Below are 56,184 nucleotides of genomic sequence, written 5' to 3' on the forward strand. Positions count from 1 at the left end.
CGACCGGGTCCACCGGGTCCACCGGGTCCACCGGGTCCACCGGGTCCACCGGGTCCACCGGGTCCACCGGGTCCACCGGGTCCACCGGGTCCACCGGATCCAACGGGTCCACCGGATCCAACGGGTCCGGGGGATCGACCGGATCGAACGGGTCCGCCGGGTCCGCCGGGTCCACCGGATCCAACGGGTCCGGGGGATCGACCGGATCGAACGGGTCCGCCGGGTCGGCCGGGTCGGCCGGGTCGGCAGGATCCAACGGGTCCGCCGGATCCAACGGGTCCGGGGGATCGACCGGATCGAACGGGTCGGCAGGATCGGCCGGGTCCACCGGATCCGCGAGGTCGACCGGATCCGCGGGGGCTGCGGTTTGGGGGGTCATCGGGCTGGGCGGAGAGTCTCGGCGGCGGCGATCGCGGCCAGGACGGCTGCGGCCTTGTTTCTTGTTTCCTGCTCCTCGGCCGCCGGGTCCGAGTCCGCGACGATGCCGGCTCCGGCACCCACATAGGCCACGCCGTGGCGCATCAAGGCTGTGCGGATCGCGATGGCCATGTCCATGTCGCCGCCGAAGCCCAGGTAGCCGACCGTGCCGCCGTACAGGCCTCGGCGGGTTGGCTCCAGGCTTTCGATGATCTCCATGGCCCGGACCTTGGGGGCCCCGGAGAGGGTGCCCGCGGGGAAGGTCGCGGCCAGGGCGTCGAAGGCCGTGCGGTCCGGGCGCAGTTCGCCGACGACGGTCGAGACGATGTGCATGACGTGGCTGTAGCGCTCGATGCGGGCGAAGTCGGGGACCTCGACGGTGCCCGCGCCGCAGACCCGGCCCAGGTCGTTGCGGCCCAGGTCGACCAGCATCACGTGCTCGGCGCGCTCCTTGGGGTCGGCCAGCAGCTCCGCGGCCAGGGCGTTGTCCTGCTCGGGGGTGGCGCCGCGCCAGCGGGTGCCGGCGATCGGGTGCAGGATGGCGCGCCGGGCGCCGCCCTCCTCGGCGCTCACCTTGAGGTGGGCCTCGGGGGACGAGCCGACGATGTCGAAGTCGTCGAAGCGGAGCAGGTACATGTAGGGGCTCGGGTTCGTCGCCCGCAGCACGCGGTAGACGTCCAGCGGGTCGGCGTCCGTGACCCGCTCGAAGCGCTGGCCGACGACGATCTGGAAGCACTCGCCGGCCCGGATCGCCTCCTTGGCCTGCTCGACCGCCTTCTGGTAGTCGCCGGGCGCGGTGCGGCTGGTCACCTCGCCGGGGGCGACCCGATCCACTGTGGAGATCATCGGGGGGGTGGGCCGGGACAGCGCGGTGGTCATCGCGTCGAGGCGGCCGACGGCGTGGTGGTACGCCGCGCGCCGGGCCCGGTCGTCGGCGTCCTCCGGCAGCACCGCGTTGGCCACCAGGATCGCCGAGCCGTCGAAGTGGTCGAGCACCACCAGGTCGGTGGCGAGCATCATGCCGAGCTCGGGCACCGGCACGTCGTCGACCGCGGTGCTGGGCAGCCGCTCGAAGCGGCGCACCAGGTCGTAGCTCAGATAACCGACCATGCCACCGGTCAGCGGCGGCAGGCCGGCGTCGGCGGGCTCGACCGGGCCGGCCAGCGCGGCGACCGTCTCGCGCAGGGCGGTCACCGGGTCGCCGGTCAGCGGCACGCCGTCGGGCGGCACGCCCAGCCACTCCGCCTGCCCGTCGCGCTCGACCAGCGTGGCCGCGCTGCGGACGCCGACGAACGAATAACGCGACCAGGCGGCGCCCTGCTCGGCCGACTCCAGCAGGAACGTGCCGGGGCCGCCGGCCAGCTTGGTGTAGACCCCGACCGGGGTCTCGCCGTCGGCCAGCAGCCGCCGGGTGACCGGCACCACACGCCGGCGGATGGCGACGAACTCGTCCTCGCCCGGACGCACCGCACCGCTGGTCATGCGTCAACGCCCGGACGGGTGACCGGCAGCTCGTCGAAGAAGCAGGTGTGCGAGCCGGTGTGGCAGGCCGCGCCCTCCTGGTCGACGGTGATCAGCAGCGCGTCGCCGTCGCAGTCCAGCGCGACCGCACGCACGTGCTGGTAGTGACCCGAGGTCGCGCCCTTCACCCAATATTCCTCGCGGCTGCGGGACCAGTAGGTCGCCAGGCCGCTGGTGAGCGTGCGGCGCAACGCTTCGTCGTCCATCCACGCCAGCATCAGCACGTCGCCCGTGCCTCGCTCGCGGACGATGGCGGCGACCAGCCCGTCGGCGTTGCGCCGGAGGCGGGCCGCGATGGCCGGGTCGAGCCGGGTCTCAAGGTCAGGAGTTGCCACCCGCACATTGTTGCGCAGTCCGCCGGAGTGCTGCCGCGGGCTGTGGACAACCCAGGAACAACCCCGGAACAAACGCAAGGACAACCCACGATCCGGTCACGACGCCGCACCAGGGGTGTGTCCGGACCCCGGGGACGGTACGGTCGTCGGTGCGCCGCGCCCTGCCCGGGTGCCCGCGTCCGTCCCCGCCAGGCCCTCGCCACACGGCCGGGATGTGCCACCACTCGACGGGAGTCTTATCCGATGGAGCCGACGTCCAGCGCCGACCACGCCCGGCAGTCCCGCGGTCTCAGCCGCTTCTGGCCAGGCCAGGGCCCGTCCGCGCCCGGGCAGCGCGACTCCGATGAGGACGACGCGACGATGATCGACCACGCGCCGGGCTCACACGAGTCGCACTCCGGCTCGGCGCAGGCGGCCGCGGCGGCACACCTCGCCGCCCAGGGTCAGCAGCCGGGCCAGGGCCACGGTCAGCAGGGCCAGGATCAGCAGCAGGCAAGCGAGACGCAGATGGTGGCGCTGGGGTCGCGCAACAGCGGCTTCCCGCCGCCCCGGCCGTGGGACAACCAGGGAGGGTTTCCGCCTGTGGACTCGGAACGCGCTCAGCAGAACGGTGAGGCGCCGCGGCACGGTGGCGCACCGGTGCCGAACGGCACCGTCCCGATGCCGCAGCCGGCCCGGCCCGCGTTCGGCACCCCGCCGCCGGCCCCGTTCCAGCAGTCCGCCGCCCCGACGCCGCCGTTCGCGCCGGCCTCACCGTTCACGCCGCAGCAGCCGGTGATCCCGCAGCAGCCGCAGCCGCTCGCCCAGCAGCCGCTCGCTCAGCAGCCGCTCGCTCAGCAGCCGCTCGCCCCCCAGCCGCCCGCACCGCAGCCGCCCACGTCCGCCGCGCCGGCCGCCGACCAGGCGGACAAGGCCGACAAGGCAGAGGAAGCGGACGAGAAGCAGGACCAGGACGAGGACGAGAAGGCGGAGCCGGAGAAGGACGAGCAGGACGGCATCCGGGCGATCCCGCTGGGCGCGGCCGCCGATGCCCGCGGCGCCGCTTCGGTGCCGGTGGCCGGTCGCCGCCGGTCCGTCGAGGAGGACCAGAAGGACCAGCAGAACGGCAGCTCCAACGGGCACGCCGGCACGGTGCCGGCCACCGGATGGGCCACCGTCCCGACCTCCGGCATCCCGTCGCTGGCCAAGGCGCCCACCCCGGTGCCCGCGGGTCGCCGTTCGGCCAGCCTGGAGGACGCCGACGCACTCCCCCGGGCCGGTCGTCCCGCCGACGCCACGCCCACCTCGGGCGCCCCGCTCAAACCCGGCGACGTCACGATGAGTCAGATCGCGTTCTGGGACGAGGAGGCGATCACCCACTTCCGCAAGCAGTGGCACGAGGTGAAGGCCGACTTCGTCGACGACCCGGTGAACGCCCTGACCAGGGCACACGACCTGCTCACGGAGGCGGTCAACGAGCTGACCGAGGCGCTGCTGGCCGAGCGCGACGAGCTCGACCCGCTGGACGGCAAGACCACGCCGGACACCGAGAGCATGCGGATGGCGATGCGCGGCTACCGCGAGTTCCTGGACCGGATTCTCGCCCTCTGAGAAGCGCCCGGTAGAAAACCGGACCGAAAGGTCTGACTATGTCCTGCCGTCGGAATTCATCTACCGTTGATTTCATCGGTTGATGAGTTCTGGAGGGACAGCATGGAGTCCGCTATCGAGGTCACCGGGCTGGTGGTCGAACGCGGCCACCGCACGGTTCTGCACGGCATCGACTGCCGCATCCCCGCGGGCAAGGTCACCGGACTGCTCGGCCCGAGCGGCGGCGGCAAGACCACCCTGATCCGGGCGATCGTCGGCGCTCAGATCGTCAAGTCCGGCACGGTCACCGTGCTCGGCAAGCCGGCCGGTTCGGCCGAGCTCCGGCACCAGGTGGGTTACGTGACCCAGGCGCCGAGCGTCTACGCCGACCTGACGGTGCGGGAGAACGCCCGCTACTTCGCCACTCTCTACGGCCTGAGCAGCGCCGAGGCGGACCAGGCCGTCCGCGACGTCGGGCTGGGCAGCGCCGCCGGTCAGCTGGTCGGCGACCTCTCCGGCGGCCAGCACAGCCGAGCCTCGCTGGCCTGCGCGATGATCGGCCGGCCCGGTCTGCTGGTGCTGGACGAGCCGACCGTCGGCCAGGACCCGGTGCTGCGCGCCGACCTGTGGGCGCAGTTCCACGCGCTCGCCGCGCAGGGCACCACGCTGCTGGTCTCCAGCCACGTGATGGACGAGGCGGGCCGCTGCGATCGGCTGCTGCTGCTGCGCGACGGCCGGATCATCGGCGACGACACCCCGGCCGCGATCCGCGCCGCCGCCGGCACCGACGATCTCGAGGAAGCATTCCTCCACCGGATCCGCGAGCAGGAGGGGGTTGCGGCATGAGCATCCGGATCACTCTGGCTACGGCCGCCCGGATCCTGCGTCAGTTGCGCCATGACCGGCGTACGGTCGGGCTCCTGGTCGTGGTTCCTTCCCTGCTCCTGACGTTGCTCTATTTCATGTTCGAGAACGCCGGACCCACCTTCGACCGGATCGCCCTGATCATGCTGGGCGTCTTCCCGTTCGTGATCATGTTCCTGGTGACCAGCATCGCGATGCTGCGCGAACGCACCAGCGGCACGCTGGAGCGGCTGCTCACCACGCCGCTGGCCAAGCTGGACCTGCTGTTCGGTTATGGCATCGCGTTCGGGCTGGCCGCCGCCTTGCAGGCCGCGGTGGCGGTGGGTGCGGCCTACTGGCTGCTCGGGCTGGACACCGCGGGCGGCGCCGGGCTGGTGGTGCTGGTCGCGGTGGTGAACGCGGTGCTGGGCGTCGCGCTGGGGCTGTTCTGCAGTGCCTTCGCGCGCACCGAGTTCCAGGCCGTACAGTTCCTTCCCGTGGTGGTCGTGCCGCAACTGCTGCTGTGCGGGCTGTTCGTGCCGCGCGAGCAGATGTCCGGCTGGCTGCAGGCGGTCAGCGACGTGTTCCCGCTGTCCTATGCGGTGGACGCGTTGATGCAGGTGGGTGTCTCGGCCGACGTCACCACGACGATGTGGACCGACCTGACGGTGGTCGGCGGGGCCGCCGTGGTGGCGCTGATCCTGGCCGCGGCGACGTTGAGGAGAAGGACCCCCTGAGTGGTACGGCGTAGCGGGCGGCGTCCCGGAAACCAGGACACGAGGCAGTCCATCCTCGCCGCCGCCCGCAAGGTGTTCGCCGAACGGGGCTTCGACCAGGCCTCGGTCCGGGCCATCGCGACCATGGCCGAGGTCGATCCGGCGCTGGTGCACCACTATTTCGGCACCAAGGAGAAGCTCTTCCTGGAGAGCATGGAAGTGCCGATCAACCCGGCCGAGCAGGTGCCCAAGGCGCTCGCCGGGCCGCGCGACCAGGCCGGCGAGCGGCTGGTCCGGCTGATGCTGAGCGTCTGGGACTCACCGGCCGGCACCGCCGCGATCGCGCTGCTGCGCTCGGCCCTGAGCAACGAGTGGACCGCCCGGCTGCTGCGCGAGTTCATCGTCACCCAGGTGCTGCGCCGGGCGGTGGCCGAGATGGGCGTGCCGGAGGACGAGGCGCCGCTGCGGGCGGCGCTGTGCGCGACCCAGATCGGCGGCCTGGCGGTCACCCGCTACGTGCTCAAGATCGAGCCGGTCGCCTCGGCCGACCCGGAAACGCTGGTCCGCGCGATCGGCCCCAACGTGCAGCGTTTTCTGGTGGGGGAGATCTAGCCGCCGCAGCGGTGGCAGAGCACCGGGTGCAGCAGGTGGGCCAGGTCGTGGCGGTCCTGCACCCGGCGCGGGAACGCCAGCCGGGCCAGTTTCTCGCCGACCCGCACCACGAAGCCGTAGCGATCGAGCCGCACCACCTCGGGCCGCACGCCGGGCTCGGCCACCTTGCCGAGTTGCCGGCGCACATAGCCCGACATCTCCTCGACGTGGTGGTCGGCCAGGTCGGCGATCAGGTCGAACTCGATGGACCGCAGCGGGTCGGGGCTCGCCTCGGCGTATTCGTCCGGGTCGACGTCGACCAGTGCGCCGTTCCGCTCGTAGCGGACCTCGGCGACCTCCATCCGGTGCAGCACCTGGGATTCGCCCACGTCGAGCAGGTCGCTGGCCGGGTCGCTGTCGGCGTAGTCCAGGGTCGCCGCGCGGGCCTCGTCGCCGTCGAGCCGGCGGGCCCAGCCGGCCACCCAGACCCGGCCGAGGGACGGCGCTCCGGCCAGCGGCGGCACGTCGGAGATGTCCAGCACGAGTGCGGTGTCGTCGGTGCCCTCGACCGGGCGCAGCGCCGCGGTGAGCACCCCGTCGGCCGGGGACAGCAGCAGGAGGCGTCCCTGGCTGTCGGCGACGTGACGCACCGGGAACGGCCCCTGGCGGCACGCGATATGCGCGCTGGCGGGCAGGTGGCCGGCCGCTAACGTACGCGCGACCTCGGCATGGCTGGGCTGCATGTGACGATCCTCCGGGCACCAGTTAGGCTTGCCTTAGTAAGGTGAGGCTAACCGTAACACCCTCCCGAGGGAACAAGCCTCGAGCACTCGATGGACTGAGGAGTCCCGTTGAACAACTCCCGCCCCAAGGCCAGGCTCTCGCGGGCCCTCGGCATCCCGCTGACCAGGAAGTGCGTCAAGTACTTCGAGCGGCGCCCGTTCCCGCCCGGAGTGCACGGCCGTGGCCGGCGCAAGGCCTCGGACTACCAGGTCCGGCTGCTGGAGAAGCAGCGCCTGCGGCACCAGTACAACATCAGCGAGGCGCAGATGCGCCGGGCCTATGACGACGCGCACCGCGGCGAGGGCAAGACCGGCGAGAACATGGTGACGCTGCTCGAGCGCCGGCTGGACGCGACGGTTCTGCGCGCCGGCCTGGCCCGCAGCATCTACCAGGCGCGGCAGGCGGTCGCGCACGGTCACTTCACGGTGGACGGCAAGAAGGTGGACCGGCCGTCCTACCGGTTGAAGCCGGGCCAGGTCGTCGAGGTGCGCCAGAGCAGCCGGCAGAAGCCGCCGTTCCAGATCGCCGCGGCCGGCGCGCACGTGGACGGGCCGACCCCGCCCTATCTGTCGACCGTCCTCGAGGAGCTGCGCACCACGGTCATCCGCGAGCCGCTGCGCTCCGAGATCCCGGTGATGTGCGACGAGCAGCTGGTCGTCGAGTTCTACGCCCGCTAACTAGCGGGTTTGCTCCAACCAGGACGCATACAGCTTGGCGTAGATCGAGTCGGTGTCCTGGAGCAGTTGGGCATGCGGGCCGCGTTGCACGACGCGGCCCGCGTCCACCACGATCACCTCGTCGGCGGACTGCGCGGTGGAGAGCCGATGCGCGATCGCCACGGTCGTCCGCCCGCGGGTCACCGCATCGAGGGCTCGCTGCAACCGGACCTCCGTGGCCGGGTCGACGGCACTGGTGGCCTCGTCGAGAACCAGAAGATCAGGATCCGCGACGTACGCGCGGACGAGCGCGACCAGCTGCCGCTCCCCCACACTCAGCGCCTCGCCCCGCTCCCCGACCGGCGTGTCCGCCCCGTGCGGCAGCCCGGCCACCCAGTCGGCCAGCCCCAGCTCGGTGAACGCCAGGTCCAGGTCGTCGTCGGCGAGCTCGGGCCGGGCGAAGCGGACATTTTCCGCCACCGTGGCGTCGAACAGGAACCCGTCCTGCGGCACCATCACCACCCGCGACCGCAGCGACGAGAACCGCACCGTGGTCAGCGGCACGCCGCCCAGCAGCACCTGGCCCGAGGCCGGGTCCATCAGCCGGGTGAGCAGCTTGGCGAACGTGGTCTTGCCACTGCCGGTCTCGCCGACCACGGCGACCTTGGTGCGCGCGTCGATCGCCAGGTCCACGTCGGACAGCACGATCGGGCCGCCCGGATAGCGATAGGCCACGTCGCGGAACTCCACCTGCAGCGGGCCGGGTGGCAGCGCCACACCCTGCTCGTCCGGGTCGGCCACGTCCGGCTCGATGTCCAGCACGTCGAGCACCCGGCGCCAGCCGGCCACCGCGTTTTGCGCCTCGTTGAGCACCTCGGTGGCGATCTGCACCGGCTGGATGAAGAGCGTGACCAGGAACAGGAACGCGGTCAGCTGCCCGACGGTCAGGCCGCCGTCGAGACCGAGCAGCACCCCGACCACGACCACCGCGGCCAGCGCCACGCCGGCCGCCAGCTCGCCGGTGGAGAACCCGGTGACGCTGGTGCGCAAGGCCTTCTGCTGGGCGACGCGCAACCGGTCGATCGCGGTGTCCAGCTTCTCCTCGGTGCGGCCGGCCACCCCGTACGCCCGGATCACGGTGGCCCCGACGACGCTCTCGCCGATCGCGCCGAGCAGCACGCCGGTGCGCTCGCGCACCGTGCGGTAGACCTGCGCGAGCCGCCGCTGGAAGAGCCGGATCACGATGACCGCGGGCACGAACGCGGCGAACACCACCAGGGTCAGCTGCCACGAATAGACCAGCATGACGATCGTGGTGACCACCAGCTGCCCGCAGGTGACCAGCAGCATCACGCCGCCGGTCTGCAGGAACTGGGTGATCTGGTCGATGTCGCCGGTGACCCGCGAGGTGAGCGATCCGCGCCGCTCGGACTGCTGATGCAGCATCGACAGGTCGTGGATGTGCCGGAAGGTGCGCGTCCGCAGCCCGCCCAGCGCGGTCTCGCTGACCGTGAACAGCCGCCGGGTCATCAGATAACCGCATGCGGTGGAGACCACCAGCGCGGCGACGGTGAGCAGCACCACGGTCAGCACGACGCCCAGGTCGGGCCCGCCGGGCGCGCGGATGCCGCGGTCGATGCCCTGCTGCACGGCGATCGGCACGGCCACCCGGCCGGCCATCGACACGAGGGCGAGCGCGAGCGTGCCGGCCAGCCCGGGCCGCAGCTCGGGCGAGAGCGCGAAGCCACGCCGGACGGTCGCCATGGTGCCCGGTTCGGCGGTCTTCTCGAGCGCCTCGGCGGTCATGCGGTCACCCCGCGTTCCTCGAGATCGCGTTCGGCCTCGGCCTGCTCATAGGCGGTGACCAGGTTGCGGTAGCCGGGCACGGACTCCATCAGCTCGGCGTGCGTGCCGATCGCGGCGACCCGGCCGCGGTCCAGATAGACCACCAGGTCGGCCAGCGCGATGCTGGCCCGGCGGTAGGCCACCACCAGCACCGACGCGCCGGAGTCCGCGTTGCGCAGGGCGGCGAGGATGGCCGACTCGACCCGCGGGTCGACCGCGCTGGTGGCGTCGTCGAGCACCAGCAGCCGTGGATGTCCGGCCAGCGCGCGGGCCAGGGTGAGCCGTTGCCGCTGCCCGCCGGAGAGCGAGGTGCCACGTTCGCCGACCGCGGTGTCCAGCCCGTCCGCCAGCTTGGCCACGAATCCGTCGGCCTGGGCCAGCCGCAACGCCGCCCACGCGTCCTCGTCGCCGAGTCCGTCCCGGTCGAGCAGGATGTTGCCGCGGACCGTGTCGTCGAAGACGAAAGGCACCTGGGGTACGAGCGCAGACGTGCGGGCCAGCGCCGGCTCGGACAACTGCGGCAGCTCGACGCCCTCCACCGTGATCCGGCCGCCCTCGGGGTCGACCAGCCGCACGGCCAGCGACGCGATCGTGGACTTGCCGGATCCGGTCGCCCCGACCAGCGCGACCGTCTGGCCGGCGGGCACCTCGAAGCTCACCTCGTGCAACACGCGCGGACCGTCGGCGTACCGGAAATCGACGCGATCGAAGACGATGCCGGCCGGACCGCCGCCGGGTGCCGCCGACGAGCCGTAGGCGAGGTCGCCGGTGGCCGCGAGCACCGCCTGCACCCGCTCCCAGCCGGCCACGCTGCGCGGCAGCTCGGCGACCACCCAGCCGATCGCGCGCACCGGGAAGGCCAGCACGGTGAACAGGAACGCGACGCTGACCACCTCGGCCACGCTGATGTCGCCGCTGCGCAGCCGCCAGGCGCCGAGCAGCAGCACGGCGAGCGTGCCGACGCTGGGCAGCGCGTCCATCACCGGGTCGAAGAGGCCGCGCAACCGGCCGACCGAGATCAGCGCGTCGCGCAGTTCGCTGACGAAGACGCCGAACCGGCGCGACTCGTCGGCCTCGCGGCCCATCGTCTTGACCACCAGCGCGCCGTCGAAGCTCTCGTGCGCGACCGCGCTCACCTTGGCGCGCAGTTGCTGGGCCCGGATCTGGCGCGGCGACATCCGGCGCGAATAGATCACGTTGAGCCCGAACAGCAGCGGGAACAGGGTGAGGCCGACCAGCGCGAGTACCCAGTCGGTGGCGAACAGCGAGGCCACCGCGGCGATGATCATCACGATGGTGCCGACCGCGAACGGCAGCGGCGCGATCGGCACGAAGGCGGCCTCGACGTCGGAGTTCGCGTTGGACAGCAGCGTGCCGGTGGCGTGCCGCTGATGCCAGGACGGGGGCAGGGCCAGGTAGCGCCGGGTGACCGCGCGGCGGTAGCGGGCCTGCAGGCGGAACTGCATGTAACCGGCGCCGAGACGGCGGCCGAAGATGGTGCCGACGCGCAGCAGGCTGATGCCGATGAAGGTGGCCGCGATGATGGCCAGCTCGCGTGCGCCGGCCCGGTGCTCGGCGAAGGCGGGCACCACGACGTGCCCGATCACATAGCCCACCACGTAGGAGTTCGCGATCACCAGCATGCCGAACAGGCTGCTGCCGACCGCGCCGATCAGGAACAGCCGCGGCTCGGTGCGGATCGCCCGGCCGAGCACCCGAAGGCCCCGGCCGAGCACGTCGCGGCTCGCCGCTCTGGCAGTCACCCTGTAAACCGTCCCCGTCGTCGGCGCCCCTTACCGGTAACCATCCTGCCCAACCGGGGACGAGTGTTCACACTATTAATGTTGTGTCCGCGACCACACCGGGCGGCGTCCGGCCGGCGACCATAAGGTCAAGGGATGAGCGATTACGCGCGCCGGGAACGTCGCCGCCTGGCCGATCTGCTGCTGGAAGTCGGCCCGGACCAGCCCACACTCTGCGCCGGCTGGACCACCCGCGACCTGGCCGCGCACCTGGTGGTGCGAGATCGCCGGCCGGACGCCTCGGCCGGCCTGGTGATCCCGCCGCTGGCCGGGCACGGCGAGCACGTGCGCAAGCAGAAGGCCGCCGAGCCGTTCGAGAAGATCGTCGGCGAGGTGCGCAATCCGCCCTGGTGGAGTCCGGTCAGCAACCCGCTGGTCGACGAGCTGGCGAACACGGTCGAGTTCTTCGTGCACCACGAGGACGTGCGGCGCGGCGGGCCGGACTGGTCGGCCCGGGTGCTGGACGACGGCGAGCAGCGGGCGCTGTGGAAGTCGGTCAAGCTGGCCGGCCGGATGGGCCTGCGCAAGCTGCGCATCCCGGTGCTGTTGCGGGCGCCGGGCTTCGGCGAGGTGAAGATCGGCGGGGACGCGACCGTCGCCACGCTGACCGGCGAGCCCGGTGAGCTGGCGATGTTCCTGCTGGGCCGGCAGCGAGCCGCGCGGGTCGAGGTGGAGGCGCCGACCTCGATCGCGGAGACGCTGCGCACGGCCAAGCTCGGAAGCTGAGATTGGCCCAATGATGTTGGGCCGGATTGGCCCAAATGGGGTGCCAATACGGCACTAGCGTCGATCCCATGAGCAGATTGACCGTCGCACAGGGCACCGCCATGTCGGTCGGCGCCGTCCTCGGCACCGGGGTGATCTCGATGCCGGCGCTGGCCGCATCGGTGGCCGGACCGGCGTCGCTGATCGCCTGGGCCGCCCTGGTCCTGCTGTCCGCGCCGCTGGCCTGGACGTTCGCCGCGCTGGGCGCGCGGCATCCGGACGGCGGCGGGGTGTCGACGTACGTGCGGCTGGCGTTCGGGCCGCGCGCGGCGGCCGCGGTCGGCTGGATCTTCTACTTCGCGGCGCCGCTGGGCGCGCCGGCCGCGGCGGCGTTCGCCGGCGGGTACGTCGCGGACGTCCTGGGCGGCGGCCGGTCCACCGTGCTGGCCACCTTCTTCCTGGTGATGGCCGTGGTCACCCTGATGAACTGGTTCGGGCTGCGGGTGTCCGGCCGGGTCCAGCTCGTGCTGGCCGGGGTGCTGGCGACACTGCTGCTGGTCACCGTGCTCACCGCGGCGCCGCACGCGCAGCTCGCCAACCTGCGCCCGTTCGCGCCGCACGGCTGGGCCGGGGTCGGCGCGGCGGCGGCCATCCTGGTCTGGGGCTTCGCCGGCTGGGAGGCGGTGTCGTCGCTGTCCGCGGACTACCGGAACCCGCGGCGGGACGTGCCGCGGGCCACGATGATCGCGGTGGTCGTGGTCGGCCTGCTCTATCTGTCCGTGGCGGTGACCAGCGTGCTGGTGCTGGGCCCGGCGCTGGCCGACAGCCCGGCGCCGCTGGCCGACCTGCTCGCGGTCGGGGTCGGCGGCCCGGTGCGCCCGCTCACCGCCGTGGTCGCGGTGCTGCTCACCGTCGGCGCGGTGAACGCCTATCTGGCCGGCGCGTCCCGGCTCGGGGTGGCCCTGGCCCGCGACGGCGCGCTGCCCGCCCGGCTGAGCGGCACCCCGCGGCGCTCGCTGGCCGTGGTCGCGCTCGGCGGCTGCACGGCGGTGCTGCTGCCGGTCGGCCTGCACACCATGATGTTGCTGGTCACCGGTTGCTTCACCCTGGTGTACGTGCTGGGCACGGCGGCCGCGGTCCGGCTGCTGACCGGCCGGTCCCGGGCGATCGCGGCCTTCTCCTTCACCGCGGCGCTCGGCCTGCTCTGGCTGAACGGCGCCCCCGCCCTGCTCAGCCTGGTGATCGCGGCCGGCGGCGTGGCCTACTGCACGTGGCGCAGCCGGTCCGCGAAGATCGCCAGCCCCTCGGTGATCGTCGCCGGATCGGTCGCCCCGAGCCCGAACACGAACCCCGCCTGCGCGGTCGAGTCCTGATACATGGTCAGGTCGTCCAGGGCCACGCCGGCGCGGGCGGCGGCCGCCACGACGCGTGCCGCCCGCGCCGCGTCGCCGGAGCGGAGCAGCGCGGTCACGTGCAATCCGGCCGCCGAGGGCACCACGTCCAGTTCGGGCAGCCGGGACAGCGCGGCCACGATCGCCGCGTGCCGGGCCGCATAGGCCTTGGTGGCCCGGCGGACGTGCCGGGCCAACTGACCGTCGTCGATGAACCGGGCCAGCGCCGCCTGCACCGCCACCTGCCCGTGCCCGTCGCTCACCTGCCGCGCCGCCACCAGCGCGGATCGCAGCGACGGCGGGGTCAGCACGAAGCCGGTCCGCACGGTCGGCAGCATCGACTTGGAGAAGGTGCCCGCATAGAGCACCCGGCCGGTGTCGCCGAGGGTGAACAGCGGCTCGAGTGGCCGGGCGGAGAACCGGAACTCGCTGTCGTAGTCGTCCTCGACGATCGCCACCGGCCGGCGTCGCGCCCAGTCCAGCAGCGCGGTGCGGCGGGCCAGGCTCATCGCGCGGCCGAGCGGGAACTGGTGCGACGGCGTCGTGTAGACCAGCCGGGCGGCGCTCGGCAGGTCGTCCACCACGAGGCCGTCCGCGTCCACCGGCACTCCGACCACCCGGGCGCCCATCGAGCGGAACAGCCGCCGGGCCGGCGGGTAGCCCGGCTCCTCGACCGCCACCACGTCGCCGGGCCGCACCAGCACCCGGGCGATCAGGTCGAACGCCTGCTGGGTGCCGTTTGGTGACCACCACGTCCTCGGCGGCCACCCGGATCGACCGGGACACGCCGAGATAGCGGGCGATCGCCGCGCGCAGCGCCGGGTGCCCGGCCGGGTCCGCATAGGTCCCGGGGCTGTTCGCCCGCAGCCGCACCTCCGCGGACACCAGCCGCCGCCAGGTGTCGAACGGGAACAGCTCGGCGTCCGGGATGCCGGTGCGGAAGTCGTGCCGGGGCTTGGCCTCGTCCGAGCTGACCGGCAACGGTTCCAGATCCCAGCCGGCCCGCGGGCGCAGTGGGTCGGCCGCACCGGTCCGGCGCGCGGGCCGCCCGGGCCGGACCGGTGCGACGAAGGTGCCCGCACCCACCCGGGCGGTCAGGTAGCCCTCGGCGACCAGCCGCTCGTAGGCCGCCGCCACGCTGTTGCGGGCCACGCCCAGGTCGGCGGCGAGCGCCCGGGTGGCCGGCAGCCGATGACCCTCGGGCAGCCGGCCGTCCACGATGGCCGCTCGCAGCGCGCGGTAGACGCGGGCCGTCTTCTCGCCCGTGCCGTCGAGGCTGATGACCAGGTCCACGGACCTATTCTCCTAGCTCGCGATATGGCTGTTTTGGTATTGATGTCCGTCGAAGCTTTCGCCATACGCTCTCCGCATCCCCCGTAGTGCGAGAGAGGACGAGCATGGCGATCCGACCCCTCGGCCGCGGCCGCGCCCTGGCCGTGAGTCTGCTCCTCACCGCGACGGTCTCCGCCGTCGCGGCCACGCCCGCCGTCGCCGCCCCGGCGACCGGGCAGATCCGCCTGGCCGGCTCCGCGACCGCGGTCCCGGGCAGCTACATCGTGGTCCTGAAGGCCGGAAAGACCGGCGAGGCACGGCTGGCCGGCAAGGTCGGCGGCACCGTCGCCCGCAGCTTCGGCCGGGTGCTGAACGGCTTCGAGGCGAAGATGACCGAGTCCGCGGCGAAGCGGCTGGCGGCCGATCCCGACGTGGCCTACGTCGAGCAGAACCAGGTCGTCTCGCTGCTCGCCACCCAGACCGGCGCCACCTGGGGCATCGACCGGATCGACCAGCGCGCCCGGCCGCTGAGCGGCACGTACACCTACAACTACACGGCGAGCACCGTCACGGCGTATGTCATCGACACCGGCATCCGCCTCACGCACAACGACTTCGGCGGGCGGGCCACCTCCGGCTACGACGCGGTGGACGGCGGCTCGGCCGATGACTGCAACGGCCACGGCACGCACGTCGCGGGCACGGTCGGCGGCACCACCTACGGCGTCGCCAAGCAGGTCCGGCTGGTCGCCGTGCGCGTGCTGAACTGCTCCGGCTCGGGCACCACGGCCGGCGTCATCGCCGGCGTCAACTGGGTCACCAACAACGCCCGCAAGCCCGCGGTCGCCAACATGAGCCTCGGCGGCGGCGTCAGCTCCTCACTGGACAACGCGGTGGCCTCGTCGATCAGCTCGGGCGTGACCTATGCCCTGGCGGCCGGCAACAGCTCGGCCAACGCCTGCAACTCGTCGCCGGCGCGCACCCCGTCGGCGATCACGGTCGGCGCGACCACCAGCTCGGATGCCCGCGCGTCGTACTCCAACTACGGCACCTGCCTGGACATCTTCGCGCCGGGCTCGTCGATCACCTCGGCCTGGTACAGCAGCAACTCCGCGACCAACACGATCAGCGGCACGTCGATGGCCTCCCCGCACGTGGCCGGGGCCGCCGCGCTGGTGCTGTCGGCCAACCCGTCCTTCACCCCGGCGCAGGTGCGCGACCGCCTGGTCGCGAACAGCACGCCCAACGTGGTGACCAACCCGGGGTCCGGCTCACCGAACCGGTTGCTCTACACCCTTTAAACCCATTTGACTACGAACACCGCAGAGCCCCGTCATCACGACGGGGCTCTGCCGTCGGTCCAGGCCGTTGCCGACCGCCGGGCCGAGGATCGCTAAGGCCTGGTCAAGCGCACCGAGAACGTCACCGGCGTCGGTGCGGCGCCACCCTCGTGGTAGGCCTCGGCCCGCAGCCCGGCGTCGTGGAACATGCCGAGCAGCCTGCTGAGCGGCCAGTGCGAGGCGCCCACCCGATTGCGCACGCCCTGGTCGGTCCACGAGGCCTTGGTCCAGTGCCCGTCGACGTAGCCCGGCCGGATCACCACGGCCTCCGGATCGCCCCGGTCCGCGAACCCGCCGCAGAAGCACGGGTGCACGCCGACGTGCACGAACACGCCACCCGGCCGCAGCACCCGGGCCGCCTCGCGCACCACCTCGGGATAGGCCGGCATGTCCGTGTGCACCATCATCGCCACCACGGCCGGCACCGACGCGTCCCGCACCGGCAGCCGGGTGGCGTCGCCCCGCGCGATCGGGAGCCGGCCGCGGGCGTGGCGCAGCATGCCGGCCGACAGGTCGACGCCGAGCGCGGTCCAGCCGAGGTCACGGAGCTGGGCGGCGTGCGCGCCCGTGCCACACCCGATCTCGAGGCAGGGGCCGGCGCCGGGCCCCAGAAGCTCGTCCAGCGCGGCATGAACGCCGATCGGGTCCGCGCCCGCCTGGGCGGCCAGGAACTCCGTCTCGTACCAATCCGCGATCTCGTCGTACGCAGCAACCCCCATCCCGGCAACCTACCGACTTCACGTGGGGACCGTGGGGCGTGGGACGGTCTGTGCGACTGGATAGGATTGTCGTGCACGTCACGTTCTGGCCGCACGTGCACTGGCCCTTCGGTCACGGCGGCAATACCCTGCGGTAACAGCGATTTCACGTCCTCCCCTCTTTGGCATATAAGGCGGCGCCCGATGGCTCTCGAGGTTCCCTACCGGTCGATCCCCGACATGTTCCTGCAGCGCATCAGCGCGACGCCCAATGCGAAGGCGTTCGCCTATCCCACCGCCGACGACACCGGGATGACCTGGCTGACCTGGGCGCAGGTCGGCGCCCGGGCCAAGGCGATCGCGGCCGGCCTGCGCGAGCTCGGCGTCGGCCTGGAGGACCGGGTCTCGATCCTGTCCAACACCCGGCTCGAGTGGGTGCTGGTCGACCTCGGCATCAACTGCGCCGGCGCGGCGACCACCACGGTCTATCCGACCACCGAGCCGGAGGACGCGTCGTTCATCGTCACCGACTCCGGGTCGAAGGTGCTGATCGCGGAGAACCCGGAGCAGGCGCTGAAGATCTCCGGCGCGGAGACCTCGGTCACCCACGTCGTGGTGATCGACGGGCAGGCCGACGCGAACGCTCAGCCGCCGCAGCTCACGCTGGCCGAGCTCGAGGAGCGCGGCAACGCGGTGCTGGCCCAGACACCCGGGCTGATCCAGGACATCTGCGACACGGTCGGCCCGGAAAATGTGGCCACCCTGATCTACACCTCCGGCACCACCGGCCGGCCCAAGGGCGTCGAGCTGCTGCACGGCGGCTGGGTCTGGGAGGGCGTGGCCCAGGAGGACCTGGAGCTGTTCAAGGCGTCCGACCTGCAATACCTGTGGCTGCCGCTGTCCCACTCGTTCGGCAAGACGCTGCTCTGCGGCATCATCCACGTCGGCGTGCCGACCTATGTCGACGGCCGGGTGGACCGCCTGGTCGACATGCTCGCGGTGGTCAAGCCGACGCTGATGTGCGCGGCGCCGCGCATCTTCGAAAAGGTCTACAACAAGACCGTCACCACGGCGATCGGCGCCGGCGGCGCCAAGGCGAAGATCTTCGGCTGGGCGGTCGGCGTCGGCAAGGAGAAGGTGGCGCTCGAGCAGGCCGGCAAGCCGGTGCCCGGGTTCCTCAAGACGAAGTACGCGGTGGCCGAGAAGCTGGTGTTCAGCAAGCTGCAGGAGCGGCTGGGCGGCCGGCTGCGGGTGCTCGTCTCCGGGTCGGCGCCGCTGAGCCGGGACATCGCCGAGTTCTTCGCGGCCGCCAACCTCCCGATCATGGAGGGGTACGGCCTCACCGAGTCCAGCGCGGCCAACTTCGTGAACCGTGCGGGCAAGCTCAAGATCGGCACGGTCGGCCTGCCGCTCGGCGACCTCGAATGCAAGATCGACACCGATGGCGAGGTGCTGCTGCGCGGCGCGCCGGTGATGCGCGGCTACCACAACCTGCCGAAGGAGACCGAGGAGGCGTTCGACGCGGACGGCTTCTTCCACACCGGCGACATCGGCCAGCTCGACGACGACGGCTACCTGACCATCACCGACCGCAAGAAGGACCTGGTCAAGACGTCCGGCGGCAAGTACATCGCGCCCAGCCACATCGAGGGCATGTTCAAGGCGGTGTGCCCATACACCTCGCAGGCCGTGGTGGTGGGCCAGGCCCGCAACTTCGTCACCATGCTGGTCTCGCTGGACGAGGAGGCGATCGTGGCGTGGGCCGCCGGCGGTCCGCTGGACGGCAAAGGCTACGACGCGATCCTCGCCTCGCCGGAGGCCGAGAAGCTGGTGGCGGGCTACATCGAGGAGCTGAACGGCAAGCTCAACCGCTGGGAGACGATCAAGAAGTTCGCCATCCTGCCGCGCGACCTGAGCATCGAGGAGGGCGAGATCACCCCGTCGATGAAGATCAAGCGCCGCAACGTCGAGGCCAACTTCGCCGAGCAGATCGACAAGATGTACGCCGGGTCGCTGGCCCAGATCTGACGTGTCGCGCGGGGGCGGGCCTTCGGGCCCGCCCCCGATGCGTTCACTGCGGGCGATCCTGCATCAGCCCGATGAGGTTGCCGTCGGCGTCCTTCACCGAGCCGATCAGCCGGCCGCCGCCGACGTCCTTGGCGCTCGCCACCTCGGTGGCGCCCTTCTCGATCAGCTCCGCCATCGACTTGGCGATGTCCTCGACCTGCCAGTACATGGTCGCGCCCTCGCGGTGACCGTGCGGGTCCAGGCCGACGTGCTGGTCCCCCGTCTCGTAGCCGACGTAGTAGGGCGCTTCGTGGGCCGGCTCCACCCCCAGCAGGGTGGTGAACACGGACTTCGCGGCGGCCAGGTCGGTCACCGGGAAGATGATCGTGCCTACCCTGGGTGCTGCCATGGTCTTCTCCTTTGTCACAGTCGTTCGTGCGGAACCGTCAAACGCTATGACGGACGGCGAGGCGGGAGTGTGACGATGGAAAACTTGGCAGAGCGTTTCGAGGCGGACCGGACTCATCTGCGGATGGTGGCGCAGCGGATCCTGGGCTCGCCGGACGAGGCCGAGGACGCGGTGCAGGAGGCGTGGGTCCGGCTCAGCCGCAGCGACACCAGCGACGTCACCAACCTCACCGGCTGGCTGACCACCGTCGTGTCCCGGGTGTGCCTGGACATGCTGCGATCCCGCTCGTCGCGCCGCGAGGAGCCCGGGGACCTGCCGGAGACGATCGCCGCGACCGCCGACCCGGAGGGCGAGGCGGTGCTGGCCGACGCCATCGGGCCGGCGTTGCTGCTGGTGCTGGACACGTTGTCGCCCAACGAACGGCTGGCCTTCGTGCTGCACGATCTGTTCGCGGTGCCGTTCCCGGAGATCGCGGACATCGTCGGCACCACGCCGGCCGCCGCCCGTCAGCTGGCCAGTCGCGCGCGGCGCCGGGTGCAGGGCGAGCGGGTGGACGGGGGCGGGGACGTGGCGCGCCGGCGTACCGTGGTCGAGGCTTTTCTGGCGGCCTCCCGCCAGGGTGACTTCGCCGCGTTGCTCGCGCTGCTCGATCCCGAGGCCGAGGTCCGGGCCGACGCCTTCGGCGTCAAGGCCGGCTCGCCCGAGCTGGTCCGCGGCGCGCAGGGCGTGGCCGAGACGTTCGCCGGCCGGGCGAAGGGGGCCGAGGTCGCGCTGATCGACGGCGTGCCGGGCCTGGTCTGGTCGATGAACGGCAAGATCCGCGTGGTCTTCGCCTTCACCGTCGACGACGACCGGGTCACCCACATCGAGCTGGTCGCCGACCCCGCGGCGATCGCCGCGATGGACATCGCCCAATGAGGAGGATCGGCTCTAGGCGACCACCGCCGGGGTGCGCCAGGCCGGGCGGCTGGTGTGGTCGAGGTCGTGGCGGACGGCGGCGAGCCGGCGCACCGCCTCGGCCAGGTCCTCCTCGGGTTTGGTGAACGGGAAGCGCAGGAAGCGTTCCAGCGTGCCGTCCAGCCCGAACCGCGGGCCGGGCGCGAGCCGCACGCCCACGTCCTCGGCGGCGCGGGACAGCGCGCTCGAGATCGGACCGTCCAATTCGGCCCACAGGCTGACGCCGCCGCGCGGCAGGAAGAACCGCCACTCCGGAAACTGCTCGCCCAGCGTCGCCACCAGCGCGTCGCGGCGGCGGGCCAGCTCCGCGCGGCGGGCCGCGACGATCTCCCCGGCCCGGTCGAGCAGGCGCACCGCCACCAGCTGGTCGAGGACCGGGCTGCCCATGTCGACGCCGACCCGCACCGCGGCCAGCCGCTGCACCTGTGGCGCCGACGCGCGCACCCAGCCGATCCGCAGACCGCCCCAGTAGGCCTTGCTCATCCCGCCGATCGACACCACCCGCGAGTGCCGGTCATAGACGGCGACCGGCGGCGGCATCGGCTCGCCGTCCAGCGCCAGGTCCACGTAGGACTCGTCGACGACCAGCTCGGCGCCGGCCGAGTGCGCGGCGGCGACCAGACGCTCGCGCAGGCCGGCCGGCATCAGGTGCCCGGTCGGGTTCTGGAATTCCGGGATCACGTAGGCCAGCCGGGGCCGGCCCTGCCGCACCGCGCCGAGCAGCAGCTCGTCGTCCCAGCCGACGCTCGCGTCCAGGCCGTGGGTGCTGATCCGGGCGCGGCGGGCGGCGAGCGCGGCCAGCGCGTTCGGATAGGTCGGCGACTCGACCAGCACGTTCGCGCCGATCGGCACGGACAGCCGCAACACCAGGTCGAGCGCCTGCTGGGTGCCGCTGGTGATCAGGATCTGCTCGGCCGAGGTGCGCACGCCGCGGGCGGTGTAACCGGCCGCCACCACGTCGCGCAGCTCGGTCAGGCCCGCCGGGTGGTAGCCCGCGCCGGTCAGATGCCGGGCCAGGTCGTCGGCGGCGGCGCGGGCGGCCGGGAGCAACTCGGCCGGCGCGGACGAGGCCGCCACGCCCAGGTCGATCATGTCGAGGTCGTCGCTCGCGGTCCACAGCCCGGAGGTCGCGATGCGATGGCCGCCCGGGAGGGTGGTCCAGCTTCCGGCGCCGCGCCGGCTGGTCAGATGGCCGGTCTCGCGGAGCGTCCGGTACGCGGCGGTGACGGTCGTCCGCGAGATGCCGAGGGCGTCGGCGAGCTCCCGTTCGGCCGGCAGGCGCACGCCCAGCGCGAGCCGTCCGTCGGTCAGCAGCCCGCGCACGGCACTCGCCAGGGCGGCGTAGTCCGGGCTGCGGTGCCGGCCCGGCAGCGAGTGCCACTGGCCCAGCAGGCGACCCAATTGGCCTCCGCTTACGACGCCCGTCACAGCCACCCCCGGCAAATTGGCTCTTGGTCACCGCACAATTGGCATCCAGAGTGGCACTCATGAGGGTTTCCGGCAACCGGCTCGTACGGCGTACCAGTCAGCTCTTCCTGGGGTTGATCCTGTACGGCCTGAGCATGGGCATGATGGTCGAGTCCGGGCTCGGCCTGAACCCGTGGGACGTGCTGCATCAGGGGCTGTCGCGGACGCTGGGCCTGAGCTTCGGGACGGTGACGATCCTGGTCGGGGTGCCGGTGCTGCTGCTGTGGATCCCGCTGCGGCAGAAGCCCGGATTCGGCACGATCGCCAATCTGGTGGTGATCGGGGTGGCGATCGACGTCACGCTGTTGCTGCTGCCTCCGGGGACCTGGCTGCCGGCCCGGATCGGTTATCTGGTGGGCGGCGTGCTGCTGAACGGGCTGGCCACCGGCCTCTACATCGGCAGCCGGCTGGGTCCGGGCCCGCGAGACGGCCTGATGACGGGACTGCACGGGCGGTTCCCGCGGGTGTCGATCCGCCTGATCCGCACCGGCATCGAGGTGAGCGTGCTGGCGATCGGCTTCCTGCTGGGCGGCACGGCCGGCGTCGGCACCCTGGTGTACGCCCTGGCGATCGGTCCCCTGGCACAGTTCTTCCTGCCGCTGTGCACCGTGCCGGCCACCGATCCGGACCGGCCCGGCCCGCTGGTTCCCGAGCCCGATCCCGCGCACTGACCGTCTTGATCGTGCACACCGCCCCGCGAACCTGACCGGTGTCGGGCACCTAAGCGGGTTGATCCTTCCGTCCACTGATCAAGAAGGTTCTCCCACAGTCCGAGATGGACCGGTCGAATTGTCCTGGTCCACGGCCTGCTCGGGGACACAGCTTGGTGATCATCCCGACACATTCGCTTCCCGCTTCGGCCGCCGCACGGCATCATTGCGACATGGGGGCAGGGGCGGGCGGCTGGCACTGGAACGATGCGTGGATCTTCGTGTCCGCGGTCATCGCCGAGCGCCTCGAGCGTGACCGCGCTCTGCACGCCGCGCTGCCGGTGGTCGGGGCGACGCTGGCAGACGTGCTCGCGGCCGCCGACTTCCTGCACCACAGCGTCCCCAGCCGGGCCGAGCTGGAAGACTCCGTGCGGCGCCTGGCCGGCGCCGGCCTGCTGATCATCGACGACGACCTGGTCGAGGTGGCCCCCGAGGGGGAACAGCTGTGGCGGACGCGCCCGTTCAGTGGCCTGAGCTCGGCCGTGGTGACTTTGCAGACCCAGCTGAATCGGTCCAGCACGCCCGGGGACTTCGCCTGGACGCTGGACGAGGCGACCTACAACGCCGCGGTCCGGGAGTATTCGCTGCGGCTCGCGGACGGTCGCTGAGTCACATCCGGGCGGGATCGCAGCGGAACCGCCGCATCGCGTCGCTTCGGCCGGGGGTCAGCGGACGGCGTTGCCCGCCTCGCGCAGTGAGTCCTTGACCTGCCCCACCGTCAGATCTCCGAAGTGGAACACGCTGGCCGCGAGCACCGCATCCGCACCGGCGTCCACCGCGGGCGCGAAGTGCTCGACCCGCCCGGCTCCCCCGCTGGCGATGACCGGAATGTCCACCACGGCCCGCACCGCCGCGATCAGCTCGAGATCGAACCCGGCCTTGGTGCCATCGGCGTCCATCGAGTTGAGCAGGATCTCGCCGGCCCCCAGCTCGGCCACCCGCCGAGCCCACTCGACGGCGTCCAGCCCGGCGCTGCGCCGCCCGCCGTGGGTGGTCACTTCCCAGCCACTCGGCATGCCGGCCGCCCGCCGCACATCCAGCGACAGCACCAGCACCTGGTTGCCGAACCGCTCGGCGATCTCCGCGATCAGCTCCGGCCGGTGAATGGCCGCGGTGTTGACGCCCACCTTGTCGGCCCCCGCGCGCAGCAACACGTCGACGTCGTCGACCGACCGCACGCCGCCACCGACGGTCAGCGGGATGAACACCGACTCGGCGGTGCGCCGCACCACGTCGAGCATCGTCCCGCGGTCGTCCGAGGAGGCGGTCACATCCAGGAAGGTCAGCTCATCGGCCCCGGCGGCGTCATAGGCGGCCGCCAGCTCCACGGGATCCCCGGCGTCCCGGAGGTCAACGAAGTTCACGCCCTTGACCACCCGCCCGGCATCCACATCCAGACAGGGAATCACGCGCACCGCAACCGTCATGCCCCAACCCTAGCCAGTCGGCTGGTCGAGAAGGACGGGCGCGGGCTGCGGCTGACCGAGGCCGGCCGGGTGCTCGCCGATCACGCCGAGCGGGTGCTCGCCACCGTCGACGAGGCCGAGGCGGCGCTGGCCGCGCACCGCGACACCGTGGCCGGGCGGCTGACCGTGGCATCGTTCGCGACGGCGTGCCGGGCGCTGCTGCCGCACGCCCTGCACCAGCTCGCGAGCGACCACCCGCAGCTCGGCACCGGCCTGGTGGAGGTCAACCCGCACGAGGCGCTCGACGCTCTGCGCCGCGGGCACGTCGACCTGGCCGTGGTGGACGACTGGCCGGAGCTGCCGCTGCGCTTTCCGCCCGGGATCGCGCACACCGGGCTGGGCACCGACGCGGTCGACCTGGTCGTGCCGAGCGGGCACCGGTTCGCCGCCGGGCGGCCGGTCCGGCTGAGCCAGGCGCGCGGCGAGCGGTGGATCGCCGCCCGGCCGGGCGACATCTGCCACGACTGGTTGGTCCGGGTGCTGCCGCAGGCGCGGCCCGATCTCCAGGTACGCGAGTTCGAAACGCAGCTGACCCTGATCGCAGCCGGCCTCGGCATCGCGGTGATCCCGAGGCTGGCCCGCCCGCAGTTGCCCGCGGGCGTCGTCGTGGTGCCGATCCGGCCGCAACCGCACCGCCGCGTGGTGGTGGCGTGGCGCGAGGCGTCCGGCACCCGCCCGGCGATCGCCGCCGCGCTCGCCGCCCTGCGCTCGGCATGGTCCCGCGCGGCCGGCTGCTCCCCGCCGCGTGCGCGGCGCTTGGCGAAAGCCGAAGTGGTAGCCCAGCCGCGCATCCGGCACCTCGATCGACGGTTCAGCTACCACTTCGGCCGTGACGCGCGGGAAGTGGTTAGCTGCCGGGCGGCCTCGCCACTCGGATCGCCGAGCGCGGCCTCCACCTCGACCTCGACGCGCATCGCCGGGTCGAGCAGGCCGGCGACGATGACCATGGTGGCGACCGGGCGCGACTCGGCGAACAGCGCGCCGTGCACCCGGCCCACCGCGTCGGCGTCCGCGCGGTCGACGATGTACATCCGGGTGCGGATCACGTCGGCCGCGCTCGCGCCGAGCTCACCGATCGCGGACAGCGCGATGCCGAACGCGATCCGCGCCTGCTCGGCCGCGTCGCCGCTGCTGACCAGGCCGTCGACGGTCGCCGTGCAGCCGGCCGTGACGATCCGGTCGCCGGCCCGGATCACCCGGCGGTAGCCGTAGACGCCCTCCCACGGCCCGGGCGCGGTCATCGGCCGGCGAGCGTGTCGAGCGCCTCCCGCACGGTGAACGCGCCGGCGTAGAGCGACTTCCCGGCGATCACGCCCTCGACGCCGATCGGCTCAAGAGTGGCCAGCGCGCGCAGGTCGTCCAGGGTGGACACTCCGCCGCTGGCGATCACCGGGCGGTCGGTCTGCGCGCACACCTCGCGCAGCAGGTCGAGGTTCGGGCCCTTCATCATGCCGTCCTTGGTGATGTCGGTGACCACATAACGCGCGGCGCCGGCCTTGTCGAGCCGGGCCAGCACGTCGAAGAGATCGCCGCCGTCGCGGGTCCAGCCGCGCGCCGACAGGATGCGCCCGCGGACGTCCAGGCCTATCGCCACCCGCTCGCCCTGCTCGCCCACCACCCGGTCGCACCACTCCGGATCCTCCAGCGCGGCGGTGCCGATGTTGACCCGGGCCGCGCCGGTGGCGAGCGCCGCGGTCAGCGACGCGTCGTCGCGGATGCCGCCGGAGAGCTCGACCTTGACGTCGAGCCGGCCGATCACCTCGGCGAGCAGGGCGGCGTTGGAGCCACGGCCGAACGCGGCGTCCAAGTCGACCAGGTGCACCCACTCGGCGCCGTCATTTTGCCAGGCCAGCGCCGCCTCGAGCGGGTCGCCGTAGCCGGTCTCGGAACCGGCCGCGCCTTGCACCAGGCGGACGGCCTGGCCGTCGGCGACGTCGACGGCGGGCAACAGGGTGAGCGTCACGTTTTCTCCAGGGAGAGCTTCAGCGGCGGCCGAGGACGACGACCGTGAGTGCGGGCAGGATGAGCACGATCATGGCGATCAGCACCAAGCGCAGCGCGACCTCGGGCACCAGGAACCACACCGCGGAGGCGGCGACCAGCGGCACCACCACGATCCCGGCGCGTTCCCGGTTGGTGAACCGGCGGACCGTGCCGGTGCGTCCGCGCCGCGGCGGCTTGAGCTTGCGCATCAGCTCGCGGCTCTTCTGCCGGCGGGCCACCCGCCGCGCCCGCACGGACTTCTCGCGTTCCAGCACGGCGAGGCGTTCGGCCCGCCGTTTCGCGCGTTCCTTGCTCATCGCTCAGAGCCCGGTGACCCAGTTGCGCTCATCGCTCAGAGCCCGGTGACCCAGTTGCGCAGCAGCGCGAAGCCCGCGTCGCCGGACTTCTCCGGGTGGAACTGCGCCGCGGACAGCGACCCGAGCTCGACGGCCGCCACGAACGGCTCGTCGTGGGCGGCCGTGGTTACCAGGGCTCCGGCCTCCGCCAGGGCGGGCAGATCGGAGGCGGCGTAGGAATGGACGAAGTAGAACCTGTCCTCCGGCCCGGCGCCGGCGAGGAGTCGCGAACCGGACGAAACGGTCACCGTGTTCCAGCCCATGTGCGGGATGCGCCGGGCGGTGAGCCGGGTGACCGCCCCGGGCAGCAGCCCGAGGCCCTTGGTCTCCACGCCGTGCTCGATGCCCGAGTCGAAGAGGATCTGCATGCCGACGCAGATGCCCAGCACCGGCCGACCGGCCGCCACCCGCTCGGCGATCATCGGCCCGGCGCCCAGCTCGTCGATGCCGGCCATGCACGCCGCATAGGCCCCCACGCCGGGCACCACCAGCCCGTCCGCCGCGGCCGCCGCCTCGAGCGAGGAGGTGACCGTGACGTCGGCGCCGGTGCGGGCGACGGCCCGCTCGGCCGACCGCAGGTTGCCCGAGCCGTAGTCGAGCACCACCACCGAGGCGGCCATCAGCTGTCCCCCGGCAGCAGCCAGGCCACGCCGCCGGCCGTGGCGAGCAACGCCAGCACCGCGACCAGGCCGATGCTGAACTTCGTCGCGCCCTGTCTGGCCAGCGAGACCGTGCCGCCGACGAGGATGCCGGCCAGCGCGAACAACGCGATCGCCATCAGAGCACGCCCTTGGTGGAGGGCAGCGCGCCGGCGTTGCGCGGGTCGATCTCGACGGCCTCGCGCAGCGCCCGGGAGAACGCCTTGAACTGCGCCTCGACCACGTGGTGAGCGTCTGCCTTGCCACCGTCGCGGGCCGCCCGCAGCACGCTGACGTGCAGGGTGAGCTTGGCGGCCAGTCCGAACGACTCGAAGATGTGCCGAGTCATGCTGGTCGCGTAGACCGGGCCGATGTACGGCGCCAGCTCCGGCTCGTCGTGCACCACATAGGGCCGGCCGGAGAGATCCACGGCGGCCCGGCACAGCACCTCGTCCATCGGGATGGTGGCCGACCCGTACCGCCGGATGCCGGCCTTGTCGCCGAGCGCCCGCGCGAAGGCCTCGCCCAGCGCCAGCGCCGTGTCCTCCATGGTGTGGTGCGCGTCGATCTCCAGGTCGCCCTCGGTGCGCACGGTCAGGTCGAAGCCGCCGTGCTTGGCGAGCTGGTTGAGCATGTGGTCGTAGAAGCCCACCCCGGTCGACAGGTCACCCTTGCCGGTGCCGTCGAGGTCGATCTCGATCAGCACCTTGGTCTCGTTGGTGACGCGCTCGATGCGCGCTGTGCGACTCACGGAAGTGCCCCCAGGAAGGCGTCGGTCTCGGACGGCGTGCCGGCGGTGACCCGGAGCCAGCCGGGCAGGCCCACGTCACGCACCAGGACACCATTGTCCAGCATGTGCTGCCAGGCGATGCGCTGGTCTCCACCCACCTCGAACAGCACGAAGTTCGCGTCGCTGTCGGCCACCCGCAGGCCACGCTCGCGCAGCGTGGCGACGATGCGGTCGCGCTGTTCCTTGATCGCGTCGACGGTCACCAGCAACGCGTCGCGGTGGGCCAGCGCGGCCCGCGCCGCGGCCTGGGTGAGCGAGGACAGGTGGTAGGGCAGCCGGACCAGCTGGACCGCGTCGACCACCTCGGGGTGCGCCGCCAGATAACCGAGCCGGCCGCCCGCGAAGCCGAACGCCTTGCTCATCGTGCGCGTGACCACCAGCCGCTTGTGCGACGGCAGCAGCGCCAGCGCCGTCGGGGTGCCCGGCCGGGCGAACTCCGCATAGGCCTCGTCGACGACCACCATGCCGGTCGTGCCGGACAGCACCGCGTCGACCACTGCGGGGTCGAGTGCGGTGCCGGTCGGGTTGTTCGGTGAGCACAAGAAGACGACATCGGGGTCGTGCTCGGCAATTTGATCAAGGGCGGAGGACGGGGTCAGGCCGAAGGACGGGTCGCGGAGCGCCCCGATCCAGCGCGTGCCGGTGCCGGCCGCGAGCAGAGGGTGCATCGAGTACGAGGGCCCGAACCCCAATGCCGTCCGGCCCGGCCCGCCGAACGCCTGCAGCAACTGCTGCTGCACCTCGTTGGACCCGTTCGCCGCCCACACCTGCTCGGTGCTCAACCCGTGCCCGAGATAGCCCGCCAGGTCACCCCGCAGCGCGACCGCGTCGCGGTCCGGGTATCGGTTCAGGTCACGCAGCTCGGCCTGCAGCGCCTTGGCGATGGCGTCCACCACCGGCTCCGGCACCGCATAGGAGTTCTCGTTCGTGTTCAGCCGCACGGCCACGTCGAGCTGCGGCGCGCCATAGGGAGACTTGCCCCGGAGGTCGTCGCGGATCGGCAGATCATCCGGGGTTGCACTGGCGGCCCGGCCAAGCCGGTCCGATGACTCGGTCACGACGGAAACCTCGCCTGCACGGCCTGCCCGTGCGCCGGCAGGTCCTCCGCGTTGGCCAGCGCGACGACGTGCGGCGCCGCCTCGCGCAGCGCCCGCTCGTCGTATTCCACGACGTGGATGCCGCGCAGGAACGACTGCACCGACAGCCCGCCGGAGTGCCGCGCGCAGCCGCCGGTCGGCAGCACGTGGTTGGACCCGGCCGCATAGTCGCCGAGCGACACCGGCGACCAAGCGCCGACGAAGATGGCGCCGGCGTTGCGCACCCGCATCGCCAGCTCGGCGGCGTCGCGGCTCTGGATCTCGAGGTGCTCGGCCGCATAGGCATCCACCACGCGCAGCCCGTGCTCGAGGTCGTCGACCAGCACCACGCCGGACTGCGGGCCGGTCAGCGCCTCGCGCACCCGGGCCTCGTGCTTGGTGGCCGGCACCTGGCGGGCCAGCTCGGCCTCGACCGCGGCGATCAGCGGCTCGGTGTCGGTGACCAGCACCGACGCGGCCATCGGGTCGTGCTCGGCCTGGCTGATCAGGTCGGCCGCGAGGTGCACCGGGTTGGCGCTCCCGTCGGCCAGGATGGCAATCTCGGTCGGGCCGGCCTCGGCGTCGATGCCGACCCGGCCCTGCAGCAGCCGCTTGGCCGCGGTGACCCAGATGTTGCCCGGCCCGGTGATCACGTCGACCGGCGCGCAGCGGTCGGCCTCGTCGGCGCCGTCCGACCCGTAACCCAGCATCGCGATCGCCTGGGCGCCGCCGACCGCATAGACCTCGTCGACGCCGAGCAGCGCGCACGCGGCCAGCACCCGGGCGTCCGGCAGACCCCCGTTTTCCACCTGCGGCGGGCTGGTCACGACCAGCGACTCGACGCCGGCCTCCTGAGCGGGCACCACGTTCATCACCACTGTCGACGGGTAGACCGCGAGGCCGCCCGGCACATAGAGCCCGACGCGGGACACCGGGACGAATCGCTCGGTCACCCGGCCGCCCGGGACCACCTGGGTCGTCACATCGGTGCGACGTTGATCACGGTGCACCTTGCGGGCCCGGGAGATGGATTCCAGGAGCGCATCGCGTACCTCAGGATCGAGGTCTTCCGCGGCAGCGGCGATGGCGGCGGGAGCGACCCGGAGGCGGGGCAGGTCGATCTGGTCGAAGCGCTGGGTGGCCTCGCGGATCGCGGAGAACCCATGCTCGCGGACCGCCTCGACGACCGGGCGGATGCGCTCGACCGCGACGGAGACGTCGAGGGAGGCACGGGGCAGCAGGTCGCGCGGGTCGGCAGCGGAGCCGCGCAAGTCGATCCGATTCAGCACGTGCCCGATTCTAGGCCGCCGGTCTGACAGGAACGCGCGCTGATTCCAGCCACCGGGATGGTCGGATTGCCCGAAAGGCGGCATGCTCGCGCCGCCCGGGGCGCGCGCGGACAGCAACCATGCCGATACGCTCGCTGGGTGGGCACGATTCTCCCGGTCTTCCCGTTGAGCACGGTGCTTTTTCCCGGGCTGGTCCTCCCCCTGCACATTTTCGAGGAGCGTTACCGATCTCTGGTGCGTGAGCTGGTCGACAGCCCGGAGGACGGGCCGCACGAGTTCGGCGTGATGACCCTGCGGCACGGGTCCGAGGTGCAGACCGCGGTCGAGGGCGAGAGCGGCCCGCCGGTGGACGACACCCCGGTCACCGCCGACCAGGTCTACGACGTGGGGTGCACCGCCGAGTTGCGCCAGGTCACCGAGCTGCCGGACGGTCGCTACGACATCGTGACGGTGGGCCGGCGGCGGTTCCGGGTGCTCGCGGTGGCCAAGGGCACGGAGCCCTATCTGACCGCCGAGGTCGAGTGGATGCCCGAGGACGAGGAGCCCAACCCGATCGCCGACCTGCTGGCGCCGCGGGTGCTGGCCGCCTTCCGCACCTATCTCGACCTGCTGCGCCCCGACTCCGAGGTGCTCGACCAGGTGCCGGACGACCCGACCGTGCTCTCCCACCTGATCGCGGCCACCGCGCAGCTCACCACCGACGAGCGTCAGCAGCTGCTGGCCGCGCCGGACACCCCGACCCGGCTGCGCACCGAGCTCAAGCTGCTCAACCGTGAGGCGGGGCTGCTGGCCCGGGTCCGGGCGGTGCCGGTGCCGCTGTCGGATCTGGCTCGGCCGGCCAGCCCGAACTGAGCGGCGGCTGGTTCGCCAGATCGTTGCCGTAGCCGGGTTTGGCGCCGGGCGCGTCCAGGTCGGGGTCGTTGGACCAGCCGGCCATCAGGGTCAGCACGATGGCCGCGGCGAACGCCGCGACCAGCAGCGTGGCATAGGCACTCAGGTCCGGCGGCGCGTCATAGGTCTGGCCCACCGACGACGCGGACCGCCAATCCTGGTAGGCGCCCAGCCCGATCAGCCGCCCGGCCTGCCACGCCACCACCGGCGCGGCCAGGGTGCCGAGCACCACGCCGGCGAGCAGCCACGGCCCGCGGTGCCGGCGCAGCACCAGCCACACCACGATGGCCGCCACCAGGCCGAACACGAAGCACAGGATGGTGAACCAGCTGTCCGCCGCGATGAACTCCTCCGGCGAGGTGTCGTTGACCACCACCCGGCCGTCGCCCGCGTTGATCACCGGCACGGTCGGGGCGAGGAAGTGCCACAGCAGCCCCAGCGGGGCGCCGATCACCGCCAGCACCACCACCAGCAGGCCGGCCACGCCCAGCTCACGGCCGATCGGGCGGCCGGGCGGCGGCGGGGGCTCGACCCAGGAGTAGGGCGCGTCGAGGTCCGGGTTCACCCTTCGAATCCTGCCAGCACGTCTCAGGCCACGGCGGACGGGCCGAGGATCATCTTCAGGTCGGCGCGCAACGCCGGGGTGGGCGCCACCTTGAAACCGCCCAGCCGCATCACCGTGGTCCGGCTGCCGTTCAGCAGGTGGACGTGCACCTCCGCGTCGCCCGGGTGGCTGACCAGGATCTCCTTGAGCTCGCTGACCAGCGGCGGCGTGCACCGGGTGATCGGCATGGTCAGGGTGATCGGCTTGCTGTCCGGGTTGTGCGAGACGTCGGGCATGGACATGTCCATCGCCATGATCCGCGGGGTGTCGTCGCGGCGGTCCACCCGGCCCTTGACGATCACGATCGCGTCCTCGGCGATGTACTGCCCGATCACCTCGTACGTGTTCGGGAAGAACAGCGTCTCGACGCCACCGGCCAGGTCCTCCAGCGTGGCCGACGCCCAGGCCCGGCCCTGCTTGGTGATCCGGCGCTGCACCCCGGTGAGGATGCCGGCCAGCGTGACGATCTGGCCGTCCGGGACCGTGCCCTCCTCGTTGAGCGCGGCGATCGTGGTGTCCGCCGAGTTGGCCAGCACCGCCTCGAGCCCGGCCAGCGGGTGATCGGAGACGTAGAGGCCGAGCATCTCGCGCTCGAACGCCAGCTTGTCGCGCTTGTCCCACTCGCTGTCGGTGATCGGCGGCATCGCGACCGTGGCCGAACCGCCGCCGTCCGCGTCGCCGAACGCGGCGAACAGGTCGAACTGCCCGGCCGCCTCGTTGCGCTTCACATCCGCGTACGCGTCGATCGCCTCGGCGTGCACCGCGAGCAGCCCCTTGCGGGAGTGGCCCAGGGAGTCGAACGCGCCCGCCTTGATCAGCGATTCGATCGTCTTCTTGTTGCAGGCGACGGCGTCCACCTTGGACAGGAAGTCGTAGAAGTCCGCGTACCGGCCCTTTTCCTCGCGGCACCGGGCGATCGCGTCGACCACGTTGTGCCCCACGTTTCGCACCGCGGCCAGGCCGAACCGGATGTCCTTGCCCACCGGGGTGAACGGCCCGGCGGACTCGTTGACGTCCGGCGGGAGGACCTGGATGCCCATGCGCCGGCACTCGGCCAGGTACATCGCCATCTTGTCCTTGTCGTCGCCGACGCTGGTCAGCAACCCGCCCATGTATTCCGCCGGGTAGTGCGCCTTCAGGTAGGCGGTCCAATAGGACACCAGCCCATAGGCCGCGGAGTGCGCCTTGTTGAACGCGTATCCCGCGAACGGGACGAGCACGTCCCACACCGCCTGGATCGCCTGGTCGGAGTAGCCGTGCTGGCGGCATCCGTCGCGGAACGGGCCGAACTCCTTGTCCAGGATCTCCTTCTTCTTCTTGCCCATCGCCCGGCGCAGCAGGTCGGCCTGGCCGAGGCTGTAACCGGCGAGGATCTGCGCGGCGCGCTGCACCTGCTCCTGATAGACGATCAGGCCGTAGGTCGGCTCCAGGATCTCCCGCAGCGGCTCCTCCAGCTCGGGGTGGATCGGGGTGATCTCCTGGAGCTTGTTCTTGCGCAGCGCGTAGTTGGTGTGCGACTCGACGCCCATCGGCCCGGGACGGTAGAGCGCCAGGACGGCGGAGATGTCCTCGAAGTTGTCCGGCTTCATCAGCCGCAGCAGGGACCGCATCGGCCCGCCGTCGAGCTGGAACACGCCCAGGGTGTCGCCGCGGGCCAGCAGGTCGTAGGCCGGCTGGTCGTCCAGCGGCAGGTCCAGCAGGTCGAGCTCCATGCCGTGGTTGAGCTTGATGTTCTTGACCGCGTCGTCCAGGATCGTCAGGTTTCGCAGACCCAGGAAGTCCATCTTGAGCAGGCCGAGCGTCTCGCAGGTCGGGTAGTCGAACTGCGTGATGATCACGCCGTCGGCGGCCCGGCGCATCAGCGGGATGTGGTCGATGATCGGCTCGGCCGACATGATCACGCCGGCCGCGTGCACGCCGGTCTGCCGGATCAGGCCCTCGATCCCGCGGGCGGTGTCGATCACCTTCTTGACGTCGGGATCCTGCTCGTACATCGTGCGGATCTCGCCGGCCTCGTTGTAGCGCTTGTGCTCGCGGTCGAAGATGCCGGACAGCGGGATGCCCTTGCCCATCACGTCGGGCGGCAGCGCCTTGGTGATCCGGTCGCCGACCGCGAACGGGTAGCCCAGCACCCGGGCCGAGTCCTTGATCGCGGCCTTCGCCTTGATCGTGCCGAACGTGGCGATCTGCGCGACCCGGTCCTCGCCCCACTTGTCGGTGACGTAACGGATCACCTCGCCGCGCCGGCGCTCGTCGAAGTCGATGTCGACGTCGGGCATCGAGATGCGCTCGGGGTTGAGGAACCGCTCGAAGATCAGCCCGTGCAGCAGCGGGTCCAGGTCGGTGATGCCCATCGCATAGGCCACCAGCGAGCCGGCCGCCGATCCGCGCCCGGGGCCGACCGAGATGCCGTTGTTCTTCGACCACTGGATGAAGTCGGCGACGACCAGGAAGTAGGACGGGAAGCCCATCTGGATGATGATGCCGAGCTCGTATTCCGCCTGCTTGACGTGCGTTTCCGGGATGCCGTCCGGGAACCGCCGGGCGAGCCCTTCGAAGGCGACGTGCCGGAAATAGGCCTCTTCGGTGTAACCCTCCGGGATCGGGAACCGGGGCATCAGGTTCTGGAAGGTGAACATGCCGGTGGTGTCGACCTTTTCCGCCACCAGCAACGTGTTGCGGCAGCCCTCCAGCCACGCCTCGGAGGCGTCCACCGAGCGCATCTGGTCGGCCGACTTCACGAAGTAACCGTTGCCGTCGAAGCGGAACCTGTTGGGGTCGGCGACGTTGCTGCCGGTCTGCACGCACAGCAGCACGTCGTGGGCCACCGACTGCTCTTCGAACGTGTAGTGCGAGTCATTCGTGACCAGCGGCGGGATGCCCAGCTTGCGGCCGATCTCGAGCAGGCCGTCGCGGACCCGGCGCTCGATCTCCAGCCCGTGGTCCATCAGCTCGAGATAGAAGTGGTCCTTGCCGAAGATGTCCTGGTATTGCCCGGCGACCTTGATCGCCTCGTCGAACTGGCCCAGCCGCAGCCGGGTCTGCACCGCGCCGGACGGGCAGCCGGTGGTGGCCATGATGCCCTCGGCGTGCTCGCCGATGATCTCCATGTCCATCCGCGGCCACTTCACGTAGTGGCCCTCCATCGACCCGCGCGAGTTCAGCCGGAACAGGTTGCGCAGGCCCTGCGCGTTGCGCGCCCACATGGTCATGTGGGTGATCGCGCCGTTGCCGGAGATGTCGTCCGATTTCTGCTCGGGCCGGCCCCACTTGACCCGCGCCTTGTGCAGCCGCGACTCGGGCGCCACATAGGCCTCGACGCCGATCACCGGGGTCAGCCCGGCGCCGGTGGCCTGCTGATAGAAGTCGTAGGCCCCGTGCATGTTGCCGTGGTCGGTGATCGCCACCGCCGGCATGCCCATGCGGGCGGCCTCGGCGGTCAGCTCCTTGAGTCTCGCGGCGCCGTCGAGCATCGAGTACTCGGTGTGCACGTGTAGGTGCACGAACGAGTCAGACACCCGGGCCCCCTCTCCCTGCCGACCGTTTCAAGCGTGCCCGAGCCTAGTCCGGCCCCACGGGCGACACACGGGGCGACACGAAGCCTTATTCGGCGAATGGCTCGATCATCATCGACGTCGCCTTGAGCCACGCCGCGCGGGTCTCGGGCAGGAGATCCGAGTACTCGATCGACGACCCGACCTCGAGGGACGGGTCATAAGGGACAACGGCCACGGCCCGGGTACGCGTCGCGAAATGCTTCGTCAGATCGGCCAGCAGCGGCAGCTCCCCCGGCGACGGGCAGGAGATCAACGTCACCGCGTTCTTGACCAGATCCTCCTGTCCCGTGTCGTTGAGCAGGTCGAGCATCCAGTCCGCGGTGAAGGCGGCGTCCTCACGCGGCACGGTGGTGATCACCAGCTGGTCCGCCGCGCCCATCACGGTCTGCCAGTTGACGCTCTCCACGTTGTTGCCGGTGTCCACGCAGATCACGTCGTGGGTGCGGCGCAGCAGGTCCATCACCCGGCGCACGGTGTGCTGGTCGAGTCGCTGGGCGAAGCGCGGGTTCTCCTCGCCGGCCAGCACGTCGTAGGACCCGTCGGCGGCGTGCCGCAGATAACCGTCCAGCTCCTGCAGCAGCGCGTCGCCGTGCATGTGCTCGATCTGCAGCAGGTCGGCGAGCAGGTGCCGGATCGTGCGGGCGTGCCGGGCACTGCCCGCTCGCAGCCCGAGGGTGCCGCGCAGCTCGTTGTCGTCCCACGCCAGCACGCCGCGGCCGCGGACGCTGCCGATGGTGGCCGCGGCCAGCACGGTGGCGGTGGTCTTGTGCACGCCGCCCTTGGGGTTGGCGAACGCCAGCACCCGGGGCGTGCCCAGCTTGCGGCGCATCAGCGCGACCGCGCGGTCGGAGTCCTGCTCGGGACGGGCCTGCCGCCACTCGATCCGGGCCGGGGCCGGCGATGCGGGGGCGGGCGCCGGGCGGGCCGGCGGCAGCACCGCGGCCGACCCGACCGACGCCGCCGCGCGGAAGGCCTGCGGCGGCGGGCCGGGCTGGGGCGGCGGCGCGGGGGCCGGATTGAAGTAGCTGTGCGGCTGCTCGGCCTCGGCGCGGCCGTGGAAACCCTCGGCGAGACGCGACTGCCGGCGCGGGTCCAGCGGGTTGACCGGCGGGCGTTGATCCAGCGGGTTGGCCGGCGGCCGGGACACCGGCCGGCGATCCAGCGGGTTCACCGGGCGGCGGTCGAGCGGGTTGGCCGAGCGCGGCTCGGGCGCGGGCTCGGCCGGGCGGGACGTCTCGGGCAGCCACGAACGGCGATCCAGCGGGCGGGTCGGCAACGGCTCCACGGCGGCCGGGTCGGGCGGGGTGGACGGCTCCCGCGGCGCGGCCTCCTCGGCCTCCTCGCCGCTGCGAGACCCGTGCCGGGCGCGGTCCAGCAGCGCGCGCCAGCGCGGCCCTGAGTCCGCAGGCCGGCCCCAGCCGGTCTCGGTCCCGTCCACGGCTCGTCCTCCCTGCGCTTTCTCGATCTTGCCTGGGCCATCGGGCGTGTCGCGCCACGCCACAGGCTACGGATCCCGACCCTCTCGAGGCCACTCCCCGATGGCCGGACCGCGCATCCGTGGCAGCACGCCGGCAACGCCGCCGACGAGGGTTCTAACGCCCGGATGAGGCCCGGGATGCTCTAGGCGCCGCGGTCGGCACGCCGGACCGGGACGTCGAGGCAGGTGCGTCGGGTTCGGCAGGACTTTCCTCCGATGCCGGCAGAGAAGGGCCGGATCCCGTCGCGGGGGACGCCGAGATCGATTGGTGAGGGAGATGTCACATTGGCCCCGAGCGACGAGGGTAGCGGCGACAAGGTGAGCGGGGCAACCGCAGCGGCGACCGGAACCTGGCCGAGGCGCGTGCTCAGTCTCCGTCGCGGAGCACGGTGAGCGCGTGCTCCAGATCTTCCGGGTAGTCGCTGACGAATCGCACCTCTTCGTGACTGCGCGGGTGCCGGAAGCCCAGCTCGCGTGCGTGCAACCACTGCCGGTTGAGGCGCAGGCGAGTGGCCAGCGTCGGGTCGGCGCCATAGGTCAGATCGCCGACGCAGGGGTGCCGCATGGCCGAGAAGTGCACCCGGATCTGATGGGTGCGGCCGGTCTCCAGCTTGACGTCGATCAGGCTGGCCGAACGGAACGCCTCGAGCGTGTCGTAGTGCGTGACGCTGGGCTTGCCGCCGGACATCACCGCATAGCGGTAGTCCGCGGTCGGGTGCCGGTCGATCGGCGCGTCGATGGTGCCGCGCAGCGGGTCGAGGTGGCCCTGCACCACGGCGTGGTAGCGCTTGTCCACCTCGCGCTCCTTGAACGCGCGCTTGAGCAGCGAATATGCCGTCTCGCTCTTGGCCACCACCATGAGTCCGGTGGTGCCCACGTCGAGGCGGTGCACGACGCCCTGCCGCTCGGCCGCGCCGCTGGTGGCGACGGTCTGGCCCATCGCGGCCAACCCGCCGATCACGGTCGGGCCGGTCCAGCCGGGGCTCGGGTGGGCGGCCACGCCGACCGGCTTGTCCACCACCACGATGTCGTCGTCGCTGTAGACGATCTTGAGACCGGGCACCGGCTCGGCCTTGACCACCGGCGCGGCGACCGGGGCGGGCAATGTCACCTCGAGCCAGGAGCCGGCGGCGACCTTGTCGGACTTGGGACGCGGCACGCCGTCGACCATCGCGTCGCCGGCCTCCACCAGGGTGGCGGCGGCGGTGCGGGAGAGGCCGAAGAGCCGGGAGACGGCCTGATCGAGGCGCATGCCGTCGAGGCCGTCCGGGACGGGGAGGGATCTGGTGGTCACTTTTTCTTTCCGGGGAGGCGGGTGCCGTCGCGCTGGCGCCCGGTCAGCTCCAGCAGGACGGCCAGCACCACCCCAACGCTCAGGCAGCTGTCCGCGATGTTGAAGACGGCGAAATATTCACCGTACGGGCCGAACAGGCTGAACATGTCGACCACGTGGCCGTGCAGGAAGCCCGGGGCCCGGAACAGCCGGTCGGTCAGGTTGCCGAACGCGCCGCCGAGCACCAGGCCGAGGGCCAGCGCCCAGGGCACCGACCGCAGCCGCATGGCCAGGAACCCGATCCAGGTCACCACGGCGATCGTGACCAGCGGGAAGACCCAGGTGTAGTCGCTGCCCAGACTGAACGCCGCCCCGCTGTTGCGCAGCAACGACAGATAGATCAGTCCGCCCAGGGCGCGGACCGGCTCGCCGTCGGTGAGGTTTTCCGTCGACAGGTGCTTGACCACCTGGTCGAGGGTCACGGCGAGCACCGCGACGATTCCGAGCACGAGGATCGCCCGGCTCGCGGCGCGCGGCTTTGCTGCCGGCGGCTCGGTCACCGTGGCCTCATCGGCGTTCAGCGTCGTTCCTCCAGCTGCTTGCAGGACACGCACAGGGTCGCGGACGGGAACGCCGCCAGCCGCTCGACCGGGATGGCGTTGCCGCACTTTTCGCACCAACCGTAGTTGCCCTCGCCGAGCCGGTCGATGGCGCGCTCCACCTGATTGATCCGCTCGAGCAGATTGTTGGCGAGGGAGATCTCCTGCTCACGCTCGAAGGTCTTGGTGCCGGTGTCCGCGGTGTCGTCGCCGGCCGAGTCGGTCAGGCGGTCGCGCTGCAGCTCAGTGATCTCGGTGAGCGTCTGGTCGTACTCCGTCTGGAGCTCGCCGCGACGCGCCTCGAGCGCCGTCGCGATCTTCTTGGTCTCCGCCGCGCTGCGCGCCCGCTTGGTGGTGGCGGTCTTGGCGGACGAGGCCGACCTTGTCTCGGTTGCCTTGGCCATGGTCGCTCCCTCGGGCCGCGCGGGGCGCGGCGGTCGGCATTGCTATTGCCCCCTACGTGCACAAACGGCGCGGCGACCAGGGGTCGCGCACACCGGAGGCTGGCTACGATACGGAACGTGAAGAGCAGCGACAACACGGCGCACCGGACCCCGGCTCGCCAACCGGGGCGAAACGCCCGGACGTCGGGTCAGAAACCCGACCTTGTCCGGTTCGCCCCATTTCATATTCGTGAAAATCCCAGCTGATTCTCAGGCGCGCGGCTCGTCGCCCAACTCCCCGAACCAGCGGGCCAGGCGACCGCGCCGGCTGACCGCCCGCAGCCGCCGCTCGGCCACGTCCCGGGCGGCCGCGGTGGCCACGATGAGCAGGGCATCGCCGGAGCGCAGCCGGGTGTCCGGCGCCGGTACGAACCCCGCACCGTCCCGCACCACCAGCGTGATCGCCGCGCCCACCGGCAGCCGCAGCTCGTCGATGTGCACACCGGCCAGCCGCGATCCCTCCGGCACGTCGATCTGCAGCAGGTCGGCGTTCATCTTCTCCAGCGGGGCGGTCTCCACGTGCAGTTCGGCGGCCTCCCCCGGTGCGGTCACGCCGAGCACCCGGGCGGCCGGCGCGAGCGTGCCGGCCTGCAGCAGGGTGAAGATGATGACCAGCACGAACACGGCGTTGAAGAGTCCGGCCGCGCCGGTGGTGCCGGCCGACAGCGGGATGGTGGCGAGCACGATCGGGACCGCGCCGCGCAGCCCGGCCCAGGACAGGAAGGCACTTCCCCGCCAGCCGATCCTGTTCTCCGCGAGCCGCGGCCGGCGCAGCGGCACCCAGCGCCGGCTGCCCGCGCGCTGGGTGCCCTGTCTGCTCTGCCGCGAGCCCTGCCGCCGGAACGGCCGGGCCAGCACCACGCAGATCACCACGGACAGCGGCCGGGCGAGGAAGACCAGGGCCAGGCCGACCACCAGCGCCGGGATCAGCGCCTCGTCCAGTTCGCCGGGCGAGACCAGCAGCCCGAGCAGCACGAACAGCCCGATCTGGGCCAGCCAGGCGAGCCCGTCGGCGAACCCGAGGATGGCCCGGCGATGCGGCAGCCGGCGCGCGTTGCCGAGCACCACGCCGGCCACGTAGACCGCGAGGAACCCGCTGGCGTGCGCGACCGCTCCCGCCGCGTAGGCCAGGAACATCAGCCCGACGGCCGCGATCGGATAGAGCCCGGCGGACGGCAGCGCGGCGTTCCGGAGCAGCCAGCGCCCGATCATCGCGACCATCCAGCCGAGTGCCCCGCCGGCGGCCAGCTCGTAGGCCACCACGATCAGCTCGTACCACCACGGGTGCGCGAACGCCCCGGTCGCCGACAGCAGCACCACCAGCAGCACGACGGGAGCGTCGTTCATGCCGGACTCCGCCTCGAGCGTGGCGACCAGCCGCGAGGGCAGCGGCAGCCGGCGCAACGTCGCGAACACCGCGGCCGCGTCCGTAGACGACAGCACCGCGCCATAGAGCAGCGACAGCCGCCAGTCGAGATCCAGGATCAGATGCACGGCCACGCCGACCACCGCGATGCTCACCGCGACCCCGACGGTGGCAAGCACCGCCGACAACCCCAGGACCGGCTTGAGGGTGGTCCAGCGAGCGGTCAGCCCACCCTCGGCGATGATCATGATCAGAGCGCAAAACCCGAGGGTACGGGTGAGCTCGGCATCATCGAACCGGATGCCGAGTCCGGACTCCCCGATGACCATCCCGATCAGCAGATAGACCAGCAGACTGGGCAGCCCGAGCCGCGTGGACAGCCGCACCGCCGCCACCGCGACCAGCAGCACCGCCGCCGCGATCAGCAGGGCCTGGTCGAGATTGCCGCTCACCCGCCACCGTCGCGCAGCAACTCCACCCGCGGCCCGATCCCCTCGGCCGGCGCGGCAACGGTGAAAACCTTGTCCCGACTGGTCGCGCCGACCTTGAGCGTCACGGCCGCGGGCCGAAGCCCCAACGCGGCGGCAAGCGTCCGACGCACCGCCTCGGTGGCCTTGCCGTCCACCGCAGGCGCCCCGACGGCAACGACCAGCGCGGCCCCGTGCGGCCCGTCATAACAGCCCCCGACGGCGGTCCGCCCGGCCCCGGGCTTGACCCGCACCGCCACGGAGACCTCAGAGGCCCCACCGGCTCCGGCAACCTGCGAGGCGCCCGCCGACCCGGCACCCCGTGACTCGGGACCCCCTGATCCGGCACCACGCCCGGAAGCCCGCCGATTGCCCACGCCCCATTGTCCCGATCTTCGATCGACACAGCGCACCGGGTCCACGCCGCAACCCTGAGTAACAACCAGAAAGTCCCAGCCCAACGGTCCGCCACCACCCACGATCACCCAGCGCCACGCCGACGCCCAGACGTTGGGCGCGAGAAAGAAGCAGGCGGAAAGGGCAAACGGAGCGTCGACAGGCGCAAGAGAAACGCACGCGGAGGCGAGGTCCGAAGACGAAACGCGAAGGGGGACGGCGCGCGACGCGAGGCAGCGCGAGACGGACCGCATGACGCGAGACGGGACGCCGCGCGGCGCGAGGCAGCGCGAAGCGGGCGGCGCGCGAGGCAGGGCGAAGCGGGCGGCGCGAGGCAGGGCGAAGCGGGACGCCACGCGGCGCAAGGCAGCGCGAGACGGCGCGGCACGACGCGAAGCGGCGCGAGACGGCGCGGCACGACGCGAGACGGCGCGGCACGACGCGAGACGGCGCGGCACGACGCGAGACGGCGCGGCACGACGCGAGACGGCGTGACGCGAGGCAGGGGAAGTCCGACTCATGACGTGCCAGCCGGGCAAGGTTGTTGCTGCCTGAGGTGGTTCCTCGGATATAACCCGCAGCCCGGCACGCCGTGGCAGCGGTGGGGTGGCTGGTCAGCGGTGAGGGGCGTTGGCTACCAGGCGGTCTACCGGGCGGCACAGGCCGCACGGGTTGAAGCCCAGCTCTACCGCTTCGCTGACTGGGAGGGGCTCGGTCAGGCGGCCGGCCAGGTGCTGGCAGTCACCCATGTGGTAGCGCGGGCGGCCGTCTACCACGAAGACCTCGGCGTCCATGCGGGCCACCTGGACAGCGTCGCCGGGGCGGACCGCCTGGGGGTAGGGCTCATCGTCCGGGTCGTCCTCGTCGGGCTCGGCGAAATCGTCGGCCGGTGGGGGCGCGGCGGGAGGGGCCGTGACGCGGGGGTCATCGTCGTCGTCCAGCAGAAGAGGGCCGTCGGGGCCGCGGGTGCTGTCGAAGAAGCCGAACTGACCCTCCGGCTCTTCGGCGGCCGGTCCGCGGCGCCACGACTCGTCCTGGCTCTCCGAACGGGCCGCGCCGATCACCGACGAGGCGCGGTCGTAGTCGGGGGCCGCGCGGTCGTCGCCCTCGGGGCCGAACATCTTCGCGTCTCGGTCCAAGATCGGGTCAGACCCGGAGAAATCGGAATTTACTTCGCCTTGGGTGGCCGCCCCGGCGGGCGCCCTCCGCGCATAGCTGCCACGGGCGTCCTCGCGCTCGTCAGCGTCCAGGTCCTCGTCGTAGTCGTCGTCTGCCACACCAGGCGGCGGCGGAAAGTCGTCCCCGCGCGCGGACCGGGCCCCGGGCGAAAGCCCGAAATCATCCCCACGCACGGATCCAGTCCCGGGTGGCGGCGCGAAATCGTCCTCACGCACAGACCCACCACCGGACCGCGGCGCAAAGTCATCCTCACGCACAGACCCACCACCGGACCGCGGCGCGAAATCATCCTCACGCACAGACCCACCACCGGACCGCGGCGCGAAATCATCCTCACGCACAGACCCACCACCGGACCGCGGCGCGAAATCGTCCTCGCGCGAAGACCCCGCCCCGGTAGACGGGGCGAAACCGCCTCCGTGCATGGAACCGGCCGCCGGCGGCGCGAAGTCGTCGCGCTCGGACCCGGCTGCCGGCGGCGGCGCGAAATCGTCACCGTGCGTGGGTCCACCCGCGGGCGGCGCGAAGTCGTCGCGCGCGGAACCGGCGGGGGGCGGCGGAGCGAAGTCGTCCCTGCGGCCGGGGCCGGGCTTGACCGGCGGTGCGAAGTCGTCCGCGGCGCCGGCGGCTGCCGGCGAACCGGGAGCCGTGGGGGCGGCCGGGGAGGACGGGTCAGCGGGGGCGAAGGGGTCGGCGGGTGAGACCGGTGCGGTGCCGGGCGGGGGCGGCGGCGGGTAGTCGTCGACCGCGGCGCCGCGCAGGGCGCTCTCGGCGGCTCGTGCGCCCTGTGCCGTGTGGGTGCCGGCGGTGCGGGGGCCCGCGGCGCGGCGGGCGCCCGCGGTCGCGAACTCGGCCGGCGACTGGCTGTCGGCCAGGAAGGGGTCGTCCTCAGGTGACGCGGGCACGCCGCCGGGCGCCGTGGCTCGGCGTTTGGTGGCGGCCTGGCGTGCGCCGATGACCAGCGCGACCGCGGCCAGCAGGCTGGCCACGATCGAGATGATCAGCATGGTGCTCGACCCCGCGACGAGGCCCAGGACGAGCAGCGTCACCGCGACGAGGATGAGCAGGAGAGTGACAACGATCATGGCTCATCCTCGTCGAGGTGCAGCCGCCGACGACGAGCGTCAGCGGCCCGATTCGATGGAGTTGGCGCGGCTGCCGCCATAGGACCCGGCGAGGCCCGCAGCGGCCAGACCACCGGAACCACCGACCGCCCGGCCGGCATCCGCCCGGGTCATCTCGGCCTCCAAGCCCTGTCCGCGGCCGTCGAGGTCGCGCAGCTGGCTTTCCAGATACGCCTTCAGGCGCGTCCGGTACTCCCGCTCGAACTGCTTGAGCTCCTCGATGTGCTTCTGCAGCGCCGACCGCTTGGCGTCCAGGCCGCCCATGGCCTCCTGGTGCCGCTGGCGAGCGTCCCGCTCGAGCGCGTCCGCCTTGGCGCGTGCCTCGCGGGTGACCTCCTCCGCCTTGGAGCGGGCGTCGGAGAGAAGCTTGTCGGCCTCACGCCGGGCGTCGGACACGTGGTCGTCGGCCGTGCGCTGAGCCATCATGAGGACGCGCAGCGCCTGCTGCTCGCCATCGCCGCCGCCGGAAGAGGTGGAACCGGCGCCGACCGGGCCCTGGGCACGGACCTGCTCGAGCTCGGCCTGCATCTGGCGGGCGGCCTGCTCGGCCGCGGACTTGTCCCGCTGGACCCGGTCGAGCTGGGCCTTCATGTCGTTGAGCTCCGCCGCCAGACGCGGGTCGGCGCCCGAGACGGCTGGTGCGCCACCCCGGCCGCCGCGCTCCACCTGGGCGCGCAGCTCGTTGTTCTCCTCGATCAGACGGGCGAGTTCGCGCTCAACCTCGTCCAGGAAGGCGTCGACCTCCTCCTCGTCGTACCCCCGCTTGCCGATCGGGGGCTTCTTGAAGGCGACGTTGTGCACGTCGGCCGGGGTCAGCGGCATCGAAACTCCTCGGGTCAGTTGCGGCCGCGTGGGGCGCAGCCCATCAGACGCTGAAGGTCATGATGAGGCGCGCTAACACGAAGTTCAAAAGCACGAACAGGATAACCAGCAGGACCAGGGACGCCAGGTCCAAGCTCACGTTACCAATTCGAAGCGGTGGGATCACACGCCTCAACGCCTTAAGCGGCGGATCAGTGACGCTCCACACCGACTCCATTGCCGCTGACGCGCCCCGCCCGGGCTGCCAGCGGCGCCCGTATTGCAGCACCGCGCCCAGGACGAAGCGCGCCAGAAGAGTCAGAAAGAAGACGTAGACCAACAGGTAGAGCACCTGGAAAACGATCGACAGCACGGTGGGCGGATCCCTCGTTAGGGTCAACTCTGGTTGAAGAAGCCGCCCTCAGCGATCTTGGCCTTGTCCTCCGCGGTGACCTGGACATTCGCCGGTGAGAGCAGGAAAACCCGGTTGGTCACGCGCTCGATCGTACCCCGCAGGCCAAACGCCAGGCCGGCGGCGAAGTCAACCAGCCGGCGCGCGTCGCCCTCGTCCATCTCGGTGAGGTTGATGATCACCGGAACACCGTCGCGGAAGTGCTCCCCGATGGTCCGCGCCTCGCGGTACGTGGTCGGGTGCAGCGTGGTGATCTGGTAACGCTGGTCCTCCTCGGCCGGGCGCTGGTGCACCTGAGACTGCGGCGCGAGCGCGAGATTGTCCCGCGTGGCGTAACTGAGCGCGCTGGAGTTGTCGCTCGAGGTGGTCGACCGCGTGATGGAACGGACACTGGCACGTTCCGGCCGCTCGGGACGCTCATCCTCGTCCCGGTCGGTGGCGCGGGCGGCGTTGCGCTCGCTGAGCCGGACCCGCTCCGAGGTCCGGGCCCGCGGCAGCGCCGGCGCCTCCTCGACGTCCTCGTCCTCGTCGGCGAACTCGTCGGCGTAGGCGTAACCGTTGTCCCGGTCGCGGCCACGCTCGCGGTATCCGCCGGGCTCACGGTCGCGGTAGCCACGGTCGTCGTACGCCCGCTCGTCGTCCTCCTCGACGAGACCGAGCCACACCCCCGCCTTGCGCAGAGCACTCATGCTGTCACCTCGTCCCGTATGGCGCCGAACCGACCGTTCATTGCCCCCACCTCGACCTTCCGATGTGCGACCCACACCCCCATGCGGGCCGCAACCCCCCTTGCACGCGCCTGACGCAGACGTGCGCTGCGCTGTCCGGGCGTGACGGCGGCAGCACCACGCGTCACGCGTAAACAACACCTATGTAGTTTGCTGCCCGCCGCAAGGCTACCGCAGCAGGTTTCGCATCCCGAGTAAAGAAGTCCCGATCCGCACGTGTGTCGCCCCGTGCGCGATGGCCGCCTCCAGGTCTCCGCTCATCCCCGCGGACACCGTGGTCGCACCCGGATGCTCGGCCGCCACCCGCTGCGCGATCCCGGCGAGCCGTTCGAACGCCCGCGCCGGGTCCTCCCCGGCCGGCGCCACCGCCATCACCCCGTCCAGCCGCAGGCCCGAAGCCGACGCCACCGCCTCCACGGTGGGCAACAGCTCGCCCTGCAAGGAGGCGCCGCCGCGAGCGGGATCGCCGTCCAGGCTGACCTGGACCAGCACGTCGAGCGGGGTGTCCCGCAGATCCTGGGCGGCCCGATCCAGCGCCTCGGCCAGTCGCACCGAGTCGACCGACTCGACCAGGTCGGCATAACGAGCCACCGAGCGGGCCTTGTTGCGCTGCAGCTGCCCGACGAAATGCCAGCGCACGACGGCGCCGGCAGCGCGTACCGAAGAAGCCTTGGCCTTTGCCTCTTGGTCCTTGTTCTCGCCGACCTCGGTGGCGCCGAGCTCGGCGAGCAGCACGACGTCGCTCGCCGGATAGGTCTTGGTGATCGCCACCAGGGTGACCTCGTCCGGCGCCCGGCCGGCTGCCTGACAGGCGCGCGCAATCCGCCCCCGGACCTGGTCCAGGTTGGCGGCGAGTTGCGCGCGCCGGTCGGTCACGAGCCGTTCTTGAGGAAGTCCGGCACGTCGACGTCGTCGAAGAGCACCCGCCGCGGTGGCGGCGTGCTGGTGGCCGGCGAGCTGGACACCGGCACCGGCGAGGTCGGCGCCACGGCCGGCGGCGAGCTCTGCTGCTGCACCACCTTGCGGGGAGTCTCGGCCGGCTTGTACGAAGGCGTGCCCCCGTCGAAGCCCGCCGCGATCACCGTCACCCGCACCTCGTCGCCGAGCGCGTCGTCGATGACCGCGCCGAAGATGATGTTCGCGTCCGGGTGGGCCGCGTCGGTGACCAGCTGCGCCGCGTCGTTGATCTCGAACAGGCCGAGGTCGGAACCGCCGGCGATGGAGAGCAGCACACCGCGCGCGCCGTCCATGCTCTGCTCGAGCAGCGGGCTGGAGATCGCCTTCTCCGCCGCCTCGACCGCGCGGTTGTCGCCGCGGGCGCTGCCGATGCCCATCAGAGCGCTGCCCGCGCCGGACATCACGCTCTTCACGTCGGCGAAGTCCAGGTTGATCAGGCCCGGCGTGGTGATCAGGTCGGTGATGCCCTGCACGCCGGAGAGCAGCACCTGGTCGGCCTGCCGGAATGCGTCCATCATGCTGATCCCGCGGTCGCCGAGCGCGAGCAGCCGGTCGTTCGGGATCACGATCAGGGTGTCGCACTGGTTGCGCAGCTCGTCGATGCCGGACTCGGCCTGCACCTGGCGGCGCTTGCCCTCGAACGAGAACGGCCGGGTGACCACGCCGATGGTGAGCGCGCCGAGCTTGCGGGCGATGTTCGCGACCACCGGCGCACCGCCGGTGCCCGTGCCGCCGCCCTCGCCGCACGTCACGAAGACCATGTCGGCGCCCTTGAGCACCTCTTCGATCTCGTCGCGGTGGTCCTCGGCGGCGTTCTTGCCGACCTCGGGCTGCGCGCCGGCGCCGAGGCCCCGGGTCAGCTCGCGGCCCACGTCGAGCTTCACGTCGGCGTCGCTCATCAGCAGGGCCTGCGCATCGGTGTTGATCGCGATGAACTCGACGCCCTTGAGCCCGACCTCGATCATCCGGTTGACGGCGTTCACCCCGCCGCCACCGATGCCGACGACCTTGATCACGGCAAGGTAGTTATGTGGAGGTGTCATCGGGCTCAGCCTTCCCTTCCAGGGTTGGCGGCTGTCGAGGGCCCCTGCGGTTCCGGCCAGAACCACACTTCGACAGCCGCAGCCGTACAAGGGAGGGCGAGGAAACCCTCACCCTCTACTAGAGGCTTAGTCTTATGTCAACCATCGAACCTCTGGTCGCTACGTAAGCAGCCGTCCCACGACAAACCAAACACCCCGGCGGCGTGTCGGGACGCGCTTAGGTGGCGAGTATCCGACTTGGCCGTAACCTCAACCAAAAAGCGCCGTTTGTGCGCTTTGTCCAACTATCGAATCGTCACCACGGCCGGCGCGCTGACGTCGATGATCTGGCCGTCCCGGCGCAGCAGAGCGGTGGACACCTTGGCCTTGGTCTCACTGGCCGAGTCGTCACCCCAGATCACCTTGCGGTCCTTGCGCAGCAGCAGTTCGATCCGGGCCGGCGCCGGCACCGAGATGCGCAACACCTGCTCGCGCAGGTCCTCGGTGAACGATCCGAGCACGGTCAGCAGCGCCTTGGTGTTCACGTCCGCCGGGCCCGGCTTGGCCAGGTCGGCGATCGGCAGCCCGGCCGGCTTGCGGACGACCGAACGATAGGGCACGCCCTCGCCGTCGATCAGGGTGAACTTCTTGCCGTCCGGCACCGCGGCCACCGGCGTGCGCTCGACCACCTGCACCACGACCGTGCCCGGCCAGCTGCGGGACACCACGGCGTGGTCGACCGGCGCCAGATTTTGCACCCGGATCCGCACCGCGTCGAGGTCGACCCGTGCCAGCGGCTCGCGCATCTGCACCGCCGCCGCCTCCCGCACCTGCAGCGGGGTCAGCACGTCGGCGCCCACCACCTGCACGTCGCGCACGCCCAGCACCGGCGTCGCGAGCACCATGTAGAGCAGCCCGCCGAAGACCGCGACCACGCCGAGGCCGACCGCCCAGGGCAATGCGGCCCGCAGCCGGCGCTGGCGGGCACGGGCCATGAACCGGCGCACCGAGGAGGGCACCGCATCGGTGTCCGCCCGGACCAGTCGCCAGTTCCGCCCGCCCCCGCCGGCCATCATGACTAGTTGCCGCCCGACACGAGCGCGGCCAGCAGTTCGTCGCCCATCAGCGAGATCGGCGGCGCGCCCATCGTCACGACCACGTCGCCGGGACGGCTGCGGCGGACCACCTCGGCCGGCACGTCCTCCCAGGACGGCACGAACACCTTGCGGTCGGCGGGCAGGTCGATGGCCGCGGTCAGCGCGACCCCGCCCTCCCCCGGGCCGCGGACCTCGCCCGGCCCGAACACCTCCATCACGATCACCTCGTCGGCGATCGCCAGGCCCTCGGCGAGCTCGGCCTCCAGGTCGCGGGTGCGATAGACCCGGTACGGCTGGAACACCACCAGCAGCCGCCCGTCCCCGGCCACCTCGCGCAGCGTGCGCAGTGCCGCCTTGACCGAGGTCGGGTGGTACGCGTACTCGTCGTAGACCCGCACCCCCTCGGCGATGCCCTTGCGCTCGAACCGGCGCCGCACCCCCGGGAAGGAGGCCAGCGCCTCGGTGATCGACTTCAGCGGGATGCCCAGCTCGAGCGCGGTGAGCACGGCCGCCGCGCTGTTCAGCCCCATGTGCGTGCCGGGCAGCGCGAGCCGGATCTCGCCCAGGTCCTGGCCGCCCAGGACGGCGTGGTAGCGGACTCCGCCGGCCGACGAGGAGACGTCCGAGATCCGCAGATCGGCCGCTTCGCTCACGCCGTACGTGTAAACGGTCCGGCCCTCGGCGTGCAGCGCCGCGATCAGCTCGGCCACCCCCGGGTCGTCGGCGCAGGTCACCACGAACCCGTCCGCGGCGGTGAGCCGGGCGAAGTCGAGGAACCCGGCCTTCAGCCCGTCGAGGTCACCCCAGTTGTTCAGGTGATCGCCCTCGATGTTGGTGATGATCGCGACGTGCGGGCGGTAGATCAGGAACGACTTGTCGCTCTCGTCCGCCTCGGCCACGAAGTGCGGCCCGGTGCCGTGGTGCCCGTTGGAACCGGCCTCGGAGATCTCGCCACCGATCACGAAGGACGGGTCCTGCCCGGCGTGCTGCAGGATCACCGTCATGATCGAGGTGGTGGTGGTCTTGCCGTGGGTGCCGGCCACCGCGATGGTCTGCCGGTTGGTCATCGCCGCGGCCAGCGCCTCGGACCGGTGCAGCACCCGCAGCCCGCGCCGGCGCGCCTCGACCAGCTCGAGGTGGTCCTGCGGGATCGCGGTCGAATAGACCACCGTGTCCACGCCGTCCAGGTTCGACGCCACGTGCGCCATGTGGACGGTGCCGCCGAGCGCGCGCAACGCGGCCAGGGCGGGCCACTCCCGCAATTCACTGCCCGAGACCGGTACGCCGCGGGTGAGCAACAGCCGCGCGAGGCCGCCCATGCCCACTCCACCGATGCCGATCAGGTGCACGCTGCCCAGGTCCTCGGCGGTCAACTCACCGGCCGGCGACAGCTCCGCCGTGTTCACTTCGTCGCTCCCCTTCGAGAAAAAGTCATCGACCGGCCACCGTTTCCACCACGAAGTCCACCAGGGCCTCGTCGCCGTCGCGCCGGCCGTACGCCGCGGCCGCCGCACCCATCGCGTGCAGCCGTTGCGGGTCGCGGGCGAGCGGGATCACCGTCCGCTCGATCCACTCCGGCGTCAGCTCGGCGTTGTCCACCAGCAGCCCACCGCCCGCCTCGACCACCGGCAGCGCGTTGCGCTTCTGCTCGCCGTTGCCATAGGGCAGCGGCACGTAGACGGCCGGCAACCCGATCGCCGTGGTCTCCGCCACGGTGATCGCGCCGCCCCGGCACAGCACCAGGTCCGCGGCGGCATAACCGAGCTGCATGTCGTTCAGATACGGCACCACCACATAGGGCACCGGCAGATCGCTGGGCACCTCGAACGGATCGTTGCGCCCGCCCTGCACGTGCAGCACCTGGATGCCGGCGTGGGAGAGCTTCTTCGCGGTGCCGGAGACGGCCAGGTTGATCGTGCGGGCGCCCTGCGACGCGCCGAAGACGAACAGCACCGGCAGGTCCGGCCGCAGTCCGAAGTGGGCGAGCGCGCCCGGCCGCAGCGCGGCGCGGTCCATCCGGGCGATCGAGGTGCGCAGCGGCACGCCGACCACGCGGGCGTCGCGCAGCGCCTCGGACTGCTGGGGCTGGTGCGGGAAGCCGACCGCCACGTTCTTGGTGAACCGCATGCCGAGCTTGTTGGCGACGCCGGGCGGCACGTTCACCTCGTGGATCACCATCGGCAGCTCGCGCCGCCAGCCGGCCAGATAGGCCGGCACCGACACGTATCCACCGAAGCCCACGATCACGTCGGCCTGCACCTCGTCGATCACCTTGCCGGCCGCGTGCGCGGACTTCCACATCCGGTCCGGGGTGCGGATCAGGTCCAGGTTCAGCGAGCGCGGCAGCTGATGCACCGGGATCACGCGCAGGTCGTAACCGGCCGCCGGGATGATCTCGTTCTCCATCCCCTTCTGGCCGCCGAGCGCGGTGATCCGCACCTCGGGGAAGGCCCGGCGCAGCGCGTCGGCGAAGGCGAGCAGCGGGTAGATGTGACCTCCGGTGCCTCCTCCGGCGACCACGACCGACCGCAGCGAAGCCATCACCGTCTCCTCTCGGCCCCGACTCTCGAGGGTGCCCTCTTCTCAACCGGGCGCGGCCGCCGGGGCGGGGGAAGCGGCGGCAGCGGGGCCCAGACTAGCCGCACCCATCTCGCGGGCGGACGGGCGTTCAGGGCACGGGCGGCGTCCGGCTCCGCGCGGGCGAAGGATGCAAGCATGCCGATGGCTGCCAGCGTCACGACCAGGGCGCTGCCGCCCGCGGAGATGAACGGCAGCGGCAGACCGGTGATCGGCAGCAGGCCGACCACGCCGCCGATGTTGATCACGGCCTGGGCGACCAGCCAGGTGGTGATGCCGGTGGCGGCGAGCCGGCGGAACGGGTCCTCGACCCGGCGGGCGATCCGGAAGCCGGTGTAGGCCAGCACCGAGAACAGCGCCAGGATCACCACGCAGCCGACCACGCCCAGTTCCTCGGCCACCACGGCGAAGATGAAGTCGTTGTCCGCCTCGGGCAGCCAGTCCCATTTCAGCGCGCTCTTGCCCAGCCCGACGCCGAACCAGCCGCCCTCGTAGATCGCCGACCGGCCCTGCAGCAGCTGGTAGCAGGTGCCCTGGAAGCAGTCGTCGGGCGGATTGAGGAAGGAGGTGAGCCGGGCCAGCCGGTAGTTCTGCTGACCCACCTCGCCGGACCCGGCACCCCGGGACGCGGCGGCGATCAGCAGCCCGATGCCGGACAGGCCGAGCACGCCGAGCGCGGCGAAGACCCGCAACCGCACCCCGGCCGCCCAGAGCAGTCCGACGATCAGCGCCAGCAGCACCAGCATGGTGCCGAGGTCGTTGTAGCCGACCAGCACGAACAGCAGGCCGACCACCGGGAACAGCGGCATCGCCAGCTCCCGCCAGTGGCCCAGGGCGGCGCCCTTGCGCGCGATGATGTCCGCGCCCCACAGCACCACGCCGAGCTTGGCGAGCTCGGAGGGCTGGATGCCGACCGGGCCGATGTAGAGCCAGAGCAGCCGGGCCTCGAACGGGCCCAGCTTGGCGCCGGTGATCGCGCCCACCGACTCGAGCGCGAGCAGCAGGTCGAGCAGGGCCAGCAGGGCGAGCGCGGAGCCCAGCACGTACTTGCCGAGGGCGCGCAGGGTGCGGGCCGGCAGCCGCTGGCAGATCCAGAAGCCGAACAGCCCCAGCGCGGCGAAGATCGCCTGGTTGCGGATCGCGGAGAAGGCGTTGCCGTGTTCCGCGTACGCCGTCACGCTGGTCGCCGAGAAGACCATGGTCAGGCCGATCAGCAGCAGCAGACCGGAGCTGGCGATCAGCAGGTAGTAGGAGGACAGCGGCCGGGCCAGCAGGCCGTGCACGGCCGGTAGGTATTGCCGGCTGAGCGACGGCCGTGTCTTCTCCTCCATCGCAACATCATCGCGTCGAGTCACGTGAGAAACCGTCACCAACCGCGCGTGTCGCGCTGAGACTTACCCCATCACCGCGAGGAAGTCGCTGTAGAACAGGCCCAGGCCGATCGCGACGCAGATGCCGGCCACGATCCAGAACCGCACCACGATGTTGACCTCGCTCCATCCGGCGAGCTCGAAGTGGTGCTGCAGCGGTGACATCCGGAAGACCCGCTTGCCGGTGGTCTTGAACGAGATGATCTGGATCACCACCGACATCGTGACGATCACGAACAACCCGCCGATGATCACCGACAGCAGCGTCGTGCGGGTGGCCATCGCCAGGCCGCCGATCAGGCCGCCGAGGCCGAGCGCGCCGGTGTCGCCCATGAAAATCCGGGCCGGTGACGTGTTCCACCACAGGAAGCCCAGACACGCGGCGGCGGCGGCCGCGGCGATCATCGCCACCTCGAGCGGGTCACGCACCTGGTAGCAGTATTTCGCCACGTCGGAGTAGTCGGTGTCCGCGCACCAGTGGCGATATTGCCAGAAACCGATCAGCGCGTACGCGCCGAGCACCGCGATCGAGGCGCCGGTGGCGAGCCCGTCCAGCCCGTCGGTCAGGTTCACGCCGTTCGACATCGACATGATCACGAACACGAACACCAGCACCGAGCCGACCTTGCCGACGTCCAGGAACGAGATGTCCCGGATGAACGAGATGCTCTCGCTGGCCACCGTCTCGCCGTTGGTGCTCGGCACATAGAGCGCCGCGATGCCGAAGCCGACACCGACCACCAGCTGGCCGATCAGCTTGCCCTTGGCGCTGAGCCCGCCGGAGTTGCGCTTGCGCACCTTGAGGAAGTCGTCCAGGAAGCCGACCGCGCCGCAGAACACGAACAGGCCGAGCAGGACCAGCGCGGTCATGGTCGGGCGTTCCTGGGCGATCTGCCGCTCGGGCAGCGTGGTCAGCGCGATGTGCCCGGCCACGTAGGCGAACGTGGTGGCCATGATGAAGGCCACCCCGCCCATCGTCGGCGTGCCCTTCTTGCCCTGGTGCGACGCCGGGCCCAGGGTGCGGATCGGCTGACCCACCTTGAGCGCGGTGAACACCCGGATGGCGATCGGGGTGCCGAACAGCGAGATGATGAAGGCGACCGCGGCCGCGACGATGACTGCCCTCACGGGCGAACCCCCTCGGGGCGTAGTGAGTCCACCACGTCCCACGTCCGGTAACGGGAACCTTTGACCAGCACGACGTCGCCGGGGCGCAGGTCGTCCAACATGGCGATGGCAGCTTTCTGATCAGCCGCGAGCAGACCCGGGCCGTAGCCGTCCAGGATGGCGTCCGCCGGAGCGACCGCGATCAGCCGGTCGACCTTCAGCTCCGCCGCCAGCTTTCCGACCTCGATGTGCCCCGCCCTCTCCTGCTCACCCAGCTCGGCCATGTAGCCGAGAACGGCGATCGTGCGCCGGCCCGCGCCGATCGTGGCAAGCGCGCGCAAGGCGGCCGCGGTCGACGACGGATTCGCGTTGTACGAGTCGTCGATCACGGTCACGCCGTCCGGCCGGTCGAAGACGTCCATCCGCCGGCCGGAGACGATGCCGACCTCGCCCAGCGCGGCGGCCACCTCCTCGATCGGCAGGCCCAGCTCGAGCGCCACAGCGGCCGCGCCCAGGGTGTTGCTCACCTGGTGCCGGCCGGTCACCGCGAGCCGCACCGGGTGCCCGTTGAGCCGGTAGGAGGCCCGGCCACGATCGTCCAGCGTCACCTCGGTGGCCCGGACATCGGCGTCCGGAGCCTCGCCGAAGGTGACCACCCGCGCCGCGGTGCGCGCGGCCATGCCGGCGACCAGCGGATCGTCCGCGTTGAGCACCGCCACGCCGTCCGCCGGCAGCGCCTCGACCAGCTCGCCCTTGGCCAGCGCGGTCTGCTCCAGCGAGCCGAACTCGCCGACGTGCGCCGCGCCGACATTGAGCACCAGGCCGATCCGCGGCGGCGCCACCTCGGCCAGGTAGCGGATGTGCCCGACCCCGCGGGCGCCCATCTCCAGCACCAGGTTCCGCGTCTCCGCGGTCGCCTTCAGCACGGTGTACGGGAAGCCGAGCTCGTTGTTGAGCGAGCCGGGCGGCGCGATCGTCGGGCCGAGCCGGGACAGCAGCTGCCCGAGGTAGTCCTTGGTCGTGGTCTTCCCGGAGGAACCGGTCAGGCCGACGATGGTCAGCCCCGGCAGCCGGTCGACCACCGCCCGGGCGAGCTTGGCGAGCGCGTCGAGCTGGTCGGTCACCACGACGCCGGGCTGCCCGGTGTCCCGAGTGCCCAGCACGGCCGAGCCGACCGCGGCCGCGAAGTCGTGCCCGTCGACCTTCTCCCCCGCGAAGGCCACGAAGAGGCCGTCCTTCGTGGCTTTCCGCGAGTCATACTCGACCGGCCCTTTTAAAAGGGCATCGCCATTGACGAGGCGGCCGCCGACCACCGAAGCGATCTCGGCGAGCGAGAGCGGGATCAAGCGGCACCCCCGGCGCGCGCGCTCAGGGCCGCGGTCAGCTCCACCCGGTCGTCGAACGGCAGCACCTCGCCGCCCACCTCCTGGCCTCGCTCGTGCCCCTTGCCCAGCAGCGCCACCACGTCGCCGGGCCCGGCCAGCCGGACCGCCTCGTCGATCGCGGCCCGCCGCCCGGGCACCTCGATGATCTTCGCGGCCGAGCCGGCGTGTTCCGATCCGGCCCGCACCGCGGCCCGCACCACGGCCGGGTCCTCGGTGCGCGGGTTGTCGTCGGTCACCACGACCACGTCGGCGCCCCTGGCCGCGGCGGCGCCCATCAGCGGCCGCTTGCCGGTGTCCCGGTCACCGCCGGCGCCGATCAGGCAGATCAGCCGGCCGCCGCGAGCGGTCGCCAGCTCGCGCAGCGCGGCGAGGGCGGCGACGATGGCGTCCGGCTTGTGCGCGTAGTCCACGACGCCGAGCACGTCGCCGGGCGCGGTGACCTGCTCGAGCCGGCCGGGCACGCCCGGGCAGTCCGCCACGCCGCGCGCGGCGGTCTCCGGCGACACCCCGACCGCGGTGAGCGCGGCGAGGGCGAGCAGCGCGTTCGCCACGTTGTGCCGGCCGGGAAGGGAGACACCGGCCTCGACGCGGCCGGAAGGGCCGTGGGCGGTGAAACGCTGGCCGTAGCCGCTGGAGCGGGGAGGCTGCGGTCCGGACCCCGACGGCGAATGATCGCCGAGTCGCGGTGCGGTGGTAAACACTGCGGAAGGTCTGATCGCCGAGGCCCACCAGGCCGCACCCTCGTCGCCATCGGCCGAGTAGCTGATCGTCTGGGGTTTGAACAGCGGGCGCAGCGCGTGGTCGTCGAGATTGAGCACCTCGAACCGGCAGCGTCCGTCGAACAGCTTGGCCTTGGCCGCGAAGTAGTCGTCCGCGTCGAGGTGGAAGTCGAGGTGGTCGAGGCCGAAGTTGGTGTAGCCGCCGACGTCGAAGCGCACCCCGCCGACCCGGCCCATGGCCAGCGCGTGGCTGGACACCTCCATGACCACCGCGGTGACGCCGCTCTCCAGCGCGAAGGCCAGCATCGCGTGCAGGTCGGTGGCCTCCGGCGTGGTCCGGACACTGTCGACGGTCAGCTCGCCGAGCCGGGTCTCGACCGTGCCGATCAGCCCGGTGGTGAGGCCCGCCGCCTGCAGCCCGGCTTCCACCAGATAGGCGGTCGAGGTCTTGCCCGCGGTGCCGGTGATGCCGATCATCGTGAGCCGCTCGGTGGGGTCGCCGTAGATCGCCGAGGCGACCGCGCCGAGCACCTGCCGCGGATCGTCGGCCACGATCACCGGCAACGCGGAGTCGTGCCGAGCGAGCCCGGCCGGGTCGGTCAGCACCGCCACCGCGCCGGCCTCGACAGCCTGCGCGACGAACTCGGCGCCGTGCCGCCGGGCCCCCGGGAGAGCCGCGTAGAGATCACCCGGACGCACCTCGCCGCCGGCGTGGGTGACGCCCGTGACGGCCGCGTCACCGCCGGTCAGCGTGGCGCCGACGAGGGCCGCGAGATCGGCCGCACGGCGCGGCGCGACGGTCTGAGGACGGGGAATGCCGGGCACGGCGTCAGACCCTACCCGGTGCCCGGCGATCCACTGCGCAACCCGTCAAGTCTCACGGGAAGAGCTTGAACTTGGGCGGCTTGGTGGCCGACGGCGGCACCTTGTAGTGCAGCAACGTGGTCTTCATCATCTCCGCGAAGGCGGGTGCGGCCACATCGCCGCCGGTCCCGGTGGGC

General features: G+C 71.8%; 54 protein-coding genes and 2 pseudogenes (1 of these 56 running past the window's edge). 14 read left to right on the top strand and 42 right to left on the bottom strand.

Going from position 1 to position 56,184, the window contains the following annotated elements; translation table 11 throughout:
* The 3 genes from ACZ6TI_RS20865 to hisI form a co-directional block, all read right to left on the bottom strand.
* Positions 1 to 379 (bottom strand): hypothetical protein (locus ACZ6TI_RS20865; RefSeq protein WP_465346753.1); only part of this gene is annotated, 379 nt, incomplete at its 3' end.
* Complete coding sequence (locus tag ACZ6TI_RS20870; protein WP_465346754.1) at positions 376 to 1,899, bottom strand: anthranilate synthase component I; 1,524 nt, start codon at positions 1,897 to 1,899, stop codon at positions 376 to 378. The genes ACZ6TI_RS20865 and ACZ6TI_RS20870, both read right to left, overlap by 4 nt.
* Positions 1,896 to 2,273: a phosphoribosyl-AMP cyclohydrolase gene (gene hisI, locus ACZ6TI_RS20875; protein ID WP_465346755.1), complete on the bottom strand. Its 378-nt coding sequence runs from the start codon at positions 2,271 to 2,273 to the stop codon at positions 1,896 to 1,898. Before hisI ends, ACZ6TI_RS20870 begins: the two co-directional genes overlap by 4 nt.
* 243 nt (positions 2,274 to 2,516) lie before the next feature.
* Between hisI and ACZ6TI_RS20880 the strand changes: the two genes are divergently transcribed.
* From ACZ6TI_RS20880 to ACZ6TI_RS20895, 4 genes are all read left to right on the top strand, one after another.
* Complete coding sequence (locus ACZ6TI_RS20880) at positions 2,517 to 3,863, top strand: hypothetical protein (protein WP_465346756.1); 1,347 nt, start codon at positions 2,517 to 2,519, stop codon at positions 3,861 to 3,863.
* A 102-nt stretch (positions 3,864 to 3,965) separates the two neighbouring features.
* Entirely contained in the window at positions 3,966 to 4,688 is a 723-nt protein-coding gene (locus ACZ6TI_RS20885) for an ABC transporter ATP-binding protein (protein ID WP_465346757.1), read from the top strand.
* The gene (locus ACZ6TI_RS20890; protein ID WP_465346758.1) at positions 4,685 to 5,422 is read left to right on the top strand and encodes an ABC transporter permease; all 738 of its coding nucleotides are present in this window, start codon (positions 4,685 to 4,687) and stop codon (positions 5,420 to 5,422) included. Before ACZ6TI_RS20885 ends, ACZ6TI_RS20890 begins: the two co-directional genes overlap by 4 nt.
* The gene (locus ACZ6TI_RS20895; RefSeq protein WP_465346759.1) at positions 5,423 to 6,013 is read left to right on the top strand and encodes a TetR/AcrR family transcriptional regulator; all 591 of its coding nucleotides are present in this window, start codon (positions 5,423 to 5,425) and stop codon (positions 6,011 to 6,013) included.
* Here ACZ6TI_RS20895 and ACZ6TI_RS20900 read toward each other — a convergent pair.
* Positions 6,010 to 6,735 (bottom strand): DUF2470 domain-containing protein, encoded by a 726-nt coding sequence (locus ACZ6TI_RS20900; RefSeq protein WP_465346760.1) that lies wholly within the window; start codon positions 6,733 to 6,735, stop codon positions 6,010 to 6,012. The genes ACZ6TI_RS20895 and ACZ6TI_RS20900 overlap by 4 nt on opposite strands.
* A 108-nt stretch (positions 6,736 to 6,843) precedes the next feature.
* Between ACZ6TI_RS20900 and rpsD the strand changes: the two genes are divergently transcribed.
* A complete protein-coding gene (gene rpsD, locus ACZ6TI_RS20905) occupies positions 6,844 to 7,452 on the top strand; it encodes a 30S ribosomal protein S4 (RefSeq protein ID WP_465346761.1) in 609 nt (202 codons plus the stop codon).
* Here the strand turns inward: rpsD and ACZ6TI_RS20910 are convergent, their stop codons facing one another.
* Together ACZ6TI_RS20910 and ACZ6TI_RS20915 are read right to left on the bottom strand one after the other, a co-directional pair.
* A complete protein-coding gene (locus ACZ6TI_RS20910) occupies positions 7,453 to 9,237 on the bottom strand; it encodes an ABC transporter ATP-binding protein (RefSeq protein WP_465346762.1) in 1,785 nt (594 codons plus the stop codon). It abuts the gene before it with no gap.
* Positions 9,234 to 11,012, bottom strand: a complete 1,779-nt coding sequence (locus ACZ6TI_RS20915; protein ID WP_465347117.1) for an ABC transporter ATP-binding protein — start codon at positions 11,010 to 11,012, stop codon at positions 9,234 to 9,236. The genes ACZ6TI_RS20910 and ACZ6TI_RS20915 overlap by 4 nt, the downstream gene beginning before the upstream one ends.
* A gap of 162 nt (positions 11,013 to 11,174) precedes the next feature.
* On the opposite strand from ACZ6TI_RS20915, the gene ACZ6TI_RS20920 reads away from it, so the two are divergent.
* Both ACZ6TI_RS20920 and ACZ6TI_RS20925 read left to right on the top strand, forming a co-directional pair.
* Complete coding sequence (locus ACZ6TI_RS20920) at positions 11,175 to 11,804, top strand: TIGR03085 family metal-binding protein (RefSeq protein ID WP_465346763.1); 630 nt, start codon at positions 11,175 to 11,177, stop codon at positions 11,802 to 11,804.
* 68 nt (positions 11,805 to 11,872) lie between these two features.
* Positions 11,873 to 13,156 carry an APC family permease gene (locus ACZ6TI_RS20925; RefSeq protein WP_465346764.1) on the top strand — a complete coding sequence of 428 codons (1,284 nt, stop codon included), beginning with the start codon at positions 11,873 to 11,875 and terminating at the stop codon, positions 13,154 to 13,156.
* On the opposite strand, the gene ACZ6TI_RS20930 is transcribed toward ACZ6TI_RS20925, so the two are convergent.
* Entirely contained in the window at positions 13,045 to 13,878 is an 834-nt protein-coding gene (locus tag ACZ6TI_RS20930; protein WP_465346765.1) for an aminotransferase-like domain-containing protein, read from the bottom strand. The genes ACZ6TI_RS20925 and ACZ6TI_RS20930 overlap by 112 nt on opposite strands.
* Before the next feature lie 421 nt (positions 13,879 to 14,299).
* Positions 14,300 to 14,467: pseudogene (locus ACZ6TI_RS20935) on the bottom strand (GntR family transcriptional regulator); the annotation flags it as partial.
* A 104-nt stretch (positions 14,468 to 14,571) separates the two neighbouring features.
* Here ACZ6TI_RS20935 and ACZ6TI_RS20940 point away from each other — a divergent pair.
* On the top strand, positions 14,572 to 15,747 hold the full coding sequence (locus ACZ6TI_RS20940) for a S8 family peptidase (RefSeq protein ID WP_465346766.1): 1,176 nt from the start codon (positions 14,572 to 14,574) through the stop codon (positions 15,745 to 15,747).
* Between the two features lie 92 nt (positions 15,748 to 15,839).
* Here ACZ6TI_RS20940 and ACZ6TI_RS20945 read toward each other — a convergent pair whose 3' ends face one another.
* Entirely contained in the window at positions 15,840 to 16,505 is a 666-nt protein-coding gene (locus ACZ6TI_RS20945; protein WP_465346767.1) for a class I SAM-dependent methyltransferase, read from the bottom strand.
* Positions 16,506 to 16,688: 183 nt separating this feature from the next.
* On the opposite strand from ACZ6TI_RS20945, the gene ACZ6TI_RS20950 reads away from it, so the two are divergent.
* Positions 16,689 to 18,512, top strand: coding sequence for an AMP-dependent synthetase/ligase (locus ACZ6TI_RS20950; protein ID WP_465346768.1), 1,824 nt, complete (start codon positions 16,689 to 16,691; stop codon positions 18,510 to 18,512).
* A 43-nt stretch (positions 18,513 to 18,555) separates the two neighbouring features.
* Here ACZ6TI_RS20950 and ACZ6TI_RS20955 read toward each other — a convergent pair whose 3' ends face one another.
* Positions 18,556 to 18,900 (bottom strand): VOC family protein, encoded by a 345-nt coding sequence (locus ACZ6TI_RS20955; protein ID WP_465346769.1) that lies wholly within the window; start codon positions 18,898 to 18,900, stop codon positions 18,556 to 18,558.
* A 75-nt stretch (positions 18,901 to 18,975) separates the two neighbouring features.
* Here ACZ6TI_RS20955 and ACZ6TI_RS20960 point away from each other — a divergent pair, with 75 nt between their 5' ends.
* The gene (locus ACZ6TI_RS20960) at positions 18,976 to 19,818 is read left to right on the top strand and encodes a sigma-70 family RNA polymerase sigma factor (RefSeq protein ID WP_465346770.1); all 843 of its coding nucleotides are present in this window, start codon (positions 18,976 to 18,978) and stop codon (positions 19,816 to 19,818) included.
* A 12-nt stretch (positions 19,819 to 19,830) separates the two neighbouring features.
* On the opposite strand, the gene yczR is transcribed toward ACZ6TI_RS20960, so the two are convergent.
* On the bottom strand, positions 19,831 to 21,285 hold the full coding sequence (gene yczR / locus ACZ6TI_RS20965; RefSeq protein ID WP_465346771.1) for a MocR-like transcription factor YczR: 1,455 nt from the start codon (positions 21,283 to 21,285) through the stop codon (positions 19,831 to 19,833).
* Between the two features lie 59 nt (positions 21,286 to 21,344).
* On the opposite strand from yczR, the gene yczE reads away from it, so the two are divergent.
* A complete protein-coding gene (gene yczE, locus ACZ6TI_RS20970) occupies positions 21,345 to 21,995 on the top strand; it encodes a membrane protein YczE (protein WP_465346772.1) in 651 nt (216 codons plus the stop codon).
* 212 nt (positions 21,996 to 22,207) lie between these two features.
* Positions 22,208 to 22,642, top strand: a complete 435-nt coding sequence (locus ACZ6TI_RS20975; protein WP_465346773.1) for a hypothetical protein — start codon at positions 22,208 to 22,210, stop codon at positions 22,640 to 22,642.
* A 57-nt stretch (positions 22,643 to 22,699) separates the two neighbouring features.
* Here ACZ6TI_RS20975 and hisF read toward each other — a convergent pair whose 3' ends face one another.
* Positions 22,700 to 23,461 (bottom strand): imidazole glycerol phosphate synthase subunit HisF, encoded by a 762-nt coding sequence (gene hisF, locus ACZ6TI_RS20980; protein WP_465346774.1) that lies wholly within the window; start codon positions 23,459 to 23,461, stop codon positions 22,700 to 22,702.
* A gap of 147 nt (positions 23,462 to 23,608) precedes the next feature.
* Here hisF and ACZ6TI_RS20985 point away from each other — a divergent pair.
* Positions 23,609 to 24,205: pseudogene (locus ACZ6TI_RS20985) on the top strand (LysR substrate-binding domain-containing protein); the annotation flags it as partial.
* A 110-nt stretch (positions 24,206 to 24,315) separates the two neighbouring features.
* On the opposite strand, the gene ACZ6TI_RS20990 reads toward ACZ6TI_RS20985, so the two are convergent.
* Genes ACZ6TI_RS20990 through hisD form a run of 8 tightly spaced genes read right to left on the bottom strand, consistent with a single transcriptional unit; the run spans position 24,316 to position 29,632 of the window.
* On the bottom strand, positions 24,316 to 24,741 hold the full coding sequence (locus ACZ6TI_RS20990) for a Rid family hydrolase (RefSeq protein WP_465347118.1): 426 nt from the start codon (positions 24,739 to 24,741) through the stop codon (positions 24,316 to 24,318).
* Positions 24,738 to 25,463, bottom strand: a complete 726-nt coding sequence (gene priA, locus ACZ6TI_RS20995; protein WP_465346775.1) for a bifunctional 1-(5-phosphoribosyl)-5-((5-phosphoribosylamino)methylideneamino)imidazole-4-carboxamide isomerase/phosphoribosylanthranilate isomerase PriA — start codon at positions 25,461 to 25,463, stop codon at positions 24,738 to 24,740. Before priA ends, ACZ6TI_RS20990 begins: the two co-directional genes overlap by 4 nt.
* Positions 25,464 to 25,482: 19 nt before the next feature.
* Entirely contained in the window at positions 25,483 to 25,800 is a 318-nt protein-coding gene (locus ACZ6TI_RS21000; RefSeq protein ID WP_465346776.1) for a hypothetical protein, read from the bottom strand.
* A 35-nt stretch (positions 25,801 to 25,835) separates the two neighbouring features.
* Entirely contained in the window at positions 25,836 to 26,459 is a 624-nt protein-coding gene (gene hisH, locus ACZ6TI_RS21005; RefSeq protein ID WP_465346777.1) for an imidazole glycerol phosphate synthase subunit HisH, read from the bottom strand.
* Complete coding sequence (locus ACZ6TI_RS21010) at positions 26,459 to 26,617, bottom strand: hypothetical protein (protein ID WP_465346778.1); 159 nt, start codon at positions 26,615 to 26,617, stop codon at positions 26,459 to 26,461. The genes hisH and ACZ6TI_RS21010 overlap by 1 nt, the downstream gene beginning before the upstream one ends.
* Complete coding sequence (gene hisB, locus ACZ6TI_RS21015) at positions 26,617 to 27,228, bottom strand: imidazoleglycerol-phosphate dehydratase HisB (protein ID WP_465346779.1); 612 nt, start codon at positions 27,226 to 27,228, stop codon at positions 26,617 to 26,619. The genes ACZ6TI_RS21010 and hisB overlap by 1 nt, the downstream gene beginning before the upstream one ends.
* Positions 27,225 to 28,325: a histidinol-phosphate transaminase gene (locus tag ACZ6TI_RS21020; protein WP_465346780.1), complete on the bottom strand. Its 1,101-nt coding sequence runs from the start codon at positions 28,323 to 28,325 to the stop codon at positions 27,225 to 27,227. The genes hisB and ACZ6TI_RS21020 overlap by 4 nt, the downstream gene beginning before the upstream one ends.
* Complete coding sequence (hisD, locus tag ACZ6TI_RS21025; protein ID WP_465346781.1) at positions 28,322 to 29,632, bottom strand: histidinol dehydrogenase; 1,311 nt, start codon at positions 29,630 to 29,632, stop codon at positions 28,322 to 28,324. Before hisD ends, ACZ6TI_RS21020 begins: the two co-directional genes overlap by 4 nt.
* A 138-nt stretch (positions 29,633 to 29,770) precedes the next feature.
* On the opposite strand from hisD, the gene ACZ6TI_RS21030 reads away from it, so the two are divergent.
* Positions 29,771 to 30,484: an LON peptidase substrate-binding domain-containing protein gene (locus ACZ6TI_RS21030; protein ID WP_465346782.1), complete on the top strand. Its 714-nt coding sequence runs from the start codon at positions 29,771 to 29,773 to the stop codon at positions 30,482 to 30,484.
* Here ACZ6TI_RS21030 and ACZ6TI_RS21035 read toward each other — a convergent pair.
* The 22 genes from ACZ6TI_RS21035 to ACZ6TI_RS21140 all read right to left on the bottom strand — a co-directional run.
* Positions 30,399 to 31,088: a DUF2567 domain-containing protein gene (locus ACZ6TI_RS21035; RefSeq protein WP_465346783.1), complete on the bottom strand. Its 690-nt coding sequence runs from the start codon at positions 31,086 to 31,088 to the stop codon at positions 30,399 to 30,401. The genes ACZ6TI_RS21030 and ACZ6TI_RS21035 overlap by 86 nt on opposite strands.
* Positions 31,089 to 31,111: 23 nt before the next feature.
* On the bottom strand, positions 31,112 to 34,645 hold the full coding sequence (gene dnaE / locus ACZ6TI_RS21040) for a DNA polymerase III subunit alpha (protein WP_465346784.1): 3,534 nt from the start codon (positions 34,643 to 34,645) through the stop codon (positions 31,112 to 31,114).
* A gap of 85 nt (positions 34,646 to 34,730) precedes the next feature.
* Entirely contained in the window at positions 34,731 to 36,122 is a 1,392-nt protein-coding gene (locus ACZ6TI_RS21045; protein ID WP_465346785.1) for a MinD/ParA family ATP-binding protein, read from the bottom strand.
* Positions 36,123 to 36,528: 406 nt separating this feature from the next.
* Positions 36,529 to 37,413 carry an RluA family pseudouridine synthase gene (locus tag ACZ6TI_RS21050; RefSeq protein ID WP_465347119.1) on the bottom strand — a complete coding sequence of 295 codons (885 nt, stop codon included), beginning with the start codon at positions 37,411 to 37,413 and terminating at the stop codon, positions 36,529 to 36,531.
* A gap of 38 nt (positions 37,414 to 37,451) precedes the next feature.
* Entirely contained in the window at positions 37,452 to 38,039 is a 588-nt protein-coding gene (gene lspA / locus ACZ6TI_RS21055; protein WP_465347120.1) for a signal peptidase II, read from the bottom strand.
* Positions 38,012 to 38,437: a TraR/DksA family transcriptional regulator gene (locus ACZ6TI_RS21060; protein ID WP_465346786.1), complete on the bottom strand. Its 426-nt coding sequence runs from the start codon at positions 38,435 to 38,437 to the stop codon at positions 38,012 to 38,014. Before ACZ6TI_RS21060 ends, lspA begins: the two co-directional genes overlap by 28 nt.
* 249 nt (positions 38,438 to 38,686) lie before the next feature.
* Positions 38,687 to 40,294, bottom strand: coding sequence for a potassium/proton antiporter (locus ACZ6TI_RS21065; RefSeq protein WP_465346787.1), 1,608 nt, complete (start codon positions 40,292 to 40,294; stop codon positions 38,687 to 38,689).
* A complete protein-coding gene (locus ACZ6TI_RS21070) occupies positions 40,291 to 40,569 on the bottom strand; it encodes a DUF167 domain-containing protein (RefSeq protein WP_465346788.1) in 279 nt (92 codons plus the stop codon). The genes ACZ6TI_RS21065 and ACZ6TI_RS21070 overlap by 4 nt, the downstream gene beginning before the upstream one ends.
* Before the next feature lie 750 nt (positions 40,570 to 41,319).
* Positions 41,320 to 42,969 (bottom strand): phage holin family protein, encoded by a 1,650-nt coding sequence (locus ACZ6TI_RS21075; protein WP_465346789.1) that lies wholly within the window; start codon positions 42,967 to 42,969, stop codon positions 41,320 to 41,322.
* 39 nt (positions 42,970 to 43,008) lie between these two features.
* Entirely contained in the window at positions 43,009 to 43,830 is an 822-nt protein-coding gene (locus tag ACZ6TI_RS21080) for a DivIVA domain-containing protein (protein ID WP_465346790.1), read from the bottom strand.
* Positions 43,831 to 43,873: 43 nt separating this feature from the next.
* Positions 43,874 to 44,182 carry a YggT family protein gene (locus ACZ6TI_RS21085; protein ID WP_465346791.1) on the bottom strand — a complete coding sequence of 103 codons (309 nt, stop codon included), beginning with the start codon at positions 44,180 to 44,182 and terminating at the stop codon, positions 43,874 to 43,876.
* 23 nt (positions 44,183 to 44,205) lie between these two features.
* Positions 44,206 to 44,910 (bottom strand): cell division protein SepF, encoded by a 705-nt coding sequence (locus ACZ6TI_RS21090; protein WP_465346792.1) that lies wholly within the window; start codon positions 44,908 to 44,910, stop codon positions 44,206 to 44,208.
* Positions 44,911 to 45,117: 207 nt separating this feature from the next.
* Positions 45,118 to 45,825 (bottom strand): YggS family pyridoxal phosphate-dependent enzyme, encoded by a 708-nt coding sequence (locus tag ACZ6TI_RS21095; RefSeq protein ID WP_465346793.1) that lies wholly within the window; start codon positions 45,823 to 45,825, stop codon positions 45,118 to 45,120.
* Positions 45,822 to 46,949 carry a cell division protein FtsZ gene (gene ftsZ / locus ACZ6TI_RS21100; RefSeq protein WP_465346794.1) on the bottom strand — a complete coding sequence of 376 codons (1,128 nt, stop codon included), beginning with the start codon at positions 46,947 to 46,949 and terminating at the stop codon, positions 45,822 to 45,824. The genes ACZ6TI_RS21095 and ftsZ overlap by 4 nt, the downstream gene beginning before the upstream one ends.
* A 284-nt stretch (positions 46,950 to 47,233) precedes the next feature.
* The gene (locus ACZ6TI_RS21105) at positions 47,234 to 48,001 is read right to left on the bottom strand and encodes a cell division protein FtsQ/DivIB (protein WP_465347121.1); all 768 of its coding nucleotides are present in this window, start codon (positions 47,999 to 48,001) and stop codon (positions 47,234 to 47,236) included.
* 5 nt (positions 48,002 to 48,006) lie between these two features.
* Positions 48,007 to 49,431: a UDP-N-acetylmuramate--L-alanine ligase gene (gene murC, locus ACZ6TI_RS21110; RefSeq protein WP_465346795.1), complete on the bottom strand. Its 1,425-nt coding sequence runs from the start codon at positions 49,429 to 49,431 to the stop codon at positions 48,007 to 48,009.
* A 25-nt stretch (positions 49,432 to 49,456) separates the two neighbouring features.
* Positions 49,457 to 50,566, bottom strand: coding sequence for an undecaprenyldiphospho-muramoylpentapeptide beta-N-acetylglucosaminyltransferase (murG, locus tag ACZ6TI_RS21115; protein WP_465346796.1), 1,110 nt, complete (start codon positions 50,564 to 50,566; stop codon positions 49,457 to 49,459).
* Positions 50,566 to 51,933: an FtsW/RodA/SpoVE family cell cycle protein gene (locus tag ACZ6TI_RS21120; protein ID WP_465346797.1), complete on the bottom strand. Its 1,368-nt coding sequence runs from the start codon at positions 51,931 to 51,933 to the stop codon at positions 50,566 to 50,568. The genes murG and ACZ6TI_RS21120 overlap by 1 nt, the downstream gene beginning before the upstream one ends.
* 63 nt (positions 51,934 to 51,996) lie before the next feature.
* A complete protein-coding gene (gene mraY / locus ACZ6TI_RS21125) occupies positions 51,997 to 53,100 on the bottom strand; it encodes a phospho-N-acetylmuramoyl-pentapeptide-transferase (RefSeq protein WP_465346798.1) in 1,104 nt (367 codons plus the stop codon).
* Entirely contained in the window at positions 53,097 to 54,425 is a 1,329-nt protein-coding gene (locus ACZ6TI_RS21130; RefSeq protein ID WP_465346799.1) for a UDP-N-acetylmuramoyl-tripeptide--D-alanyl-D-alanine ligase, read from the bottom strand. Before ACZ6TI_RS21130 ends, mraY begins: the two co-directional genes overlap by 4 nt.
* Complete coding sequence (locus ACZ6TI_RS21135; RefSeq protein WP_465346800.1) at positions 54,422 to 56,008, bottom strand: UDP-N-acetylmuramoyl-L-alanyl-D-glutamate--2,6-diaminopimelate ligase; 1,587 nt, start codon at positions 56,006 to 56,008, stop codon at positions 54,422 to 54,424. The genes ACZ6TI_RS21130 and ACZ6TI_RS21135 overlap by 4 nt, the downstream gene beginning before the upstream one ends.
* A gap of 52 nt (positions 56,009 to 56,060) precedes the next feature.
* On the bottom strand, positions 56,061 to 56,184 hold the 3' portion of the coding sequence (locus tag ACZ6TI_RS21140; RefSeq protein WP_465346801.1) for a peptidoglycan D,D-transpeptidase FtsI family protein. 2,318 nt of this gene lie beyond the right edge of the window; 124 of the gene's 2,442 nt are visible here — the last part of the coding sequence; the start codon falls outside the window, past its right edge — the gene reads right to left on this strand; it ends in the stop codon at positions 56,061 to 56,063.

The organism is Actinoplanes sp. NPDC051388 (assembly GCF_055586225.1).

What these genes read in the sequence shown, in the direction of transcription:
- ACZ6TI_RS20950 (WP_465346768.1), top strand. Translation starts at nt 16,689, where the DNA reads ATGGCTCTCGAGGTTCCCTACCGGTCGATCCCCGACATGTTCCTGCAG.
- ACZ6TI_RS20940 (WP_465346766.1), top strand. Translation starts at nt 14,572, where the DNA reads ATGGCGATCCGACCCCTCGGCCGCGGCCGCGCCCTGGCCGTGAGTCTG.
- ACZ6TI_RS20900 (WP_465346760.1), bottom strand. Translation starts at nt 6,735, where the DNA reads ATGCAGCCCAGCCATGCCGAGGTCGCGCGTACGTTAGCGGCCGGCCAC.
- ACZ6TI_RS21050 (WP_465347119.1), bottom strand. Translation starts at nt 37,413, where the DNA reads ATGCGCCTCGATCAGGCCGTCTCCCGGCTCTTCGGCCTCTCCCGCACC.
- ACZ6TI_RS21090 (WP_465346792.1), bottom strand. Translation starts at nt 44,910, where the DNA reads ATGAGTGCTCTGCGCAAGGCGGGGGTGTGGCTCGGTCTCGTCGAGGAG.
- ACZ6TI_RS20920 (WP_465346763.1), top strand. Translation starts at nt 11,175, where the DNA reads ATGAGCGATTACGCGCGCCGGGAACGTCGCCGCCTGGCCGATCTGCTG.
- ACZ6TI_RS20910 (WP_465346762.1), bottom strand. Translation starts at nt 9,237, where the DNA reads ATGACCGCCGAGGCGCTCGAGAAGACCGCCGAACCGGGCACCATGGCG.
- ACZ6TI_RS20890 (WP_465346758.1), top strand. Translation starts at nt 4,685, where the DNA reads ATGAGCATCCGGATCACTCTGGCTACGGCCGCCCGGATCCTGCGTCAG.
- ACZ6TI_RS20880 (WP_465346756.1), top strand. Translation starts at nt 2,517, where the DNA reads ATGGAGCCGACGTCCAGCGCCGACCACGCCCGGCAGTCCCGCGGTCTC.
- ACZ6TI_RS21075 (WP_465346789.1), bottom strand. Translation starts at nt 42,969, where the DNA reads ATGATCGTTGTCACTCTCCTGCTCATCCTCGTCGCGGTGACGCTGCTC.
- ACZ6TI_RS21080 (WP_465346790.1), bottom strand. Translation starts at nt 43,830, where the DNA reads ATGCCGCTGACCCCGGCCGACGTGCACAACGTCGCCTTCAAGAAGCCC.
- hisH (WP_465346777.1), bottom strand. Translation starts at nt 26,459, where the DNA reads ATGGCCGCCTCGGTGGTGGTGCTCGACTACGGCTCGGGCAACCTGCGG.
- ACZ6TI_RS20945 (WP_465346767.1), bottom strand. Translation starts at nt 16,505, where the DNA reads ATGGGGGTTGCTGCGTACGACGAGATCGCGGATTGGTACGAGACGGAG.
- ACZ6TI_RS21010 (WP_465346778.1), bottom strand. Translation starts at nt 26,617, where the DNA reads ATGGCGATCGCGTTGTTCGCGCTGGCCGGCATCCTCGTCGGCGGCACG.
- ACZ6TI_RS20975 (WP_465346773.1), top strand. Translation starts at nt 22,208, where the DNA reads ATGGGGGCAGGGGCGGGCGGCTGGCACTGGAACGATGCGTGGATCTTC.
- yczE (WP_465346772.1), top strand. Translation starts at nt 21,345, where the DNA reads ATGAGGGTTTCCGGCAACCGGCTCGTACGGCGTACCAGTCAGCTCTTC.
- ACZ6TI_RS20925 (WP_465346764.1), top strand. Translation starts at nt 11,873, where the DNA reads ATGAGCAGATTGACCGTCGCACAGGGCACCGCCATGTCGGTCGGCGCC.
- ftsZ (WP_465346794.1), bottom strand. Translation starts at nt 46,949, where the DNA reads ATGACACCTCCACATAACTACCTTGCCGTGATCAAGGTCGTCGGCATC.
- ACZ6TI_RS21000 (WP_465346776.1), bottom strand. Translation starts at nt 25,800, where the DNA reads ATGAGCAAGGAACGCGCGAAACGGCGGGCCGAACGCCTCGCCGTGCTG.
- ACZ6TI_RS21060 (WP_465346786.1), bottom strand. Translation starts at nt 38,437, where the DNA reads ATGGCCAAGGCAACCGAGACAAGGTCGGCCTCGTCCGCCAAGACCGCC.
- ACZ6TI_RS20955 (WP_465346769.1), bottom strand. Translation starts at nt 18,900, where the DNA reads ATGGCAGCACCCAGGGTAGGCACGATCATCTTCCCGGTGACCGACCTG.
- ACZ6TI_RS20990 (WP_465347118.1), bottom strand. Translation starts at nt 24,741, where the DNA reads ATGACCGCGCCCGGGCCGTGGGAGGGCGTCTACGGCTACCGCCGGGTG.
- hisF (WP_465346774.1), bottom strand. Translation starts at nt 23,461, where the DNA reads ATGACGGTTGCGGTGCGCGTGATTCCCTGTCTGGATGTGGATGCCGGG.
- murG (WP_465346796.1), bottom strand. Translation starts at nt 50,566, where the DNA reads ATGGCTTCGCTGCGGTCGGTCGTGGTCGCCGGAGGAGGCACCGGAGGT.
- ACZ6TI_RS20960 (WP_465346770.1), top strand. Translation starts at nt 18,976, where the DNA reads ATGGAAAACTTGGCAGAGCGTTTCGAGGCGGACCGGACTCATCTGCGG.
- ACZ6TI_RS20885 (WP_465346757.1), top strand. Translation starts at nt 3,966, where the DNA reads ATGGAGTCCGCTATCGAGGTCACCGGGCTGGTGGTCGAACGCGGCCAC.
- ACZ6TI_RS21105 (WP_465347121.1), bottom strand. Translation starts at nt 48,001, where the DNA reads ATGGCCGGCGGGGGCGGGCGGAACTGGCGACTGGTCCGGGCGGACACC.
- ACZ6TI_RS20870 (WP_465346754.1), bottom strand. Translation starts at nt 1,899, where the DNA reads ATGACCAGCGGTGCGGTGCGTCCGGGCGAGGACGAGTTCGTCGCCATC.
- ACZ6TI_RS21120 (WP_465346797.1), bottom strand. Translation starts at nt 51,933, where the DNA reads ATGGAGGAGAAGACACGGCCGTCGCTCAGCCGGCAATACCTACCGGCC.